The following is a 44,300-nucleotide window of genomic DNA, read 5'->3' on the forward strand; positions in this document are numbered from 1 at the left end:
AGAACGCGAACGCCATCGGCGCGTGGAAGGCCGTCTACGCCAACAACACGGGCGACAACTACAAGCAGGTCATTCCCAACGGCGAGATCTGCACGCGTTTCCTGGCGTGTCCGGCCGCGGCGCTGTGCTGTCCGGGGTCAGGTTCTGTTCTTGTTGCCCCGGATGGACTGCCAGGCCATGTCTCCGACACCGACGACGACCACGGCACCGATCAACTGGAGCAGATGGCGGATCCAGTCGATGCCCTTGGTGTCCTCGACGCCGATCCAGCCGGCAACGGCGTTACCGAGGATGCTGCCGAGAATGCCGAAGACGGCCGTCAGCCAGAGTGGGATGTCTTGTTTGCCCGGCAGGATCGCCCGTGCGATCACACCGAGCACCAGGCCCACGATGATTGCCCACAACCAGCTCATTTCGCCTCCCTCGTGCGGCGCGGAGTGCGCGTCCGGCCAGTCTTCGGCGGCCGACGGCAGGCCGCACGCCGGGCGGGGCCGTACGGGTGGGGCGTGCCCCGGCCCCCGGTACGCCGGGTGCTGGGCGTACCGTGGATGCGGCCCGGTCCCGGAGCGTCCGGCACAGAGATCTGGTGGTGGAACACATGCTGCGGAAGAGCGACGAGGTGCAGGTCTTCCGGATCACGGAGGCCCGTCAGGGGCTGGCCGACGACGTGCGCGGCAGACAGCGACGCTATGTGATCTCGATGTCCGTGCGTACGGTGTCGGTCGTGCTGGCCGCGGTGCTGTGGAACGTGGAGCGGCATGTCGCGATCGTGGCGCTCGCACTGGGGGTGCTGCTGCCGTACGTGGCGGTGGTCATCGCCAACGCGGGCCGGGAGAACGCCCCTTCGCTGCCGTCGGCGTATCTCACCGCACCGGTGCGGCCCGCCGTGGAAGCCGCTCCGGCCGCCGGTTCCGCCGAGTCCGCGGGCCCTGACGGGCGGGCCGGGCGGGTGCCGCCGGCACAGGAGCACAACTGAGCCCGCGCGTCCCGCGAAGCTCAGGAAAAGCTCAGATCAATCATGACGTTCCGGTGCACCGCACCCCGGTGCCCGTGACATACTTCAGAGGCGCTCCGCATCCCCCGTCGGAGCGATGGACCGACGCCGGGCAGCTCCCCCCGTGGCTGCTCGGCGTCGCCGTTTCCCCGGCCGGGGATGCGTCGTTCAGCGTGCGGAGCACCTGACTTAGGCTGGGTCCCGTGATCTTCCCCGAGACATCCGCCGAGAGCGCCGCCGGTGCCCCGATCTGTTCCGCCAAGGGCTGCCGGGCGGACGCGGTCTGGGTGCTCGCCTGGAACAACCCCAAGCTGCACACACCCGAGCGGCGCAAGACCTGGCTGGCCTGCGAAGAACACCGGGAGCATCTGTCGCAGTTCCTGGGCGTACGAGGGTTCCTGAAGGATGTCGTGGCGCTTGCCGACTGGGAGTCCGGGAGCGCTTAGCGGGGTTCGTCAGCCGCCGATCGCCGACATCGGGCGGTCGGGCTGCAGGAAGGACGGGTCGTCCAGTCCGGAGCCCGCCTTCTTGCCCCACATGGCGACCTTCCAGAGCTGGGCGATCTCCGCGTCCGGTGCGTCCGAGCGTAGGGCGGAGCGCAGGTCCGTCTCCTCCCGGGCGAAGAGGCAGGTGCGGATCTGTCCGTCGGCGGTGAGCCGGGTGCGGTCGCAGGCGCGGCAGAACGGGCGGGTGACCGAGGCGATCACGCCGACGCGGTGCGGGCCGCCGTCGACGGTCCAGCGCTCGGCGGGGGCGGAGCCGCGGGCCTCGTCGTCCTCGGCGGTGAGGGTGAAGCGGGTGCGCAGCGATGTGAGGATGTCACCGGCGGTGATCATGCCGTCGCGCTTCCAGCCGTGCTGGGCGTCCAGGGGCATCTGCTCGATGAAGCGGAGCTCGTACTCGTTGGCGACGGCCCAGGCCAGCAGCTCGGGGGCCTCGTCGTCGTTGAGTCCCGGCATCAGGACGGTGTTGACCTTCACCGGGGTGAGACCGGCCTCGCGGGCGGCTTGGAGCCCCTCCAGGACGTCCTTGTGGCGGTCACGGCGGGTGAGGGTCTTGAAGACGTCGGGGCGCAGGGTGTCCAGGGAGACGTTGACCCGGTCGAGGCCCGCGGCCTTGAGGGCCGCGGCGGTCCGCTTGAGTCCGATGCCGTTGGTCGTGAGGGACATGCGGGGGCGCGGGGTGAGTGCGGCGCACTGCTCGACGATGGAGACGAGGCCGGGGCGGAGCAGGGGCTCCCCGCCGGTGAAGCGGACCTCGGTGATGCCGAGCGTGGTGACCGCGATGCGGATCAGGCGCACGATCTCGTCGTCCGAGAGCAGCTCGCTCTTGCCGAGCCACTGCAGGCCCTCTTCCGGCATGCAGTAGGTGCACCGCAGATTGCACTTGTCGGTCAGTGACACGCGCAGGTCGGTGGCGACCCTGTCATAGGTGTCGATGAGCACGATGGCTCTCCTCCCCCCTTCGGTGTCGTGGTTTCTGACTCTTCCGAGCCTACGTGAGACCTGTGACATCGCGCGGGCCCGTTTGCCACGAGGTGCGGCCGGGCCGCGTCGTAGGACTCTACGACGCGGCCCGGACCAGGGGGTGGGTGCTGCACCGAACGGCTCGGTGAATTCCTTCTCTCAGTGCGCTCCGGTGCCGGTGAGGGACTTGACCTCCAGCTCGGCGTACTTGTCCGTGTCGGGCTTCTCCTTGGAGAGCAGCGAGCCGGCCCAGCCGAGCAGGAAGCCGAGCGGGATCGAGATCAGGCCGGGGTTCTCCAGCGGGAACCAGGCGAAGTCGACGCTCGGGAACATCGAGGTCGGCTTCGAGGAGACGACCGGCGAGAAGAGCACCAGCAGGACGGAGGAGGCGAGGCCGCCGTAGATGGACCAGAGGGCCCCCTGGGTGGTGAACCGCTTCCAGAAGAGGCTGTAGAGGATCGTCGGCAGGTTGGCGGAGGCGGCGACCGCGAAGGCGAGGGCCACCAGGCCCGCCACGTTGAGGTCACGGGCCAGGGCGCCCAGCCCGATGGAGACGACGCCGATGGCGACGGTGGCCCAGCGTGCGGCGCGGACCTCCTCCTTCTCGGTGGCCTTCCCCTTGCGGATCACGTTGGCGTAGATGTCGTGCGCGAAGGACGAGGAGGACGCGAGGGTGAGTCCGGCGACGACGGCGAGGATGGTCGCGAAGGCCACGGCGGAGATCACCGCGAGGAGGATGGCGCCGCCGGTGGACCCGGAGCCGCCGCCGATCTCGAGGGCGGCGAGTGGCGCCGCCGTGTTGCCCGCCTTGTTGGAGGCGATGATGTCGCCGGGCTTGAGGATCGCCGCGGCGCCGAAGCCGAGCACGATGGTCATCAGGTAGAAGGCGCCGATGATGCCGATCGCCCAGTTCACGGACTTGCGGGCGGCCTTGGCGGTGGGCACGGTGTAGAAGCGGATCAGGATGTGCGGCAGGCCCGCGGTGCCGAGGACCAGGGCGATGCCGAGGGAGATGAAGTCCAGCTTCGAGACGCCGGTGGCGCCGTACTTCAGACCGGGCTCCAGGAAGGCGGCGCCCTTGCCGCTGTTGCTGGCGGCGGTGCCGAGCAGGTCGGAGATGTTGAAGTTGAACTTCAGCAGGATCAGGAAGGTGATGAGCAGGGTGCCCGCGATGAGCAGGACGGCCTTGACCATCTGCACCCAGGTGGTGCCCTTCATGCCGCCGATGGTGACGTAGAGGATCATGAGCACGCCGACCAGGGCGACGATGACGATCTTCCCGAAGTCGCTGGTGATGCCGAGGAGCAGCGAGACGAGGACGCCGGCACCGGCCATCTGGGCCAGCAGGTAGAAGATCGAGACGACGATGGTGGACGTACCGGCGGCGGTACGGACGGGGCGCTGGCGCATCCGGTAGGCGAGGACGTCGCCCATGGTGTAGCGGCCGGAGTTGCGCAGCGGTTCGGCGACCAGGAGCAGGGCGACGAGCCAGGCGACGAGGAAACCGATGGAGTAGAGGAACCCGTCGTATCCGAAGAGGGCGATGGCGCCCGCGATGCCGAGGAAGGACGCCGCGGACATGTAGTCGCCGGAGACCGCGAGCCCGTTCTGGAATCCGGTGAACTGGCGGCCGCCCGCGTAGAAGTCCGAGGCGCTCTTGGTCTGGCGACCCGCCCACACGGTGATGAAGAGGGTCGCCACGACGAACGCGGCGAACAGGGTGATGATCAGCGGCCGGTGCTCGCTCGCTCCTTCGGTGGCGGCGAGCTGGACGGCCGGATGAAGGGTGTGGGCGGCGCTCATACGTCGGCCTCCATACGGGACTTGATCGCTTCGGCCTTCGGGTCGAGCTTGGTGGCGGCGTGCCGGGAGTACAGCCAGGCGATGAGGAAGGTGGTGGCGAACTGGGAGAGGCCGAGGACGAGCGCCATGTTGATGTTGCCGGCGACCTTGATGCTCATGAAGCCGCCCGCGTAGTTGCAGAGCAGGACGTAGAGCAGGTACCAGGTCACGAAGGCGACGGTGAGCGGGAAGGCGAAGGAGCGGAACGAGCGGCGCAGGTCGGCGAACTCGGCACTCGCCTGCACCGCGTTGAACGCCTCGGTGGTGGGCTGGGCCGGGCCGGTGTCATAACGGCCCTCGGGCGGCGGTGCATCGGTAGCCACGGAATCTCCTCGCGACGCGGGTGCGGTGATCTGGGGGACGGTGGGTGTCATAGGGAGGCCTCGATCCCGGGGGACGGTGATGTGCCTCCTGGACAACGGCACGGAGGGCGTGACGAAGCGGTTCACCGGATCTTTCGCCTTCTCGGCCTCGTCCCGGTGACCGGAAGTCCATCCGCCCCGGGGACCTGAAGTCGCCCGTACACATCCGGCCGCGCAGGTGCACTCTTCGAACTCACTTGCCCCAAATCGTTGATGTGCCGGGAAGATCAGCGATAGCTTCACTCGTCATGTACGCGACCGAACACGCCAGGTGTCCGGTCGACCGGCACGGATGATGTGGAGAACCCATGGCTCATCTGGCATCGAGACGGACTCGCGCACTCGCGCTGCCCGTCGGACTCGCGCTCGTCGCCTCGCTCGGCTTCCTGCCGACGGCGTCGGCCACGGCGGCGCCCACCGGCGCGCCGGCCACCGCGACCCCGCGGACCGACGGACCGAAGCTGAGTTACGTCGTCAACACCGGCAGCGGCCGCACCGCCGTCCAGCAGGTGAAGAAGGCCATCACCCAGGCCGGCGGCACGGTCGTCATCGCCTATGACCAGATCGGCGTCGTCGTCGCCCACTCGCAGAACCCGGCCTTCGGGGAAACGATTCGGCGCGTACGGGGCGTGGAATCGGCGGGTGCGACCCGGACCAACCCGATCGTGCCGCAGGCCACCAAGGACGTCGGCGCCATAGCGCAGCCGCTGACCGAGGCCCAGGCGGCGGCGGCAGCCGCACAGGCGACGGCCGGGGAGGACCCGCTGGAGCCGCTGCAGTGGTCGCTGCCCGCGATCAAGGCGGACAAGGCGCACCAGAAGTCGCTCGGCTCGAAGAAGGTGACCGTCGCCGTCATCGACACGGGCGTGGACGACACCCACCCGGACCTGGCGCCCAACTTCGACCGGGCCGCCTCCGCGAACTGCGTCACAGGCGCTCCGGACACCACCGCCGGCTCCTGGCGACCGGCGGCGGGCGAGAGCGACCACGGCACGCATGTGGCGGGCACCATCGCCGCGGCGAAGAACGGCTTCGGCGTGACGGGGGTGGCGCCGGGCGTGAAGGTCTCCGGCATCAAGGTCTCCACCCCGGAGGGCTTCTTCTACACCGAGGCCGTCGTCTGCGGCTTCCTGTGGGCGGCCGAACACGGCGTCGACGTCACGAACAACAGCTACTACACCGACCCGTGGCTGTTCGCCTGCAAGAACGACCCGGACCAGGGCGCGCTGGTCGAGTCGCTCACCCGCGCCATCAAGTACGCCGAGCGCAAGGGCACGGTCAACGTCGCCGCGGCGGGCAACGCCCGCCATGACCTGTCCTCCCGCACGATCGAGGACCGGACCAGCCCGAACGACACCGAGCCGGTCACCCGGACGATCGACCCCCGGGTCTGCCCCGACATCCCGACCATGCTGCCGGGCGTCGTGACGGTCTCCGCGACGGGCGCCAAGGGCCTCAAGTCCTCGTACTCGAACTACGGCAAGGGCGTCATCGACGTCGCCGCCCCCGGCGGTGACTCGACGGTCTACCAGACCCCGGAGCCGCCGGCCGTCAACGGGCTGATCCTCTCCACGCTGCCCGGCGGCAAGTTCGGCTACAAGGCCGGTACGTCGATGGCCTCCCCGCACGTCGCGGGCGTCGTGGCCCTGATCAAGTCCCGCCACGCCCACGCCTCACCGGCCGCGGTGAAGGTGCTGCTGGGCCTCCAGGCGGACGCTAAGGCGTGCGGCGAGCCGTACGACTACAACGGTGACGGGGTCATCGACGCGGTCTGCGAGGGCGGCAAGAGCTACAACGGCTTCTACGGGGCCGGAGTGGTCGACGCGCTGGACGCGGTCCGCCGGTAGGCGCGTGGCCGAGCAGGAAGGAGGGCCCCGGGGAACCGCCCCGGGGCCCTCCTCGCCGTACGCGCCTCAGCCGTCCGTCACCCTCGCCGGCCCTTCGCGCCTTCGCTCTTGGCGGTGAGCACTCCGAGGGACAGCAGGAGTTGCGCGGCGATGTAGGTGAGCATCACCCAGAAGTCGGGGACGGGCAGCCGGGGCCACTCGGCGATGCCGGTGGCGATGAGGGCGTCGGAGAGCAGGAAGAGCGCCCCGCCCGCCGCCGCGTACCGGCCGAGGGCACCGGCTCGCCAGGCCATCGCGGTGAGCAGCAGGCTGTAGCCGGTCAGCGGCGCACGCAGTTCGGCCGGGAGGTCCGGCCAGATCAGGACGAGGAAGACGACGAGCACGACGGCGTAACCGATCGCCGTGACCACCTGCGCGGGGGCCCGGTCCCGGCCGAACAACGTCAGGTAGCAGGCATGGCCGACGGCGAAGCAGCCCATTCCGAGGAGGAACGCCAGGTCGTTGCCGGCGAGGAGGAACACATCACCGCCCCACCCGGACAGCAGGGCGGCGATGAGCAGCCGGGGCCCGCCCCGGACGGCGGCGTACGCGGCGAGCAGCGGCATCAGGAGCGGCTTGGCCACCAGGTGGACGGTGTCGAGTCCGGCGAGGAGCCCGGCCAGGTCGACGGCGGCGGCGAGGAGGAAGGCACCGAGGAGGGGCCGCGCGAACCGCCCGGCGCCTGCCGTCCCCAGGCCTCCGGCGCCGTCCGGCCGGGCGGGGCGGGACGCGGTGGCGCTCATCGGGTGTGTTCGGGGGCAGGGGCGGCGGCTTCGGCGCCTACGGGCTCGGCCACTTCGACAGGTACGGGAGCGGGTACGGGCACGACTGCTTCGACGGGCCGTGCGGCCCCCTCCCCCGGCCCCGGGGCGGGCTGCCAGCCAGGCCCCCGGAAGACCCGCCCGGCGCGCTCGCTCCAGCTCCCGGCGGCCCGGACGTCCCGGGCGATGGCGGCGTACTCGTGGGTGGCCACGCGCAGCGGGTTGTGGGTGGCGATGTTCTTGGTGAGCCCGTAGACCGGCCGCTCGGTCTCGGCCGCGAAGGACCCGAACATCCGGTCCCAGATGATCAGGATGCCGCCGTAGTTGCGGTCCAGGTAGCTGCCCTGCGAGGCGTGGTGGACGCGGTGGTGGGAGGGCGTGTTCAGGACGTACTCGAAGGGGCGCGGGAGCTTGCCGACGCGTTCGGTGTGGACCCAGAACTGGTAGACGAGGTTGGCCGACTGGCAGAAGGCGAGCGCCGCCGGGTGCACCCCGCAGGCGATCAGCGGCAGGTAGAAGGGCCAGACGGTGGCGGAGGTCCAGGGCTGGCGCAGCGCGGTGGTGAGGTTGAACTTCCGGCTGGAGTGGTGGACCACGTGGCACGCCCACAGGATCCGGATGACGTGGTGGCCGCGGTGGGACCAGTAGTAGAAGAAGTCCTGGGCCAGGAGCATCAGCAGGACCGTCCACCACAGCACGGGCACCCGCAGCGGCGTCAGCTCGTAGACGCCCATGTAGATGGCCAGGATGGGGACCTTCCACAGCAGGTCGAAACCGAGGCTGCCGAGGCCCATGGTGAGGCTGGTGGCGGCGTCCTTGGTGTCGTACCCGGCGGCGTCCTCGTCCGGGTGGAAGCGGTAGCTGACCATCTCAATCACGGTGAGCAGCACGAAGGCCGGTATTGACCACAGCACGACATCGGGCAGGTTCGGCTCCATGCGAGCACCGTAGGGCCGCCGGTCGGCGAGGGCTAGACGTTGTTACCCACAAGTATGCGAGATCTGTTGTCAGCAGTCTTTGGCACCTTCCGCCAAGGGGGCCGGCCGTAGGATTTATGGAGCGCGCGTCATCGAGGGGGAGGAACGCTCGTGTCCGGTACGGAAGTTGCCATGATTCGGCTCGCCACGACAGTGATCGGAGCGGCCACCAGGGCGTTACTGACCCCCAGGCCGGGTGCGGGCCTGGTCCCGGACCCGGTCCGCCCGCTCCCCCGCCCCGCGAAGCCGGACCGGCTGGCGAGGGTACTCGCGGGACGCACGAGCGGCTCCTACGCGGACCTCCCCGAGCATGAGCGGCTCGCCGCGCTCGCCTCCGTACAGGACACGTTCGCGGCGGCGGGCGACCTGGCCGTCGAGCGGCTGTTCGCCCTGGAACTGGACCCCGGCCGGCTGCGCGCGGAGCTGTCGGCCCCCGCCGCCGGGCTCTCGGAGCGTGCGTGCGAGCTGTACGAGGACCTCCTCGGCCGCTGCTGCGCGCATCTGGTGGAGCAGCTGACCGCCCACCCGTCGTTCGCGGCCCGGGCGGCAGTGGAACAGGTCCGGGCGGCGGGGCGGACGCGGGAGCTGGTGGAGGACGTACGGGACCGGGTCGGCCCGCGCCCGGACGCGGCGGACCTGGAGTTCGAGCGGCGGTACGCCGAGTTCGTGGCGACGGCCAACAGCCGGATGGGCCTCTTCGGGCTGACGCTCGGCAGGTCGGCGGGCGAGTGGCCGCTGGAGACGGCCTACATCAGCCTCTCGGTCAGCGGTGGTTACGAGATGACCGACCGGCGCGGTCTGGATCACCCGGTCCGGACCACCGTCCGGGTCGAGCAGGCCCTCGGCGAGCGGGACCGGCTGCTGCTGCGCGGTCCGGCCGGTTCCGGCAAGAGCACGCTGGTGCAGTGGCTGGCGCTGAACGCCGCCCGGCAGACGTTCGGCAGCGAGCTGGCGGACTGGAACCGTTGCGTCCCCTTCGTCCTGCGCCTGCGCGCCTTCACTGCCCACGAGTCGCTGCCCTCCCCCGCCGAGTTCCTCCGCGCGGCCGGAGTCCCGCTGCACGGCTCGGCCCCGGCCGGCTGGGCCGACCGATTGCTGCTGGAGGGCCGGGCGCTGGTCCTGGTCGACGGGGTCGACGAGGTCCCGGACCGGCTGCGCAAACGCACCGAGCGCTGGCTGAAGGACCTGATAGCCGCCTACCCCCGGGCCAGGTACGTGGTGACGACCCGTCCCTCGGCGGTCCCGGAGAGCTGGCTCTCGGGCTCCGGGTTCGCGCCGCACACGCTGCTGGCGATGAGCCAGGAGGACGTCCGCTCCTTCCTCGGCCACTGGCACCGGGCGGCCCGCTCGGAGTGCCGGTCCGACGAGGAGCGCGCCGAGCTCGACCGTTACGACAACGCGCTGCGCCGCGCGGTCGGGACCCGCCGGGATCTGGGGGTACTGGCGACGAACCCGCTGATGTGCGCCCTGCTCTGCGCGTTGAACCGGGACCGCCGGATGCAGCTGCCGCGGGCGCGCAAGGAGCTGTACGACGCGGCGCTCGACATGCTGCTGGTGCGGCGCGACTCGGAGCGCGAGATCGTCGGGGTGGAGGGTGTCGACCTGACCCGCGAGGAGCAGACGGCCCTCCTGCAACGCCTCGCGTACTGGCTGATCCGCAACGACCTGGCGGAGGCTCGGCAGGACGAGGTGGTGGACCTGGTCGCCGACTGGATGCACGCCATGTCCCAGGTCCGGGGCACTCCCGGCCAGGTCTTCGCCCACCTCCTCAACCGCAGCGGCCTCCTCCGCGAACCCGCCCCGGGCGCGGTGGGGTTCGTCCACCGGACGTTCCAGGACTACCTGGGCGCGAAGGCCGCGGTGGAGGCCCGCGACTTCGGCGTCCTGGTCCGCCACGCGCATGAGGACCAGTGGGACGACGTGGTGCAGATGGCGGTGGGGCACGCGCGGCTGGACGAGCGGGCGTCGCTGCTGACGTCCTTGCTGAGGCGGGCGGACGCGGAGCCGGAGCACGGACACCGGCTGATCCTGCTGGCGGCGGCGAGCCTGGCCCATGCGCCGGAGCTGGATCCGGGGATACGGACGAGGGTGGAGGCGCGGACGGCATGGCTCCTGCCGCCGGACAGCGACCAGAGCATCCACGAACTGGCCGAGGTGGGCGAACTCGCGCTGGAACTGCTGTCGTCGATGGTCGAGGGACTGGCGGAACCGCACGCTTCGGCCGTGGTGCGGACGGCAGCCGCAGTGGGCGGCGACGCGGCGTACGAGCTGGTCAAACAGTTCCGCGACGACGAGCGGGGCTGGGTCGCGAAGGCGGTGTCGACGGCCTGGGAGAGCTTCGACGCGGAGCTCTACGCGCAGGAGATGATGGCCGTCCGTACCTGGGACGACGCGCACGCGCTGGTGAAGACCGACGCCCAGCTCTCCGCGCTGCGCCACATCCCGCGCCTGCACAACGTACAGCTGACGGGCGATCACCCGGATCTGTCGCGGGTGACCTCCCGGCCGGAGGTGGAACAGCTCTTCGTCTACGGCAACCGACGGATCGTGGACGTGGCCCCGCTCGCCGCGATGGAGCGGCTGCGCAAGATCGGCCTGAGCAACTGCCCGCAGATCCGGAGCATCGCACCGCTGGCACGGCCGGGACTGGAATGGCTCTCCCTGGTCGAACTCCACCCGTCGCTCGACCCGTCGCCCCTCACGGACATGCCGGATCTGCGGTACCTGGGGCTCGGCCACCCCTTCCTCGTCGAGCACATCGGCGCACTCCCCGTCTGCGAGCAGGTGACCGGACTCGAGCTGATGAGCGAGACCCGGTACATGAGTCTGGAGGGCCTGGAGCGCTGGACGAGCCTGCGGGCGCTGGCCCTGTACGGCGCGACCCATCTCCGACAGCTCAACGGCATGCCGGCCCTGCACGGACTGGAGAGCCTGCGCCTCTTCGCCGTACCCGATCTCGATCTGCGGCTGACAGCGCCGCTGACCTCGCTGCGGGAACTCCTCCTGTTCCCGGGCGACACGGCCCCCGACCTCGCCCCGCTCACCGAACTGCCGTCCCTCGAAGGGCTCGCCCTCTACGGCGGGGAGCCCTTCGACCTCACCCCACTCGCCGGCTGCGACAACCTGATCATCCATCTGGGCTACGGCACCAAGGCCACCGGAACCGGGCTCTTCCCTCCCGAGCACGTCGTCCGCGTCTACTGAGCCCCCGCTCTCCGCCCTCGTCCGTCCCGGCCGAATAGGGGACTGTCAGTCGCGGCCCGTATTCTCTGTGACCATGCTCGACGACCGCCAGACAGCCGCACCATGGCCGACCGCCTACCCCCAGGGGTACGCGGTCGTCGACGTGGAGACCACCGGCCTCGCCCGCGACGACCGGATAGTGTCCGCCGCCGTCTACCGGCTCGACGCCCTGGGCGATGTCGAGGACCACTGGTACACGCTGGTGAACCCGGAGCGGGACCCCGGTCCCGTCTGGATCCACGGGCTGACGAGCGACGTGCTGGAAGGCGCGCCGCTCTTCCCCGAGGTCGCCGCCGAACTGTCGGCGCGGCTCGCGGACCGGGTGCTCGTCGCGCACAACGCGGCGTTCGACTGGTCGATGATCGCCCGGGAGTACGCCCGGGCCTCGGTGATCGCCCCGGTCGCCCAGCGGCTCTGCACGATCGCGCTCGCCAAGGAGCTGCGGCTGCCGCTGCCCAACCACAAGCTGGCCTCCCTCGCCGCTCACTTCGGCGTCGTTCAGCAGCACGCCCACCACGCCCTGGACGACGCCCGGGTGCTGGCCGAGGCGTTCCGGCCGAGTCTGCACGCTGCGGCCCGGGGCGGCGTGCGGCTGCCGTTGCTCGAGTGCCGGCCGCTGACCGAGTGGTCCGACTCCCCCGTCGCCCCGCGCGTCGGGTATCAGCCCTCGAGGCAGCCGAACAGCTGGCGGCCCTCGCGGAAGCGACCGGCCTGCCCGTATCCCAATCCGGGGCGGTACGAGAAGGAGAAGCCGCTCAAGCAGGGGATGCGGGTGGCGTTCTCCGGGGACACCTCGATCGACCGGGAACTGCTTGAGGACCGGGCGGTGGAGGCGGGGCTCCATGTGGCGACCAGCGTGTCGCGGCTGACCAGCCTGCTGGTGACCAACGACCCGGACGCGGCGACGTCCAAGACGCAGAAGGCGAAGTCGTTCGGCACGCCGATCCTGGAGGAGAGCGCCTTCACCCATCTGCTGCGCGATGTGGCGCCCGCCGACGGGGCGGTCCTCCCGCACCAGGCGCCGCCGCCGTCATCGGAGTGAACCGGGCGCGACTCGCCCGGAGTCCGCTCGCCCGTCGGGGCCGGGCGTCCCACCCTGTGGCGCATGGCACGTTGTGAGGTTTGCGGAAACGACTACGGCATGTCCTTCGAGGTGCACGCGCAGGGCGCGGTGCACGTCTTCGACTGCTTCTCCTGCGCCATCCACCGCATGGCGCCGATCTGCGAGCACTGCCGGGTCCAGGTGATCGGGCAGGGCGTCGAGGCCGACGGGCACTGGTACTGCGGCGCCCACTGCGCCCGCGCCGAGGGGAAGGCGGGCATCGTGGACAAAGTGTGACGGATCGCCCCAGCGTCGGGGAGGCCCGGCGCCACCCCTGAGTGCCGCACCCCATGGCCCCGGCTGTACGGTCATGGGGTGTACCGCTTCCTGTTGACCCGGCAGTGGGTGATCCTCACCCTGCTGGCTCTCGTCCTGATGCCGACCATGGTCGAGCTGGGTTTCTGGCAGTTGCACCGGCATCAGCACCGGGTCGCGCAGAACGAGCTGATCTCGCGGAACCTCCAGGCCGATCCGGCCCCGGTCACCGATCTCACCTCCCCCGGGCACACCGTCCCGCGCGCCGACTACTGGCGGGCGGTGACCGCGACGGGCACGTTCGACACCGAGCACGAGGTGGTGGTCCGCCGGCGTACCTCGGAGGACGACCGGATCGGCGTGCACGTGCTGACCCCGCTGGACCTGAGGGACGGGGGCACCGTCCTGGTCAACCGGGGCTGGGTCCCCGCCGCGCCGAACCAGACGGCGTACCCGGACGTCCCGCCCGCCCCCCGGGGCGAAGTGACCGTCACCGGGCGGCTGAAGGCGGACGAGACGACCGGCAGCAGCGGCATCAAGGACCTGGTGGGGCTGCCGGACCGGCAGGTGATGCTGATCAACAGCGAGCAGCAGGCGCACCTGCTCTCCCGCGAGGTCCTCGGCGGCTACATCGAGCAGACCGCCCCGCAGCCCTCGGGCGGGCTGCCCGAGCAGATCCCCGACCCCGACGACAGCTCCATCGGCGCGCACATGGCGTACGCCGTCCAGTGGTGGCTGTTCGTCGCCGCCGTCCCGGTCGGCTGGATCATCCTCGTACGGCGGGAGAAGCGTGACCGCGAGGAGGCCGCCGCGAAGGGCGAACCGGCCGACGCCGCCGGGCGGCCGGAACCCGCGAGCGCCTGAGAGCCCCGCGGTCCACAGGTTCTGAGAGCTCCGGCACACCGACCGGCTGGTTGACGGGGGTCCGGTTCGGGAACACGCCAGAGCGTGACCCCACGCATCGAGGACTACGCCCTGATCGGCGATCTCCAGACCGCCGCGCTCGTCGGCAGGAACGGTTCGATCGACTGGCTCTGCCTGCCCCGCTTCGACTCCGGCGCCTGCTTCGCCGCCCTGCTCGGCACCGAGGAGAACGGCCACTGGCGCATCGCCCCGCAGGGCGCCGGGCCCACGGACACCTGCACCCGGCGGGGCTACGCGGGTGATTCGCTGGTCCTGGAGACGTACTGGGAGACCCGGACCGGCACGGTCAAGGTCATCGACTTCATGCCGCAGCGCGACAGGTCGCCCGATGTGATGCGGATCGTCGAGGGCGTCAGCGGCAGCGTCGACATGAGCTCCGTCCTGCGGCTGCGCTTCGACTTCGGATCGGTGGTGCCCTGGGTACGCCGGTCGCACGGCCACCGGGTCGCGGTCGCCGGCCCCGACTCCGTCTGGCTGCGCAGCGAACCGCCGGTCAAGACGTGGGGCCAGCAGTTCAGCACCTGCTCCTCGTTCACCGTCACCGAGGGCGAGAGCGTGGCGTTCGTCCTCACCTGGCACCCCTCGCACTCGCAGCGGCCGAAGCTGATCGACCCGTACAAGGCGCTGAAGCACACCCTGCACGACTGGGCGAAGTGGACCGGCAGGTGCACCTACGAGGGCCCGTACCGGGAGGCCGTGCTGCGCTCGCTGATCACCTTGAAGGCGCTGACGTACGCCCCGACGGGCGGCATCGTGGCGGCCCCGACCACCTCGTTGCCGGAGGAGATCGGTGGCGTACGGAACTGGGACTACCGCTTCTGCTGGCTGCGGGACGCCACCCTGACCCTCGGGGTGATGGTCTCGGCCGGCTATCTGGAGGAGGCGGAGGCCTGGCGCGACTGGCTGCTGCGGGCCGTGGCCGGGGATCCGGCGGACCTCCAGATCATGTACGGCCTCGCGGGCGAGCGCCGGCTCCCCGAGATGGAGCTGCCCTGGCTCGCCGGGTACGAGAACTCCCGCCCGGTGCGCACCGGCAACGCGGCGGTCCGCCAGCGCCAGCTGGACGTGTACGGCGAGGTCATCGACGCGCTCCGGCTCGCCCGGGTCGCCGGTCTGGACGACAAGCCGCACGCCTGGAACCTCCAGCTCAGCCTGCTCGGCTTCCTGGAGGCGTCGTGGCGTGAGCCGGACGAGGGGCTGTGGGAGATCCGCGGCGCTCGGCGTCACTTCGTGCACTCCAAGGTGATGGCCTGGGTCGCCGCCGACCGGGCGGTGTGCTCGCTGGAGGAGAACCCCGAGCTGCCCGGAGACGCGGACCGCTGGCGGGCGATGCGGGACGCCGTGCACGCCGAGGTCTGCGAGAAGGGGTACGACCCCGTCCGGAACACCTTCACCCAGTCCTACGGGTCCAAGGAGCTGGACGCGGCCACGCTGCTCATCGTGCGGACCGGGTTCCTGCCGCCCGACGACCCCCGGGTCATCGGCACGGTCGACGCGGTCCGCGACGAGCTGGGCAGCGACGGACTGGTCCGCCGCTACAGCACCGAGGGCGTCTCCGTCGACGGACTGCCCGGCGACGAGGGGGCCTTCCTCGCCTGCTCGTTCTGGCTGGTGGACGCCTTGCAGCGGATCGGCAGGCCCGACGAGGCGCGGGAGCTGTTCGAGCATCTGCTGGAACTCCGCAGCGACGTGGGGCTGCTGGCCGAGGAGTACGACGTCGCGGCCGGGCGGCAGCTGGGCAACTTCCCCCAGGCGTTCAGCCATATCGGGCTGGTCAACTCGGCGGTCGACCTCGCCGGGGTGGACCCGGCAGGATAGGGCCATGGATCTTGGACTGAAGGACCGCGTGTACATCGTCACCGGCGCGACCCGGGGCCTCGGCAACGCCACGGCGCGCGCCCTGGCCGCCGACGGCGCGAAGGTGATCATCACCGGCCGGGACGAGAAGGGCGCCGAGGAGGCCGCCGCCGAGCTGGGGCCGGACGCCGTGGGTCTCGCCGCCGACAACGCCGACCCGAGCGCCGCCCAACGGCTGGTGGACACGGCCCGGGAGCGGTTCGGGCGGCTCGACGGTGTGCTCATCAGTGTCGGCGGGCCGGCGCCCGGCTTCGTCGCCGACAACACGGACGACCAGTGGCAGACGGCCTTCGAGACGGTGTTCCTCGGAGCGGTCCGGCTCGCCCGGACGACCGCCGCCGCCCTGGGCGAGGGCGGCGTCATCGGCTTCGTGCTGTCCGGTTCGGTGCACGAGCCGATCGGCGGACTGACCATCTCCAACGGGCTGCGCCCCGGCCTCGCCGGTTTCGCCAAGTCGCTCGCCGACGAGCTGGGACCGCGCGGCATCCGGGTCGTCGGGGTGCTGCCCGCCCGGATCGACACCGACCGGGTCCGCGAGCTGGATGCGCTCTCGGGCGACGCCGAGGCCGCCCGTACGGCCAACGAGGCGCGCATCCCGCTGCGGCGCTACGGGACGCCGGAGGAGTTCGGGAAGACCGCGGCCTTCCTGCTCTCCCCCGCCGCCTCTTATCTGACGGGGATCATGGTGCCGGTCGACGGCGGGTCGCGGCGCGGCTTCTAGCCGCCTCCGACACCGCTCCCGTGCGCCCACGGGCTGTCAGGCCACCCGCTCCGCGCGGTGCCTGACGGCCCGCAGCCGCACCTCGGCCGGGAGCTCCTCCAGGCCGGCCGACTCGCGGGCGTGGGCCAGCGCTCCGTCGGCCACCGCGTTCAGCGCCTGCTCGGGGGCGGCGTGCGGCTCCATCAGCAGCCGGACCCGGGCCTGCGGCGCGGTCCGGCGGCCGGTCAGCACCGCCTGGGCGCGGGCCACTCCGTCCACCTCGCCCGCCTCGTCGGCGAGCACGCCCTCCAGCGCCTTGCCCCGCACCTGCGCCCCCTCGCCGTCGCCGCTGTCGACCAGGACGTCGGAGAGGCGGCCGCGCCGGAGCTGGGCGAGGAGCCACCACAGGGCGAGGACGACCAGGACGGCGAGGACCGCGATCACGGTCGGCCACCACCAGCCCTCGTCACGCCAGCGACCCCGGTCGGCCGCGCTGAGCAGCACGTCGTTCTTGCCGCCCCAGGGCCACCACGACGGCAGGGAGGCGCCGAGGCCGACGGCGAGCACCGCTCCGCCCACGACGACCAGCAGGAGCCCGGCCACGGCCAGCAGGACCCGGTTGACGGTGGAGCGCATGCCGTTCATCCCTTCTTCGCCGGTCGGTGCACGTGGACGGAGAGGCCGGGCGGCTTCGCCAGGCCCAGCTCCCGGACGGCCGTGGCCAGCACGGTGTCCAGATCGCCGCGTACGTCGTCGAGTTCGCGGAAGTGCGAGAGGGCGCGCACCTTCGCCTTGCTCCGTCCCATCCGGACCCGGACGGACTGCACCCCGGGCACCCTCACGGCCCGGTCCCGCAGGACGAGCGCGGCGGCGGTCCGGTCGAGTCCGGCGCGTACGCCGGCCCGGTCGCGGCGCATCGGCAGCAGATCGCGCAGCCCGGGGGTCAGGGCGAGCAGGAGCAGCCAGAGCCCGATCAGCGCGGCGATCCCCGCACCGATGAGCACCGCGACGTCGTCGAGCTGCCGTTCGGCGAGCCCGTCGGCGAGGGAGCGCCGCCACTGCATGGCCGGGTGCCCGGCCCGTACGGCGGCGATGTCGTAGAGCAGCAGCCCGGCGGCGCCCAGGAGCACCAGGGCCAGCAGGGCGGCCGGCACCCGGCGCGCGGACCAGAAGCGGCCGGCCCGGCCGCCGCCCTGCTCCAGGGTGGGGACGGGCTCGTGGGAGGCAGAGGCCGCGCCCGGGCCGGGCCGGTGCGTCCCGCCGCCGTGCTGGTCCACCGTGGGCATCCGCCGGGTGGAGCCGGCGGGCTCGACGGGTTCGGTCATCGGATCCTCCCCTGTGCTCCACTGGTGGCCGGGTGCAGCCGTTCGACCTGGACGGCCACTTCGGGCACCTCCATGCCCGCCAGCGCCCGGACCCGCTGGGCCACCCGGCTCCGTACGGCACCGCACTGGCGGCCGATGTCGCAGGGGTAGCCGAGCTCCAGGCTGACCCGTACGCGGGCGGCGTCGCGGTGGACGGTGACCGTGGCGCGCGGGGAGGCCCCGTTCGGGGGCGGGTCGTCGACGGCTTCCTTCGCCGCCTGGGCGGCGATCTTGGCGACGACCCGGTCGGCGATCCGGGTCTCGCCCCGTCCGGCGGCGGCGACCCGCCCGGTCACCGCCGTCACCGTCGCCGGTCGCCGCGCTCGCGACTCCGGAAGAAGTCGCCGGGTTCCAGGTCACCGTCCAGGAAGCGGCCGGCGATGAAGCCGATCGCGCCCAGCGCGGCCACCAGTACGAATGCTCCGAATCCGCCGAAATATCCGGCGAACCCGAGCGCCATGCCGGCCAGTAGACCGGCGACAGCCATGCTCATCGTCTCTCCTCAACTGCCTTTTCGGCGGGGAACCCGGGACCTACTGGAGGCGCTGCTGATCGTCGTCGTCCTCGTCGTCGTCCTCGTCGGGCAGCTTGACGTCGCTGACCGCGATGTTGACCTCGACGACTTCGAGGCCGGTCATGCGCTCGACCGCCGCGATGACGTTCTCGCGGACGTCGCGGGCGACATCGGAGATCGCCACGCCGTAGTCGACGACGATCTCCAGGTCGAGCGCGGTCTGCGACTCGCCGACCTCGGCCTTCACACCGCGGGTGACGGACTTGCCGCCACCGGGGACCCGGTCGCGGACCGCGCCGAAGGTCCGGGACAGGCCGCTGCCCATCGCGTGGACGCCGACCACATCGCGTGCGGCCATTCCGGCGATCTTCTCGACGACGCCGTCGGCGATGGTGGTGCGGCCGCGGGTGCCGGGATCGCCACCGCCTCGTTTGCTCAGAGGGGGCTTGCCGGAACCGCTGTCGGGGCTGTTGCGCTGGGGGGTCTCAGTCATCGCCGCTCTTCCCTTCGGGGCGGGTTGGGGACTTCCTTCGCCCACGTTAAGTGCGCTTGCCCGGTCCCGCGCCGTGGATACGGCAGGCTGGGGCGATGACGACGGAGCGGAGCCCGCAGAGGGCCGACGGATGGACAGCTGCGGTACGGCAACGCCTGGGCCTCGGCAGACTGCTCCCCCTGGGCGGCGCCGTGGACGGCGCCTGGATCGCGGAGACGGCGGCGGCCTCGGTGCTGCGCGGGGCGGCCGTGCCGGGAGCGGTGCTGGGAACGCTGAGGATCGGGCCGGCCCGGGAGGCCGTCGGCACGGATGCGCGGACGGCGGGGGGTCGCCCGCCGGGAACGGGAGGCCCGGCGGGAACGGGAGGCCCGGCGGAGACCGGCCCCGCCGTGCCTCCGGCGCCGCCGAGCGGCCTGCCGCCCGGGCCGCTGAGGATCGAGGCGGAGTTCCGGGCGGCCGGGGACCGTCCGCTGCCCGATGCGGCGGCCGCCCTGCGCGCGGCGCTCGTCACGGCGGCCGCCGCCCGGCTCGGCCTGGAGATCGCGGAGGTGGACCTGCGGGTGACCGCATTGCTCGACGACGCTGCACCCGATCAGGTGACGGACCCGGCCGCCGCGCCCTCCCCGCCGGCCTCGGCCCCGGTCGCGAAGGCGGATACGAAGGCGGATGGGCCGGCGGCGGTGGCTGCCGCCGGGGTGCCCGGTGTCGTCTCGCTGACCCGGGTCCTGGGCAGTGCGGTGCACACCTCCGAGGACCACATCCGGGTCGAGGTGGCGACGGACGGGGAGCACCGGGCCCTCGATGTGGCCCGCTCGGTGCGCACGGCGGTGTCGGCGGCCACGGCGGACCGGTTGCCGGTGTCGGTGCTGGTCACCGACGTGGTCGAGGCGCCCGGTGATACCCGCTAGTCGGTGATGCCCGCCAGGTCGCGCAGCCTGCGCCCCTGGGCGGCGCGCTCGGCGGCGCGCTGTTCCTCGTACGTACGCGAGAGGGCGCCGGCCAGCAGGGCCTTGGTCTCCACGACGGCGTCGCGGGGTGCGGAGACCAGCGCGGCTGCCAGGTCGCGGGCCGCCGCGCCGAGCTGATCGGCGGGGACCACGAGGTTGGCGAGGCCGGTGCGCTCGGCCTCCTCGGCGTGCACGAACCGCCCGGTGGCGCAGATCTCGAGCGCGCGGGCGTACCCCACGAGGTGCACCAGGGGGTGGGTGCCCGTGAGGTCGGGGACGAGTCCGAGGCTGGTCTCGCGCATGGCGAACTGCACGTCCTCGGCGACGATCCGCAGATCGCAGGCGAGGGCGAGCTGGAAGCCGGCACCGATGGCGTGGCCCTGGACCGTCGCGATCGACACGAGGTCGTTGCGGCGCCACCAGGTGAACGCCTCCTGGTAATCGGCGATGGTCGCGTCGAGCTCGGCCTCCGGGCCGCGCGCCATGTCGAGGAACGACGGCTCGCCGTCGAACCCCTCGGGGGTGAACGCCTGCCGGTCGAGGCCCGCGGAGAAGGACATGCCCTCGCCGCGGAGCACCACGACCCGGACATCGCCGGGCAGCACCCGTCCGGCCTCGGTCAACGCCCGCCACAGAGCGGGAGACTGGGCGTTGCGCTTGGCCGGGTTGGTGAGCGTCACCGTGGCAACCGCGTCTTCGACGGTGAGCCGTACGCCGTCCTTGTCGAGCACAGGGTCGAGCGGGGTCATGGGGCGCCTCCGGATCGGGTGCAGTCAGCACTCAGAAACTAAGTGACTGAACAGTAACCACCCAGACGACCTCACGGTCAGCCGGGTGGCCACCCCGAATTCCGATGAGCCCTCACACTTCCGGGGCACTCAGGCCGAAGCGGCCTTCTTGCCTCGTGTGGCTCCGCCGCGTCCTCGCAGCGTCACTCCGGACTCACTGAGCATCCGGTGGACGAACCCGTAGGAGCGGCCGGTTTCCTCGGCCAGCGCCCTGATGCTCGCACCGGAGTCGTACTTCTTCTTCAGGTCTGCCGCGAGCTTGTCACGCGCGGCGCCGGTCACCCGGCTGCCCTTCTTCAGAGTCTCGGCCACCCGTGCCTCCTCTATGGGAAGTGCGCTCTGGACTCTCATGATCACCCCTCCCGCGCTTCCTGGCCACCCATTCGGCAAGGTCGATGCGACCGGATTCCGGACCGGAGGGCGCTCCGACAGATACGGAATCCCTGATTCCGATGGGCTACCAGGGCGTACGGCACCTACCGGCGAAAGAACCGGCAGGTCAGAGCCGTACGGGGAGCAGGGGCCCGGAAAGGGGCGCGCGGCGGGTGAGCGCCCGGCGCACCACCGGGGTACGAGACGTCCTCACGCAGATGGTGGATCACGCGTAGGCCGAATGATCTATCCGGAGAGGCCGGAGATCCGTCCGGAGAGGGCCGGCGCTCCCCCGGAAGGGATCAGGCGAGGGCGACGAGGTCCCGGTAGTCGGCACCCCAGAGGTCCTCGACGCCGTCCGGGAGCAGGATGATCCGCTCCGGCTGGAGAGCCTCGACCGCGCCCTCGTCGTGGGTGACGAGGACCACGGCGCCCTTGTACGTGCGCAGCGCGCCGAGGATCTCCTCGCGGCTGGCCGGGTCGAGGTTGTTCGTCGGCTCGTCGAGCAGGAGCACATTGGCGGAGGAGACGACCAGGGTCGCCAGCGCGAGCCGGGTCTTCTCGCCGCCGGAGAGCACTCCGGCCGGCTTGTCGACGTCGTCGCCGGAGAAGAGGAACGAACCGAGCGTCTTGCGGACCGCGACGAGGTCGAGGTCGGGCGCGGCGGAGCGCATGTTCTCCAGGACGGTCCGGTCCGGGTCGAGAGTCTCGTGCTCCTGGGCGTAGTAGCCGAGCTTGAGGCCGTGGCCCTCGATGATCTGACCGGTGTCGGGCTTCTCGGCGCCGCCGAGCAGACGCAGCAGCGTGGTCTTGCCGGCGCCGTTGAGGCCGAGGATGACGACGCGGGAGCCCTTGTCGATGGCGAGGTCGACGTCGGTGAAGATCTCCAGCGATCCGTAGGACTTGGAGAGGCCCTCCGCCATCAGCGGGGTCTTGCCGCAGGGCGAGGGGTCGGGGAAGCGCAGCTTGGCGACCTTGTCGGAGACCCGCACCGCCTCCAGACCCGAGAGCAGCCGGTCGGCGCGCTTGGCCATGTTCTGGGCGGCGACGGTCTTGGTGGCCTTGGCGCGCATCTTGTCGGCCTGCGCGTTGAGGGTCGCGGCCTTCTTCTCGGCGTTCTGGCGCTCGCGCTTGCGGCGCTTCTCGTCGGCCTCGCGCTGCTGCTGGTAGAGCTTCCAGCCCATGTTGTAGACGTCGATCTGCGAGCGGTTGGCGTCCAGGTAGAAGACCTTGTTGACCACGGTCTCGACCAGTTCGACGTCGTGGGAGATCACGACGAAGCCGCCGCGGTAGGTCTTGAGGTAGTCGCGCAGCCAGACGATCGAGTCCGCGTCCAGGTGGTTGGTCGGCTCGTCCAGGAGCAGGGTGTCGGCGTCCGAGAAGAGGATCCGGGCCAGCTCCACGCGGCGGCGCTGACCACCGGAGAGCGTGTGCAGGGGCTGGCCGAGCACCCGGTCGGGCAGGCTGAGCGCGGCTGCGATGGTGGCGGCCTCGGCCTCGGCGGCGTAACCGCCCTTGGTGAGGAACTCCGTCTCCAGGCGCTCGTACTTCTTCATCGCCTTCTCGCGGGTGGCGCCCTTGCCGTTCGCCATCCGCTCCTCGTTCTCGCGCATCTTGCGCAGGATCTCGTCGAGACCCCGGGCGGAGAGGATGCGGTCGCGGGCGAGGATCTCGAGGTCGCCGGTGCGCGGGTCCTGCGGGAGGTAGCCGACCTCGCCGGAGCGGGTGATGGTGCCGCCCGCGGGGGTGCCCTCGCCCGCGAGGCACTTGGTGAGGGTGGTCTTGCCCGCGCCGTTGCGGCCGACCAGCCCGATGCGGTCGCCCTTGGCGATACGGAAGGAGGCGGACTCGATGAGGATGCGGGCGCCGGCGCGCAGCTCGACGCCGGAGGCGGTGATCACGGGAAAACTCCAGGGCAGTATGGACGGCGGAGGGACGAGGGCGGAGGTCTCTCGACGCCGCTAATGCGCAAGGAGAATGGCCATAGGTCCCATTCTACTGGCGGTGTGCAACTGCTTTTCCGCGTGCCCGCCGGGACGAACCATCCGATACTCGGCGCAGGGCGGCACCCCGCCCGCCCCGAGCCGAGGGTGGTGCGCCCGTCCAGTTCGACGACCACGCCGATCTGGACACATCCGAGGTCCAGGACGTGCGGGGCAGCCGGATCCCGGGCGGGCGGGCCACCGTGGGCGGCGGCATCGTGGGCGTGATCGCCCTGGTCCTGGGGCTGCTGTTCGGCGTCGGCCCCGATCAGCTCGGCCTCTCGTCCGGCGATACGGAGCCGGGGCCTGGGCGCACCACGCGACGACGACGCCGGACGATGCGACGGGCCGGCCGCTGATCACGGAGCTGACCCGGGCGGGCATCTCGGGAGGGCATTGTCAGTGCCCGGTGGAAGACTGAGACGCAGATCACAGGAGAGGTGAGTGCGATGGCGGACGTGGCGAAGGGTGTCCCGACGATCTACCCGACGGTCCTGTACGACGACGCGAAGGCCGCGATCAGGACGCTGACCGAGGGCTTCGGCTTCACCCAGGAAGCGGTCTACGAGGGCGAGAACGGCAGCGTGCTGCACGCCGAGCTGTCCTGCGGCAACGGCACGGTGGTGCTCGGCTCCAGGAGCGGGGAAGGCGTGTTCGCCCGGGCGATGGCGGGTGCGGGCCCGGCGGGGGTGTACGTGGTGGTGGACGAGGTGGACGAGCACTTCGCCAGGGCCAAGGAGTTCGGGGTGGAGATCCTCATGGAGCCGACGGACCAGGACTACGGCTCGCGGGACTACATGGCGCGGGACGCCGAGGGCAACGTATGGAGCTTCGGGACCTACGCCCCGGGGTCCGCCGACTGAGCGGGGCGGGCCCCGGCGGCGCGGAGGTCAGGCTCGCCGGTGAGGACCTGGCGGCGCGGAGGTCAGGCCCCGCCGGTGTGGACCTGGAACGCGGCCCGGCGGACCGCCTTGGCCAGGGCCGGGTCCGGGTGGGCGGCGGCCAGCGCGACCAGGACCTGGACCGTGCGCGGGTGGCCGACGGCCCTGACCTCGTCGAGCAGGGCCGGGACGGTGCCCTGGACGGCGGAGTCGAGATGGCGCACCAGCAGGCCTGTCTCACCATGATCGGCGACGGCGGCGGCGGTGTCGACCCAGAGCCAGGTGGCCTCCTCACGGCTGAGGATCTCCTGCGCGTCGTCCGGGTCGGCCCCCTCGTACTCGGCGAGCCAGAGCAGCGCGTAGGGCCGCAGCGACGGGTTGGTGACCACGGCGCGGACCTCGGGTTCGGCGGGGGCGCCGACGACGCGGAGTGCCTCGAAGGCCAGGCCGCGCAGCAGCGCGTCCTCACCCCGGGCGACGGCGAGCAGTTCGGCGACGGCGCTGCCGACCGTGCGGGCGGCGAGCCAGGCCCGGTATTCGTCGCGGGCCGGTCCGGGGGTCAGCCGGGCGCAGCCGAGCAGCATGTCGGCGGCGGACTGCTCGATGTTCCCGGCCGGGCTCTGGGCGGCGACGCAGATCTGCTCCAGCTTGACCCAGACCGCCCAGTTGCCGAGCGGGGTGAGGGTGGCGTGCCCGTTGCCCAGGGTGAGCGCGCCGACGGCGGCGAGGCCCTCCAGGGCCCAGTCGAGCAGCAGGGCGTCGAGGTCGGCGCTGCGGTCCGGGGCAGGTGCGGGGCGTCCGGTGGCCGGAGCGCTCTCGACGGCCGAGCGGCCGGCGCCGTACGGCACTTCGCAGCGCTCCTCCTGGAGCTCGGCGATGCGCTGGGCGAGGAGGTCCAGGAGGGCGGGTACGGGGACCGGGCCCGCGGAGAGCTGGAGGAGGGAGAGCACCTGGGGCACGGCCTCGACGGCTTCCGCCACCGCACCGGTCTCGATGCCCTCGGGTGCGGCGTGGACGAGCGACCAGGCGTCGAAGAGCGCGACCCAGCCGCGGAGCACGGCAGAGTCGTCCCGGTCCCAGGCGCGCAGCCGCCAGCCGGGGCGGGCGGTGTCGCCGTGCAGTTCGATGAGGCCGGCCAGCCGGGCCCGGTCCCAGCCCGCACGCACCTGTGCCGGGGAGAGTTCCAGGGCCGTCGCCGACCGTTCGAGGGCCTGGGTGGCGAGCGGGGCGGAGCTGCCGGGGGCGGGGGCGCCGGCCGCCCAGTGGGCGATGCGCACGGCGTCGGCGAGGACCGCCCGGGCCTGGCGGGCCAGTTCGGGGCGGGGCGGGGTGCCCTCGGGGGGCCGGGGGGCCGGCCTGGTGTGCCGGGTGGACACAGCCCTGCGGGCGGTGGCGAGGGGTCGCGGGCGGACAAGTCGCAGCCTGGAGTCGCGCGGAGTACGGGACGTCACGGGAGCAGTCTTGCCTCTGACGGCCCGAAAGCCCAAACGGAAGGCGTTTCACCGGTCCCCGCCCGGTTACCGGCGGTGCGGCGGCCAAAGGGACCGATCCCCGCATCACCTCACATCAGAGGCGTGAGGAAGCGCCTGAGGGCCTCTTCGTACCGGCCGGGATCCGCGTTCCACATCGACGCATGCGGAGCGTGCTGTACGGCGTGGAGGCTGACGAGGTCCGGGCGGCGGGCGGCGAGCGCCCGCGACGGGCCCCAGGGGGCGATCGTGTCGTCCGGGCCGTGCACGATCAGCGCCGGGGCGGGCAGCGCGTCGGCCAGGGAGGCGTCCAGGAGCGGGGCCGAGGTCATCCCGGTCCGGCCCTGGGCGGCGCGGACGGCCAGCGGCAGGAGGGCGGCGGGGACACCGCGGGCGGCGGCCAGGGCGCGCAGGGTGGTCGGCCAGTCCAGGACCGGGGAGTCCAGGACGAGGCCGCCGACGCGCTCGCGCAGCGGGGAGCTGACCGCGGCGTGCAGGGCCATGGAGGCGCCGGTCGACCAGCCGTACAGGATCACGTTCCGGGCGCCGTAGCGCACGGCGAAGCGCATCGCGGCGTCCAGGTCGCGCCACTCGGAGGCGCCGAGGTGGCCGAGGCCGTCTGCGGGACGGGGGGCTCCGGTGTCCCCTCGGTAGGCGAGGTCCAGCACGGGGAGCTGCTGTTCGCTCAGGAAGCCCATCAGGTTCACGGGGTGCTCGCGGGTGGTGCCGAGGCCGTGCGCGGTGATGACCCAGGTGTCGCGGTCGCCGGGGACCCACCAGGCGGGCAGCCCGCCGAGCTCGCCGGGGATCTCGACCTCCCGGTAATCCAGGCCGAGGGCGGCACCCGGGCCCCCGCGGTACAGCTCGGGGGTGAGGCGGACCTTGTCACCCGGTTCCAGGATGCCGTGGGTGACCCGCTCCAGGGTGCGGACGACGGTGTCGGCGGTGGACTCGGCCCCTTCGACGACGGGCCCGACCACGGCGTGGACGCCGGGACCCTCGATCCCGTAGGTACCGGGGCGCAGCGCCGTGAGGGAGCGGGTCAGGGTGACCCGCCCGATCGCCGTGGCGTGCACGGTGAGTCTGCGGTCGTTGGGCAGGGGGCGTCCGGGTGCCGCCTTGAGGGCGGCGTCGCTGGCGTACCGGCCGGCCGCGACCGCTGCCGCACCGGCGCCGAGGATCGTGGTGACGGCCGTTGCCGTCGCAGTTGCCGGGCGCACCGCTTCAGTGTGCTGGGGCGGTCGGCGAGCTGCCAGTGGGCGGGGGCCGTCCGGTGCGGCGGGGCGGGGCGCACCGGGTCAGCCGGACTGCCCGTACCCCTTGAGCGCCTCGGTCACCTCAGCCAGCTGGGCCTCGCTGAGCAGAGCCGGAGTGCGGCCCGGCAGCGCGCTGGCGGTGAGCCAGAGACGGCAGAGCCACTCGAGCTGGGCGGTGCGCTCGTAGGCCTGGTCGAGGGTGGAGCCGTAGGTGACGGTGCCGTGGTTGGCGAGCAGGCAGCCGGTGCGGCCGCGGAGAGCGGTCAGCATGGCACCGGCCAGCTGCGGGGTGCCGTAGCGGGCGTAGGGGGCGGTGCGGACGGGGCCACCGAGGATGGCGGCCGCGTAGTGGACGAGCGGCACCTCGGTGACGAGGGTGGAGACGGCGGTGGCGTGCACGGCGTGGGTGTGGACCACGGCGGCGGCGTCGGTCTCCCCGTAGACCGCGAGGTGGAGGGGGAGTTCGCTGGTCGGCTTCAGCTCCCCGAGGACCTGGCGGCCGTCCAGCTCGACCCCGACCGCGTCCGCAGGTCCGAGCCGGTCGTAGGGCACCCCGCTGGGGGTCACCAGGACCAGGTCTCCGACGCGGGCCGACACATTGCCGGAGGTGCCGACGACCAGGCCGTCGGCGGCGCTGCGGCGGGCGGTGGCGACCACCTCCCGCCAGGCCCGGACGACGGATTCCGGCTGCTGCTCGCTCATGGGGCGAGCGTAGGGTCGGGGGCTGGAAACCGGAACGTCATCCCCCACGTGACCGGGATCTCTTCCGGGGCCGGATGTGTCCGTCTAAAACTTCGCCAACGAGGAGTAAAGGGCAGACCAGCCGGTGCCCCACGGGCATACGGCAACCCCTCCCGCACACAAACGGAATCACCGCACTCCGATTCGGGTCACCACAGCGCCCCGCCCAGTTCATCTTCCGTTCACCCAGGTTGCCTACGGTCCACGTGCCACTGACGTCGAACGATTGCCTGGGTAAATGGAACACATCACGCTGCTGCTCGCGATTGTGGTCGTGACAGCTCTCGTGTTCGATTTCACGAACGGTTTCCACGACACCGCCAACGCGATGGCTACCACCATCTCGACCGGCGCACTGAAGCCCAAGACAGCGGTGGCCATGTCCGCCGTTCTCAACCTCATCGGCGCGTTCCTGTCAGTGGAGGTCGCCAAGACGATCTCCGGCGGGATCGTCAACGAGAACGGCCTCAGAACCGAGGTCATCTTCGCGGCGCTCGTCGGCGCCATCCTGTGGAATCTGCTGACCTGGCTGGTCGGCCTGCCCTCCAGCTCCTCCCACGCCCTGTTCGGCGGTCTGATCGGCGCGGCGGTCATGTCGGCCGGCTGGTCCTCGATCAACGGCGGCACCGTCGTCACCAAGGTGCTGCTCCCCGCGATCGCCGCCCCGCTGGTCGCCGGTCTCGCCGCGATGCTGGCCACGAGGCTGACGTACCGGATCAACCGGAACGTCACCGACCCGAACCAGCTCAAGTCGACGGCCAAGGGCTACCGGGCCGGTCAGATCGCCTCGGCCGGTCTCGTCTCGCTCGCCCACGGCACCAACGACGCCCAGAAGACGATGGGCATCATCACCCTGGCCCTGGTCACCGGCGGCGTTCTCGCCCCCGGCTCCAATCCGCCGATGTGGGTCATCGTCTCCGCAGGTGTCGCCATCGCGCTCGGCACCTACCTCGGTGGCTGGCGCATCATCCGCACCATGGGCAGCGGCCTGACCGACCTGAAGCCGCCGCAGGGCTTCGCGGCCCAGACCAGTGCCGCGACCGTCATCCTGGCCTCGTCGCACCTCGGTTTCTCGCTCTCCACCACCCAGTCCTGCTCGGGTGCCGTGATGGGCGCGGGCCTCGGCCGCAAGGGCGGCGTGGTCCGCTGGTCCACCGCCACCCGGATGTTCGTCGCCTGGGGTCTGACGCTCCCTGCCGCCGGTCTGGTCGGCGCGGGTGCCGAGTTCCTCACCAAGCAGGGCCCGTGGGGCATCACCACCACCGCGATCCTGCTGGTCGGCGGCTCCTTCGCCATCTGGCTTGCCTCGCGCCGCCAGCCGGTGGACCACACCAACGTCAACGACACCGCGGCCACGGACGACGAGCCCCGGGGTGTCGTCACCACGGCCATCGCCGCGGTCCAGCCGCCGCCCATCGGTACCCACCCCACCGACCTCATGACCACCATCCCGGCCCCGGCCGCAGCGCCCGACGACACGGCGCGGCCCTCGGCCACGGTGTAAGGACAGATCCGTATGAAAATCGACTGGGCAGCTCTCGCCTCCGTCTTCGGTGTCAGTCTCGTGGTCACCGTCGCGCTGGTCGGCCTCTTCACCGTGGGCATCGTGGCCCTCTCCAAGCTGTCGGCCCCGGCCGGCGGCAGCGCCTCCGGCGGGTCGGCCGCGCTCGCGCGCACCGGCGCGTACGCCTGCTTCGCGGCCTGCGTGGCGGCGGTCGCGTACGGGATCTATCTGATCGTCGCCTGACCGCACCGACGCTTCCTCTCGGGCCGGACACACCACCGTGTGTCCGGCCCGATGTGCGTCTGCGCACACTGGAGCTCCGCAGGTCAACAGCGAGTTGACGCCCGTTCTCGCAGCGTGGTGGACTGCCGGAGCCATTTACGGCGACAGAAGAGGAAGCCGGTGTGAATCCGGCGCGGTCCCGCCACTGTCACCGGGGAGCACTCCCCCACACCGGATGTCACGGCCCTCGGTACGCGGGCTGGAAGGCCGGGGGAACTGCGGATCCGGAAGCCAGGAGACTCTTGTCGCCGGTCACGTCGAACCAGGGCGCGGACCCTGAGTGAGGACATAAGCCATGCCCGGCCGCCGTGTACCGCATCCTGTGCCCCTTCCTGCCGGAACGCCTCTGCCCGCGGCGGGCTGACCGTGCGTGCCGATCGTGTCTTCGCGTACGGCGCCATCGCCGGGCTGATCGCCGACGCGGCTCTCGGCGACCCTCGCCGGGGGCATCCCGTAGCCGGTTTCGGCCGGGCCGCCGCGCGGGTGGAGTTGCTGCTGTGGCGGGACGACCGAGGCCGGGGAGCGCTGCACACCCTGCTGTGCGCCGGAGGCGCCGTGGGGGCCGCCGCGCTGGCCGCCCGTGCCGTACGGGACCGTCCCGCGCTCACCGTCGCGCTGACCGCCGCCGCCACGTGGTCGGTCGTCGGCGGTACGTCGCTGGGCCGGGAGGCCCGCGCCGTCGGAGGGGCGCTGGCCGCCGGGGACCTGGAGGTGGCCAGGGAGCGGCTGCCGCGTCTGTGCGGGCGCGATCCGCACTCCCTGGACGGACCGCAGATCGCCCGTGCCGTCGTGGAATCGGTCGCGGAGAACACCTCGGACGCCGTCGTGGGCGCGCTCGTGTGGGGCGCGATCGGCGGGGTGCCGGGGCTCGTCGGCTTCCGGGCCGTGAACACCCTCGACGCGATGGTCGGCCACAGGTCGCCCCGCTACCGCCGTTACGGCTGGGCCTCGGCCCGCCTGGACGACCTCGCGGGGTGGCCCGGTGCCCGGCTGACGGCCGCACTGGCCGTGGTGGGCGGCGGGCGGCCCTCGGAGGCCGTGCGCGCCTGGAAGGCGGACGCGGGGCGTCACCCGAGCCCGAACGCGGGACCGGTGGAGGCCGCGTTCGCGGGGGCGCTCGGCGTACGGCTCGGCGGCACGCTGGCGTACGCGGGGCGCGTCGAGCACCGGCCGGTCCTGAACGGGGAGTCGGGCCGGGAGGTCCGGAGTTCCGACATCGAGCGCGCGGTGCGGTTGTCGCGCCGGGTGAGCGTGCTGGCCCTCGGCGTGTGTGTGGTGGGCCGGACGGTCGTGGGGCGCGTGGTCACGGGACGGTCGTCGACAGGACAGAAACGGGGACGGGCATGAGTGGCGGGCTGCTGGTCGCGGGGACCACATCGGACGCGGGCAAGAGCGTCGTCACGGCCGGCATCTGCCGCTGGCTGGTGCGCCGGGGCGTGAAGGTCGCGCCCTTCAAGGCGCAGAACATGTCCCTCAACTCCTTCGTGACCCGCGAGGGCGCGGAGATCGGGCGCGCCCAGGCCATGCAGGCGCAGGCCGCCCGGGTGGAGCCGACCGCGCTGATGAACCCGGTCCTGCTGAAGCCGGGCAGCGACCGCTCCAGCCAGGTCGTCCTGATGGGGAAGCCGGTGGGCGAGATGAGCGCCCGGGGTTACCACGGGGGGCGTCAGGAGGCGCTGCTCGGGACGGTCTCCGACTGCCTGGAGCAGCTGCGGTCGGCCTATGACGCGGTGATCTGTGAGGGGGCGGGCTCCCCCGCGGAAATCAACCTGCGGCGTACGGACATCGTGAACATGGGGATCGCGCGGGCGGCCCGCTTTCCCGTTCTCGTGGTCGGGGACATCGACCGCGGCGGGGTCTTCGCCTCGTTCTTCGGGACCACGGCGCTGCTCAGCGCGGAGGACCAGTCGCTGGTCGCGGGCTATCTGGTGAACAAGTTCCGGGGTGACGTCTCACTGCTGGAGCCGGGCCTGGACATGCTGTACGGGCTGACCGGGCGGCGGACGTACGGGGTGCTGCCGTTCACCCATGGGCTCGGTATCGACGAGGAGGACGGCCTGCGGGTCTCCTTGCGGGGTGCGGTACGGGAGTCGGTCGTGACGCCCCCGCACGGCGAGGACGTGCTGCGGGTCGCGGTCTGCGCGGTTCCGTTGATGTCGAACTTCACGGACGTGGACGCGCTGGCCGCCGAACCGGGCGTCGTCGTGCGGTTCGTGGACCGGGCCGATGAGCTGGCCGACGCGGACCTGGTCGTCGTGCCCGGGACGCGCGGCACGGTGAAGGCGCTGGCCTGGCTGCGCGAGCGGGGGCTCGCGGACGCGCTCGTGCGGCGGGCGGCGGAGGGGCGGCCGGTGCTGGGGATCTGCGGGGGGTTCCAGGTGCTCGGTGAGCGGATCGAGGACGAGGTGGAGTCGCGGGCGGGGGTCGTGGACGGGCTGGGGCTGCTGCCGGTGCGTATTCGTTTCGACCGGGCCAAGACGCTGGCGCGGCCGGTGGGTTCGGCGCTGGGCGAGCCGGTGGAGGGGTACGAGATCCACCACGGGGTGGCCGATGTGCGGGGCGGGGAGCCGTTCCTGGACGGGTGCCGGGTGGGGGCCGTGTGGGGGACGCACTGGCACGGGTCCCTGGAGAGCGATGGGTTCCGGCGGCGGTTCCTGGAGGAGGTGGCCCGGGGGGCCGGGCGGCGGTTCGTACCTGCGCCGGACACGTGTTTCGGGGTGCTGCGGGAGGAGCAGCTGGACCGTCTGGGGGATCTGGTGGAGGAGCACGCGGACACGGACGCGTTGTGGCGGTTGATCGAGGGGGGCGCGCCGGCGGGGTTGCCCTTCGTGCCGCCGGGGGCGCCGCCGTTGAGCCGGGGCGCGGGTGCGGCGGATAGCCGGGGTGCAGCCCCGGACCCCGCTCCTCGATCGTCGCAAGGGCTTGAGTTCGCCGGGTCCGCCAAGTCCGCCGGGTCCGCCGGGGCGGAGAACGAGGAGCCGAGGGCCTGCGAACTTGATGGTGCCGAGGTTCATGTCAACGAGGAGGCCAAGTGAGTACGCCGTATCCCTTCACCGCGATCGTAGGGCAGGACGACCTGCGGCTCGGGCTGTTGCTGAACGCGGTCAGTCCGGCCGTCGGTGGTGTGCTCGTGCGGGGCGAGAAGGGGACCGCCAAGTCCACCGCCGTCCGCGCGCTGGCCGCCCTCATGCCCGAGGTCTCCGTCGTAGCGGGGTGCCGGTTCTCCTGTGATCCCGACTCCCCCGACCCGGCGTGTCCCGATGGGCCCCACGCGGAGGCCGCCGGTGTGTCGCGGCCGGCACGGACCGTGGAGCTGCCCGTCGGGGCGTCCGAGGACCGGCTCGTGGGGGCGCTGGACATCGAGCGGGCGCTCTCGGAGGGCGTGAAGGCGTTCGAGCCGGGGCTGCTGGCCGACGCGCACCGCGGCATCCTGTACGTCGACGAGGTCAACCTCCTCCACGACCACCTGGTGGACCTGCTGCTGGACGCGGCGGCCATGGGTGCCTCGTACGTCGAGCGCGAGGGCGTCTCCGTACGGCATGCGGCGCGGTTCCTGCTGGTCGGGACGATGAACCCGGAAGAGGGCGAGCTGCGGCCGCAGTTGCTGGACCGGTTCGGGCTGACCGTCGAGGTGGCCGCCTCCCGGGACACCGATGAGCGGGTCGAGGTCGTACGGCGCCGGCTCGCGTACGACGACGACCCCGAAGGGTTCGCCGCGCGCTGGGCCGGGGAGGAGAGCGCCCTGCGCGAGCGCATCGCCTCCGCGCGCGCCCTGCTGTCCCGCGTCGTGCTCGGTGACGGCGTGCTGCGGCAGATCGCCGCTACCTGCGCCGCGTTCGAGGTCGACGGGATGCGGGCCGACATCGTGATGGCCCGTACCGCGACCGCGCTGGCCGCCTGGGCGGGGCGCGAGGAGGTCACCGCCGACGACGTACGGCAGGCCGCCCTCCTGGCACTCCCCCACCGACGGCGCCGCAACCCGTTCGACGCGCCGGGCCTCGACGAGGACAAGCTGGACCAGACCCTGGACGAGGCCGCCGGGGAGCAGGACGGCGATCCGGGAGACGATGATCCCGGCCCCGGCCCGGACGGCGGTGGCGACGGAGGCGGCGGCGGTGGCGTGCCGCCCCAGGCCGACGGCGACCGTACGCCGCCACAAGGTGAAGGCGGCGACACGCCGTCCCAGGCCCCCGAATCCGCCCCCGACGCGCCCGGGCGCTCCGCCGGGGCCGAGCAGCAGCCGGTGGCCTCGGCCGAGCCGTTCCGTACGAAGATGCTCAGCGTTCCGGGGCTCGGTGAGGGGGCTGCCGGGCGGCGCTCCCGGGCCCGTACCGAGCACGGGCGTACGACCGGCGCGCGCCGCCCGCAGGGGTCGCTGACGAAGCTGCACCTGGCCGCGACCGTGCAGGCCGCCGCCCCCCACCAGCGGGCGCGCGGGCGTTCCGGGCGCGGGCTCGTGGTGCGCCGGGACGATCTGCGGCAGGCGACCCGGGAGGGGCGTGAGGGCAACCTCGTGCTGTTCGTCGTGGACGCCTCCGGGTCGATGGCGGCCCGGCAGCGGATGAGCGCGGTCAAGGGGGCGGTGCTGTCGCTGCTGCTGGACGCCTACCAGCGGCGGGACAAGGTCGGCCTGGTCACTTTCCGGGGCAAGGACGCCGAGGTGGCGCTGCCGCCGACCTCGTCCGTGGACGCGGCCGCCTCCCGTCTGGAGTCGCTGCCGACCGGCGGCCGCACTCCGCTCGCCGCGGGGCTGCTCAAGGCCCACGACGTCCTGCGGGTGGAGCGGCTGCGCGATCCGTCGCGGCGGCCGCTGCTCGTCGTGGTGACGGACGGCCGGGCGACCGGCGGTCCGGAGCCGGTCGCGCTCGCGGGGCGGGCGGCGCGACTGCACCTGGCCGAGGGAACGGCCTCGGTCGTCGTGGACTGCGAGTCGGGCTACGTACGCCTCGGTCTCGCCGGGGAACTCGCCCGGGAACTGGGAGGCACCGCCGTCACACTCGACGAGCTGCGGGCCGACTCGATCGCCGGGCTCGTCAAGGACGTCACCGCAGCCGGGAGGGCCGCTTAATGCCACAGGGACAGCCGACATCGGTGCCGGACGACGGGCTCACCACCCGTCAGCGGCGCAACCGCCCGCTCCTGTTCGTCCACACGGGCATCGGGAAGGGCAAGTCGACCGCCGCCTTCGGGCTCGCGCTGCGGGCCTGGAACCAGGGGTGGCCGATCGGGGTGTTCCAGTTCGTGAAGTCGGCGAAGTGGAAGGTCGGCGAGGAGAACGCGCTGAAGGTGCTGGGCGCCAGCGGCGAGGGCGGCACCGTCGACTGGCACAAGATGGGCGAAGGATGGTCCTGGGTCCAGCGGGACGGCCAGCTCGACAACGAGGAGAAGGCCCGCGAGGGGTGGGAGCAGGTCAAGCGCGACCTGGCGGCCGAGACGTACAAGCTGTACGTGCTCGACGAGTTCGCCTACCCGATGCACTGGGGCTGGATCGACACCGACGAGGTCGTCGAGGTGATGCGGAACCGGCCCGGCACCCAGCACGTGGTGATCACCGGCCGCAACGCGCCGGACGCGCTGATCGAGGCCGCCGACCTGGTGACCGACATGTCGAAGGTCAAGCACCCGATGGACGCGGGGCAGAAGGGCCAGAGGGGCATCGAGTGGTGACTGTGCCCCGCCTGGTCATCGCCGCTCCGGCCTCCGGCAGCGGCAAGACCACCGTCGCCACCGGCCTGATGGCCGCCTTCGCCGCGCGCGGTCTTGCCGTCTCGCCGCACAAGGTGGGCCCGGACTACATCGATCCCGGGTACCACTCGCTGGCGACGGGACGCCCCGGCCGCAATCTCGACGCGTACATGTGCGGGACGGATCTGATCGCCCCGCTGTTCGCGCATGGCTCGGCGGGGTGCGACCTCGCCGTGGTCGAGGGCGTGATGGGGCTGTACGACGGTGCCTCGGGCCAGGGGGAGCTGGCGTCCACCGCTCAGGTGGCGAAGCTGCTGAAGGCCCCTGTGGTGCTGGTGGTCGACGCCTCGTCCCAGTCCCGGTCCGTGGCGGCCCTGGTCCACGGGTTCGCCTCCTGGGACCCGGAGGTGCGGATCGGCGGGGTGATCCTGAACAAGGTGGCCTCCGACCGGCACGAGGCGCTGTTGCGGGACGCGCTGGACGAGTCCGGCCTGCCGGTGCTGGGCGTGCTGCGGCGGGCACCTCAGGTCGCGACGCCCTCTCGGCACCTGGGTCTCGTGCCGGTGGCCGAGCGCCAGGGCGATGCGGTGGACGCCGTGCGCGCCATGGGTGAGCGGGTACGCGCCGGGTGCGACCTGGACGCGCTGACGGCGCTGGCCCGGACCGCGCCCGCGCTGCCGGACGCGGCGTGGGAGCCGGCGTACACCGTCGTGGAGAGGCCCCGGCCCGTCGTCGCCGTGGCCGGCGGGGCGGCGTTCACCTTCGCGTACGCGGAGCACGCCGAGCTGCTGACGGCGGCCGGTGCGGAGGTCGTGGTCTTCGACCCGCTGCGGGACGAGAAGCTGCCGGCCGGTACGGCGGGGCTCGTCATCGGCGGGGGGTTCCCGGAGGTGTACGCCCCCGAACTGTCGGCCAACGAGCCGTTGCGGCGGGCGGTGACCGAACTCGCTTCGAGCGGCGCCCCGGTGGCGGCCGAGTGTGCGGGGCTGCTGTATCTGGCGCGGGAGCTGGACGGGCGGCCCATGTGCGGGGTGCTGGACGCCGAGGCCCGGATGTCGGAGCGGCTCACGCTCGGGTACCGGCAGGCGGTGGCGGTCTCGGACAGTGCGCTGGCGGTGGCGGGGACCCGGATGCGCGGCCACGAGTTCCACCGGACGGTGCTGGAGCCGGGGGCGGGGCCGGCCCCCGCGTGGGGCATGCACCAGCCGGAGCGGCGGGTGGAGGGGTACGTCCAGCGGGGCGTGCACGCGAGCTATCTGCACACACACTGGGCGGCCTCCCCCGAGGTGGCCCACCGTTTCGTGGAGCACTGCCGGGTGCGGTGAACGCCCGCGCGTTCGTCGTAGCGGCGTGTGCGGGCGTACGCGGGCTCACTCCGCGATGCCCACGACCAGCCAGATGAAGCCCACGCCCCCGATGGTGCAGAGAAGGGTGGAGCGGGCGGGATGAGTGTGGTGTGCCTCGGGAAGAATCTCCGCAGCGGCCAGGTAGAGCAGCGCGCCGCCGAAGAAGCCGAGATAGCCGCCGAGCAGTTCCTCCGGAAGGGTGAACAGCAGCGTCGTCGCGGCGCCCACGACCGGCGCCACGGCGGCCGCGAACAGCATCAGGAGCGCCTTGCGTCGGGCGTTCCCGTAAAGACTCGTGAGGGTGTACGTGTTGAATCCGTCGGCGAAGTCATGACTGATCACCGCCAGCGCGACGGCCACGCCCATGGCTCCGCTGACCTGGAAGGCGGCACCGAGTGCGATGCCGTCCATCAGGCTGTGGCCGACCATCGCGGCCGCCGCCGTGAGCCCCACCTGCGGCACGCGTTCACCGCTCGCCCCGTGTGCCACCTGCCGTACGGCGAGCAGCCCCTCGACCAGATGGGCCACCAGGAAGCCGCCGACGAACAGCAGCAGGGCGGCGGGCACCCCGAACACCGGGGTCCCCGCGGCCTCCATCGCCTCCGGCAGGAGGTCCAGGCCGACCACCCCGAGCATCAGGCCGCCCGCGAAGCCGAGCACCAGATGGCGGCGGTCCGTGACGCGTTGCGCGACCCAGCCGCCGGCCAGAGTCATCAGGAACGCGCCGAGCGCGACGAACACCGCCATGGGCTCTTGCTAGTCGATCGACCCGGTCGACCGCATCTCAGGGTGTCCTTACCCGCGCCCTTACTCGTGTCCCTACCCGGGGCGGCCTCGCCCGCCCGTACGACGAACCGTGCGACGGCCGGATCCGTGACCGTATACGGAACAGCTCCTCCCGCCGCTTGATGTGAAAGGCAGGCTCCGCCATGACGACCCTCACCCCCGAGCCCGGCGCCCGGAACCTGGTCGTCGGGGTCGGTGCCCGCCGGGGAGCGCCGCTCGGCGAGGTGTACGGCCTGATCGAGGAGACCCTGCGCGGGGCGGGGCTGCGTACCGCCGATGTGGTGGAGGTGGCGACCGTCGACGCGAAGGCGGACGAGCCGGGGATCGTGGGGGCGGCCGCCCGGCTCGGGGTGCCGGTGCGGGCCTATCCGGCGGCGGCGCTCGCCGGGGTGCGCGTGCCGAACCCGGCGGACGCGGCCGACGGGGCGGTGGGGACGCCGTCGGTGGCGGAGGCGGCGGCGCTGATCGAGGCGGACGAGCTGGTGGTGGAGAAGTCCGTGGGCAAGGGGCTCGCGACCTGCGCGGTGGCACGCCGGTTTCCGGCCGTCCTCCCGCCTTTCCCTGTTTCCGGCGAGAAAACTTCCACCCCACTCGTGACGGAGGGCCCCCGCCCGTTCACCATGGCAGCCATGAATCCCCCCACACATCCCCCCACGCGAGACATCGAGAGCGCCGGGCCCGACCTGCGCCACCACGGCGACGCGGAGGTGCGCGGCGAGAATCTGACCGATCTCGCCGTGAACGTCCGTACCCACACACCACCGGAGTGGCTGCGCCAGCGGATAGCCGCCTCCCTCATCTCACTGGCGGCCTACCCCGACGGCGCACCGGCCCGGGCGGCGGTCGCCGAGCGGCACGGACTGCCGGTGGAACGCGTCCTGCTGACGGCGGGTGCGGCCGAGGCGTTCGTCCTGATCGCCCGGGCGCTCCCGGCCCGGTGCCCGGTGGTCGTGCATCCGCAGTTCACCGAGCCGGAGGCAGCGCTGCGGGCGGCCGGGCACGGGGTGGGGCGGGTGCTGCTGCGGGAGGAGGACGGCTTCCGGCTCGATCCGGCGGCGGTGCCGGAGGAGGCGGATCTGGTGGTGGTCGGCAACCCGACCAACCCGACGTCGGTGCTGCACCCGGCGGCCCTGCTGGAGCGGCTGGCCAGACCGGGGCGGACGCTGGTGGTCGACGAGGCGTTCATGGACGTCGTGCCGGGCGAGCGCGAGGCGTTGTGCGGACGGACGGACATCCCCGGCCTGGTGGTGCTGCGCAGCCTCACCAAGACATGGGGGCTGGCCGGGCTGCGGATCGGTTACGTCCTGGCAGCCCCGGAGACCATCGCGCGCCTGGCCGAGGCGCAGCCGCTGTGGCCGGTGTCGTCCCCGGCGCTGGCGGCGGCCCAGGCCTGCATGGAGCCGCGGGCGCTGGTGGAGGCGGCCGAGGCGGCGGACCGGATCACCGTGGACCGGGCCCATCTGCTGGCCGGGCTCGCGGAGTTCAGCGAAGTGCGGGTGGTCGAGGAGGCCCGGGGGCCGTTCGTGCTGGTCCGGCTGGAGCGGGCGGCGGAGATCCGGGAACGGCTGCGGCTGCTGGGCTTCGCGGCCCGGCGCGGCGATACGTTCCCGGGGCTCGGGCCGCAGTGGCTGCGGCTGGCCGTACGCGACCGGGCGACGACCAACCGCTTCCTCCAGGCCCTGGACCAGGCCGTTCAGGCGCTGCCCGCGCGAACAGTGCGCTGAGGGAATCCTGGGGGCAGCCCGAGGGGCGGCGTTCCGTCGTACGAACGCCGCCCCAGGTCCCGTGCGCGAGCGGATCCCGCGCCCGGGCGCGGATCAGCCCTGGCTGCCGCCGCTCCGCCTGCGCGCGACCACCGTGGCTCCCGCGCCGACCGCCAGCAGTACGGCCGCGCCGCCCGCGATGTACGGGGTGGTGGAACTGCCTCCGGTCTCGGCGAGGTTGGCCGTGGTGGGGGCCTTGCCGGTGTCGGACCCGGTCTGCGGCTTCACATCGGTGCCGCTGTCACCCTGGCCGCCGCCACCGGTGGAACCGCCGTCCGAACCACCCGTGTCACCGCCGGTGGACCCACCCGTGTCACCGCCGGTGGACCCACCCGTGTCACCGCCGGTGGAACCATCCGTGTCACCGCCGGTGGAACCACCCGTGGAACCGCCGTCCGTGGAGCCGCCGTCCGTGGAGCCGCCGTCACTCTCCCCCGGCTCCTCGGGCGTCTTGGGCCCCTTCGGGGTCTCGCAGGTCGCCTCGGCCAGGGTGACCTCGCCCTCCACCTCGGCCACGTTGAGCTTGAGCGGGTTCACCGAGACCTTCAGCCGGAGCGCCGTCGCGGCGGCAGAACGCGAGGTGGTCTCGGTCTTCGACAGGTCGAGGCTCACCTCGCCGACGCCCGGCACCACGACCCGGGTCGGTCCGCCCGCGGAGAGCGTCACCTTCTTGCCGAGCACCTTGACATGGCCGAGCACGTTCGACTCGGCGACGGGCCGCTTGCCGACCTCGCAGAGCGCCTTGGAGGTCACCTTCTCGACCTCGATGAGCGAGAGCAGCGGCAGACCGGGCACATGGACCCGCGCCTTGACCAGGTTGGTGTACCCCTCGGCCTTGTGCTCGTCCAAGGTGGCCTCGGCGGTCGCCACGTCGGCGCGCAGGACGTTGACCGGCTGTCCGCCCGCCACCCCGTCCAGGTTCACGGTGAGCGCGGTCTTCTCCGCGCCGGCCGGCGCCTGCACCTCGTTGAGCGTGACCTTGAGGGGCACCTGGACGGACTTGTTGAGGAGTGAGACGTCGAGCCCGGTACGGAGCACGACCGCGCTCGCCCTGCCCTCGCCGCCGGTGGCGGGCGTCGCCGGGGCTGCCTGCGCGGGGACGGCGGCAAACAGAGCGACGGGAGCGGTGGCGACCGCCAGGGCAGCGAGACGGAAGGTGTTGCTGTTCAAGATGGTGGAACCCCCACAAGAGACATGGAGCCACCGGCACAGTCCAATGGGGGACATCGCCTGCGCCGGCGGCCTCGACTCCGTGAATCTTTACGCACTGAGGGTGAACTGGCGGATACCTGAGGTGAGTTCACCCCAAAGGGGGGTTTCCGCGCGCATATTCGAATCTTTCGGCACGTGCGTTCCCTCCCGCCTCATTCCTTCACCCGTTTCACGCGGTGTGAGCCGAGGTGCGTCAGCGGGAGAGATAACTCAACGAGCCGGGGCCCGCATCCGTCACTGCCTGTCAACCCACCGCAACACCGGCCCCCGGCAACCTCAGCCGGTCGACCGCCCGTTCAGCACGATGTGGCGCGGGGCCGCGAGCACCCGTACGTCCGCGCGCGGATCCTCGTCGTAGACGACCAGGTCGGCCGGAGCGCCCTCCTCCAGCCCCGGCCGCCCCAGCCACCGCCTCGCCCCCCAGGCGGTGGCGGAGAGGGCCTCCAGGGCCGGGATGCCCGCCTTCACGAGTTCGGCGACCTCGCCCGCGACCAGGCCGTGCGCCAGCGAGCCGCCCGCGTCGGTGCCGACGTAGACCGGGATGCCGGCGTCGTACGCGGCGCGCACGGTGTCGTAGCGGCGCTCGTACAGCTGCCTCATATGGGCCGACCAGCGCGGGAACTTGGCCTCGCCGCCCGCCGCGAGGCCGGGGAAGGTGGCGATGTTGACCAGCGTCGGGACGATCGCGACGCCACGCTCGGCGAAGAGCGGGACGGTCTCCTCGGTGAGGCCGGTGGCGTGCTCGATGCAGTCGATGCCCGCCTCGACCAGATCGCGCAGCGCGGCCTCGGCGAAGCAGTGCGCGGTGACCCGGGCGCCCAGCCGGTGCGCCTCGGCGATGGCCGCCTCGACCTCGCCGCGCGGCCAGCAGGCGGTGAGGTCGCCCGCGTCCCGGTCGATCCAGTCCCCCACCAGCTTGACCCAGCCGTCGCCGCGCCGGGCCTCCTGGGCGACGTACGCGACGAGGTCGCCGGGCTCGATCTCGTGGGCGTAGTTGCGGATGTAGCGGCGGGTCCTGGCGATGTGGCGGCCCGCTCGGATGATCTTCGGCAGGTCCTCGCGGTCGTCGGTCCAGCGGGTGTCGGAGGGTGATCCGGCGTCCCGGATCAGCAGCGTCCCGGCCTCCCGGTCGGTGAGCGCCTGCTTCTCGGCGGTCGCCGCGTCGACCGGGCCGTGCCGGTCCAGGCCGACGTGGCAGTGGGCGTCGACGAGGCCGGGCAGCACCCAGCCCGTGACGGTCTGCGCGCGGTCCGCGCCCGGCGGCCGATCGAAGGTGATCCGCCCGTCGACGGCCCACAGTTCGTCCCGCACCTCGTCCGGGCCGACGAGGACCCGTCCCTTCACCCGCAGCACCCGCTGCCCGTCCCGACCGCGCACCTGATCACTCATACGCGGCACTGTACGAGGCCCTCGGTAGGCTGCGAGGGGGGCGTCGGCCGCGAGCGGGACCCGTCCCCGGCCCGAAAAGGACAGACCCGCCCGACCGAACCCGGAGAGATCCCCACCGTGACGCACCCCTTCCTCGACCTCCCCCCGCTGACCGCCGCGCACTTCGCGGCCATCGAGCGGCGGGTGGCCGCGCTCCTCGCCACCGAGCAGGACGTCGTCATCACGCAGGGCGAGGCGCTGCTGCCGCTGGAGGGCTGCATCCGCAGCGGCGCCCGGCCCGGCTCGACCGCGCTGAACGTGGTGACCGGACCGTACGGGCAGACCTTCGGCAACTGGCTGCGGGACTGCGGCGCCGAGGTCGTCGACCTCACCGTGCCCTTCCATACCGCGGTGACCGCCGACCAGGTCGCCGAGGCGCTCACCGAGCATCCCGAGATCGACTTCGTCTCGCTGGTGCACGCGGAGGCGGCGACCGGCAACACCAACCCGGTCGCGGAGATCGGTGAGGTGGTCCGGGCACACGGGGCGCTGTTCATGCTGGACGCGGTCGCCTCGGTGGGCGCCGAGCCGCTGCTGCCGGACGCCTGGGGCGTCGACCTGTGCGTGATCGGCGCGCAGAAGGCGATGGGCGGTCCGGCCGGGGTGTCGGCGGTGTCGGTGAGCGCGCGGGCCTGGGAGCGGATCGCCGCCAACCCGGCCGCCCCGCGCCGCTCGTACCTCTCGCTCCTGGACTGGAAGGAGCGCTGGATCGACGGCGGCCGCAGGGCGCTGCCGCACGCTCCGGCGCAACTGGAGATGCTGGGCCTCCAGGCGTGCCTGGAGCGGATCGAGGCGGACGGCCTGGGCGCGGTGATGGCCCGCCACGCCTCGGCCGCCGCGGCGACCCGGGCGGGCGCGGTGGCACTGGGCGGAGGTCTGGAGCCGTACGTCCACGAGGCGCGTGACGCCGCTCCGGTGGCCACGACGCTGCGCGCCCCGGCGGGGACCGACGCCGCGGCCCTGGTCGCGCGGGCGCTGGCGGTGGAGCCCTCGCTGCCGCTGATCGCGGGCGGTGGGGCGCTCTCCAAGGAGATGATCCGGGTCAATCACTACGGGGCGGACGCGACGCGGGACGCGGTGCTGTCCTCGCTCGCGGCCCTGACGGCGGCGCTGGCCGACGCGGGCCGGCCGGCCGACTTCCAAGCTGCCCGCCGTGCGGTTGCGGAAACCTGGCCGAGCCTCTGATATTCATAATGCGGGGAGCTGCTTTATCGAAAGCAGCTCCCCGCATTCTTCTGCCCGCTTTTCCGTCCCCTAAACGCGGAAGTTTTTTCGGGGCTCGAACTGCATGATTCGGACACGTCCCAGAGGAGTTACAACCCTGTGACCGACTCCACACAGGCGGCGTTATGCCCGAAAAATTCGGGACAAAGAGTAGGAAATCGCACCCGAATCACACGGGGCCTCGCGCACGCCTGATAACACATATCGGCGCGTCTCCCAACCCTCCACCTCGATGCAATTTAGAAATTTGCTGGGTAAATTCAATTCGCATGACCGCCGCACCAGCAGATTTTGCCCGTGCCCGAAGCGAATTCCTCAGTATCGACACGCCACGAGTGGAGGACGGAGCCGCGATCTGGCGCATCGCCCGCGACTCCGAGGTTCTGGACCTGAACTCCTCGTACAGCTACCTGCTGTGGTGTCGTGACTTCGCCGCGACGTCCGCCGTCGCCCGTGGCGAGGACGGCGAGCCGATCGGCTTCGTCACCGGCTACCTCAGGCCCGACCGCCCCGAGACCCTCGTCGTGTGGCAGGTCGCCGTCGACCAGGCACATCGAGGCAAGGGGCTGGCCGCCACCCTGCTGGACGCGCTGACCGCCCGCGTCGCCGCCGACCAGGGCCTCTCCTGCGTCGAGACGACGATCACCCCGGACAACACCGCGTCCGACCGGCTGTTCACGTCCTACGCCCAGCGGCACGACGTCCCGCTGGAGCAGGAGGTCCTCTTCGACGGGGGGCTGTTCCCCGAGGGGACGCACCTGCCGGAGGTCCTCTACCGGATAGGCCCCTTCGCCGGCTGAGGCCTCCGAGGCACCTCAGCAGCCCACCGGACCCGTGAGCCACCCGGCCACGGCCCGGCGTACCTGACCCGTACGCCCGGATCCCCACGACTTCCGCGCCGGCCGACCACCCGGCGCGGTCCCGGCCGCCTCCGTGCGGCAGGGAGCACCGACCACTGCCCGTCACACCCCTCACGCAGGAGACCCGCTGTGACCATCACCCCGCCCGCACTGAGCGTCTTCGAGACCCTGGAGTCGGAGGTCCGTAGCTACTGCCGCGGCTGGCCCGCCGTGTTCGACCGCGCGCAGGGCGCCCGGCTGACCGACGAGGACGGCCACTCCTACCTGGACTTCTTCGCCGGGGCCGGCTCGCTCAACTACGGCCACAACAACCCCGTGCTGAAACGGGCGCTGATCGACTACATCGAGCGCGACGGCATCACCCACGGTCTGGACATGGCGACGACCGCCAAGCGCGCCTTCCTGGAGACGTTCCAGAACGTCATCCTGCGCCCGCGCGACCTTCCGTACAAGGTGATGTTCCCCGGCCCGACCGGCACCAACGCCGTCGAGTCGGCGCTGAAGCTGGCCCGCAAGGTCAAGGGCCGCGAGTCCGTCGTCTCGTTCACCAACGCCTTCCACGGCATGTCGCTGGGCTCGCTGGCCGTCACCGGCAACGCGTTCAAGCGGGCCGGCGCCGGCATCCCGTTGGTGCACGGCACCCCGATGCCGTTCGACAACTACTTCGACGGCACCGTCCCCGACTTCCTGTGGTTCGAGCGACTCCTGGAGGACCAGGGCTCCGGGCTGAACAAGCCCGCCGCCGTGATCGTGGAGACGGTCCAGGGCGAGGGCGGCATCAACGTCGCCCGCGCCGAGTGGCTGCGCGCGCTGCAGGAGCTGTGCCACCGCCAGGACATGCTGCTGATCGTCGACGACATCCAGATGGGCTGCGGCCGTACCGGCGGCTTCTTCTCCTTCGAGGAGGCCGGCATCGTCCCGGACATCGTCACGCTCTCCAAGTCCATCAGCGGCTACGGCATGCCCATGTCGCTGTGCCTGTTCAAGCCGGAGCTGGACATCTGGGAGCCGGGCGAGCACAACGGCACCTTCCG

The 44,300-nt window shown here is 72.2% G+C and carries 43 protein-coding genes and 1 riboswitch; of the genes, 23 read left to right on the top strand and 20 right to left on the bottom strand.

The annotated features are described in order from the left end of the window. Nucleotides 1–137: 137 nt before the first annotated feature. The gene (locus ABZ154_RS27945; protein ID WP_356837078.1) at nt 138–413 is read right to left on the bottom strand and encodes a GlsB/YeaQ/YmgE family stress response membrane protein; all 276 of its coding nucleotides are present in this window, start codon (nt 411–413) and stop codon (nt 138–140) included. A gap of 185 nt (nt 414–598) precedes the next feature. On the opposite strand from ABZ154_RS27945, the gene ABZ154_RS27950 reads away from it, so the two are divergent. Together ABZ154_RS27950 and ABZ154_RS27955 are read left to right on the top strand one after the other, a co-directional pair. Further along, entirely contained in the window at nt 599–976 is a 378-nt protein-coding gene (locus tag ABZ154_RS27950) for a DUF3099 domain-containing protein (protein ID WP_356837079.1), read from the top strand. A gap of 221 nt (nt 977–1,197) precedes the next feature. Beyond that, nucleotides 1,198–1,440, top strand: coding sequence for a hypothetical protein (locus ABZ154_RS27955; protein ID WP_356837081.1), 243 nt, complete (start codon nt 1,198–1,200; stop codon nt 1,438–1,440). 9 nt (nt 1,441–1,449) lie between these two features. On the opposite strand, the gene moaA is transcribed toward ABZ154_RS27955, so the two are convergent. The 3 genes from moaA to ABZ154_RS27970 form a co-directional block, all read right to left on the bottom strand. After that, entirely contained in the window at nt 1,450–2,439 is a 990-nt protein-coding gene (gene moaA, locus ABZ154_RS27960; RefSeq protein ID WP_356837083.1) for a GTP 3',8-cyclase MoaA, read from the bottom strand. Nucleotides 2,440–2,619: 180 nt separating this feature from the next. Further along, nucleotides 2,620–4,263: a cation acetate symporter gene (locus ABZ154_RS27965; RefSeq protein ID WP_356837085.1), complete on the bottom strand. Its 1,644-nt coding sequence runs from the start codon at nt 4,261–4,263 to the stop codon at nt 2,620–2,622. After that, the gene (locus ABZ154_RS27970) at nt 4,260–4,625 is read right to left on the bottom strand and encodes a DUF485 domain-containing protein (protein ID WP_356837087.1); all 366 of its coding nucleotides are present in this window, start codon (nt 4,623–4,625) and stop codon (nt 4,260–4,262) included. The genes ABZ154_RS27965 and ABZ154_RS27970 overlap by 4 nt, the downstream gene beginning before the upstream one ends. Nucleotides 4,626–4,972: 347 nt before the next feature. Between ABZ154_RS27970 and ABZ154_RS27975 the strand changes: the two genes are divergently transcribed. Continuing rightward, the gene (locus ABZ154_RS27975) at nt 4,973–6,511 is read left to right on the top strand and encodes a S8 family serine peptidase (protein ID WP_356837089.1); all 1,539 of its coding nucleotides are present in this window, start codon (nt 4,973–4,975) and stop codon (nt 6,509–6,511) included. 77 nt (nt 6,512–6,588) lie between these two features. On the opposite strand, the gene ABZ154_RS27980 is transcribed toward ABZ154_RS27975, so the two are convergent. Together ABZ154_RS27980 and ABZ154_RS27985 are read right to left on the bottom strand one after the other, a co-directional pair. Then, nucleotides 6,589–7,293 (bottom strand): lysoplasmalogenase, encoded by a 705-nt coding sequence (locus tag ABZ154_RS27980; protein WP_356837091.1) that lies wholly within the window; start codon nt 7,291–7,293, stop codon nt 6,589–6,591. Next, on the bottom strand, nt 7,290–8,249 hold the full coding sequence (locus ABZ154_RS27985; RefSeq protein ID WP_356837093.1) for a sterol desaturase family protein: 960 nt from the start codon (nt 8,247–8,249) through the stop codon (nt 7,290–7,292). Before ABZ154_RS27985 ends, ABZ154_RS27980 begins: the two co-directional genes overlap by 4 nt. Nucleotides 8,250–8,420: 171 nt before the next feature. Between ABZ154_RS27985 and ABZ154_RS27990 the strand changes: the two genes are divergently transcribed. From ABZ154_RS27990 to ABZ154_RS28015, 6 genes are all read left to right on the top strand, one after another. Next, complete coding sequence (locus ABZ154_RS27990) at nt 8,421–11,492, top strand: NACHT domain-containing protein (RefSeq protein WP_356837095.1); 3,072 nt, start codon at nt 8,421–8,423, stop codon at nt 11,490–11,492. Between the two features lie 67 nt (nt 11,493–11,559). Beyond that, the gene (locus tag ABZ154_RS27995; protein WP_356837097.1) at nt 11,560–12,573 is read left to right on the top strand and encodes a DEDDh family exonuclease; all 1,014 of its coding nucleotides are present in this window, start codon (nt 11,560–11,562) and stop codon (nt 12,571–12,573) included. A gap of 63 nt (nt 12,574–12,636) precedes the next feature. Beyond that, complete coding sequence (locus ABZ154_RS28000) at nt 12,637–12,870, top strand: hypothetical protein (RefSeq protein WP_006123591.1); 234 nt, start codon at nt 12,637–12,639, stop codon at nt 12,868–12,870. Nucleotides 12,871–12,948: 78 nt separating this feature from the next. Then, nucleotides 12,949–13,752, top strand: a complete 804-nt coding sequence (locus ABZ154_RS28005; RefSeq protein WP_356837099.1) for an SURF1 family protein — start codon at nt 12,949–12,951, stop codon at nt 13,750–13,752. 84 nt (nt 13,753–13,836) lie between these two features. After that, on the top strand, nt 13,837–15,630 hold the full coding sequence (locus ABZ154_RS28010) for a glycoside hydrolase family 15 protein (RefSeq protein WP_356837101.1): 1,794 nt from the start codon (nt 13,837–13,839) through the stop codon (nt 15,628–15,630). A gap of 4 nt (nt 15,631–15,634) precedes the next feature. Then, the gene (locus ABZ154_RS28015) at nt 15,635–16,390 is read left to right on the top strand and encodes an SDR family oxidoreductase (RefSeq protein ID WP_128849300.1); all 756 of its coding nucleotides are present in this window, start codon (nt 15,635–15,637) and stop codon (nt 16,388–16,390) included. 36 nt (nt 16,391–16,426) lie between these two features. Here the strand turns inward: ABZ154_RS28015 and amaP are convergent, their stop codons facing one another. From amaP to ABZ154_RS28040, 5 genes are read right to left on the bottom strand one after another with little or no spacing between them, the layout of a single operon-like run. Next, nucleotides 16,427–17,014 (bottom strand): alkaline shock response membrane anchor protein AmaP, encoded by a 588-nt coding sequence (gene amaP, locus ABZ154_RS28020; protein WP_356837104.1) that lies wholly within the window; start codon nt 17,012–17,014, stop codon nt 16,427–16,429. Next, nucleotides 17,011–17,694: a DUF6286 domain-containing protein gene (locus tag ABZ154_RS28025; RefSeq protein WP_356837106.1), complete on the bottom strand. Its 684-nt coding sequence runs from the start codon at nt 17,692–17,694 to the stop codon at nt 17,011–17,013. Before ABZ154_RS28025 ends, amaP begins: the two co-directional genes overlap by 4 nt. After that, nucleotides 17,691–18,038, bottom strand: coding sequence for a hypothetical protein (locus tag ABZ154_RS28030; RefSeq protein WP_356837108.1), 348 nt, complete (start codon nt 18,036–18,038; stop codon nt 17,691–17,693). The genes ABZ154_RS28025 and ABZ154_RS28030 overlap by 4 nt, the downstream gene beginning before the upstream one ends. Further along, entirely contained in the window at nt 18,035–18,226 is a 192-nt protein-coding gene (locus ABZ154_RS28035; protein ID WP_006123598.1) for a hypothetical protein, read from the bottom strand. Before ABZ154_RS28035 ends, ABZ154_RS28030 begins: the two co-directional genes overlap by 4 nt. A 40-nt stretch (nt 18,227–18,266) precedes the next feature. After that, a complete protein-coding gene (locus ABZ154_RS28040) occupies nt 18,267–18,740 on the bottom strand; it encodes an Asp23/Gls24 family envelope stress response protein (protein WP_356837110.1) in 474 nt (157 codons plus the stop codon). 95 nt (nt 18,741–18,835) lie between these two features. Here ABZ154_RS28040 and ABZ154_RS28045 point away from each other — a divergent pair, with 95 nt between their 5' ends. Beyond that, on the top strand, nt 18,836–19,648 hold the full coding sequence (locus tag ABZ154_RS28045) for a hypothetical protein (protein ID WP_356837112.1): 813 nt from the start codon (nt 18,836–18,838) through the stop codon (nt 19,646–19,648). Here ABZ154_RS28045 and ABZ154_RS28050 read toward each other — a convergent pair. From ABZ154_RS28050 to ABZ154_RS28060, 3 genes are all read right to left on the bottom strand, one after another. Then, entirely contained in the window at nt 19,645–20,436 is a 792-nt protein-coding gene (locus ABZ154_RS28050) for an enoyl-CoA hydratase/isomerase family protein (RefSeq protein WP_356837114.1), read from the bottom strand. The two genes, ABZ154_RS28045 and ABZ154_RS28050, sit on opposite strands and share 4 nt — an antisense overlap. 129 nt (nt 20,437–20,565) lie before the next feature. Then, nucleotides 20,566–20,787: a helix-turn-helix domain-containing protein gene (locus ABZ154_RS28055; RefSeq protein WP_006123601.1), complete on the bottom strand. Its 222-nt coding sequence runs from the start codon at nt 20,785–20,787 to the stop codon at nt 20,566–20,568. A gap of 362 nt (nt 20,788–21,149) precedes the next feature. Further along, nucleotides 21,150–22,748 carry an ABC-F family ATP-binding cassette domain-containing protein gene (locus tag ABZ154_RS28060; protein ID WP_356837116.1) on the bottom strand — a complete coding sequence of 533 codons (1,599 nt, stop codon included), beginning with the start codon at nt 22,746–22,748 and terminating at the stop codon, nt 21,150–21,152. Between the two features lie 248 nt (nt 22,749–22,996). Here ABZ154_RS28060 and ABZ154_RS28065 point away from each other — a divergent pair, with 248 nt between their 5' ends. Both ABZ154_RS28065 and ABZ154_RS28070 read left to right on the top strand, forming a co-directional pair. Continuing rightward, nucleotides 22,997–23,188 (top strand): hypothetical protein, encoded by a 192-nt coding sequence (locus ABZ154_RS28065; protein WP_356837118.1) that lies wholly within the window; start codon nt 22,997–22,999, stop codon nt 23,186–23,188. A 90-nt stretch (nt 23,189–23,278) separates the two neighbouring features. After that, nucleotides 23,279–23,692: a VOC family protein gene (locus ABZ154_RS28070; RefSeq protein WP_356837120.1), complete on the top strand. Its 414-nt coding sequence runs from the start codon at nt 23,279–23,281 to the stop codon at nt 23,690–23,692. A 62-nt stretch (nt 23,693–23,754) separates the two neighbouring features. Here ABZ154_RS28070 and ABZ154_RS28075 read toward each other — a convergent pair whose 3' ends face one another. From ABZ154_RS28075 to ABZ154_RS28085, 3 genes are all read right to left on the bottom strand, one after another. Next, nucleotides 23,755–25,086: a hypothetical protein gene (locus tag ABZ154_RS28075; protein WP_356837148.1), complete on the bottom strand. Its 1,332-nt coding sequence runs from the start codon at nt 25,084–25,086 to the stop codon at nt 23,755–23,757. Nucleotides 25,087–25,271: 185 nt separating this feature from the next. Then, complete coding sequence (locus tag ABZ154_RS28080) at nt 25,272–26,399, bottom strand: hypothetical protein (protein WP_356837122.1); 1,128 nt, start codon at nt 26,397–26,399, stop codon at nt 25,272–25,274. A gap of 78 nt (nt 26,400–26,477) precedes the next feature. Next, the gene (locus ABZ154_RS28085; protein ID WP_356837124.1) at nt 26,478–27,137 is read right to left on the bottom strand and encodes a class II aldolase/adducin family protein; all 660 of its coding nucleotides are present in this window, start codon (nt 27,135–27,137) and stop codon (nt 26,478–26,480) included. A 277-nt stretch (nt 27,138–27,414) separates the two neighbouring features. Here ABZ154_RS28085 and ABZ154_RS28090 point away from each other — a divergent pair, with 277 nt between their 5' ends. The 7 genes from ABZ154_RS28090 (at nt 27,415) to ABZ154_RS28120 (ending at nt 35,972) form a co-directional block, all read left to right on the top strand. Then, a complete protein-coding gene (locus ABZ154_RS28090) occupies nt 27,415–28,680 on the top strand; it encodes an inorganic phosphate transporter (protein WP_356837126.1) in 1,266 nt (421 codons plus the stop codon). A gap of 12 nt (nt 28,681–28,692) precedes the next feature. Beyond that, complete coding sequence (locus ABZ154_RS28095) at nt 28,693–28,923, top strand: hypothetical protein (RefSeq protein ID WP_356170076.1); 231 nt, start codon at nt 28,693–28,695, stop codon at nt 28,921–28,923. Between the two features lie 147 nt (nt 28,924–29,070). Beyond that, a riboswitch (cobalamin riboswitch) is annotated at nt 29,071–29,204 on the top strand. A 124-nt stretch (nt 29,205–29,328) separates the two neighbouring features. Next, nucleotides 29,329–30,309 carry a cobalamin biosynthesis protein gene (locus ABZ154_RS28100; protein ID WP_356837128.1) on the top strand — a complete coding sequence of 327 codons (981 nt, stop codon included), beginning with the start codon at nt 29,329–29,331 and terminating at the stop codon, nt 30,307–30,309. Continuing rightward, nucleotides 30,306–31,997: a cobyric acid synthase gene (locus ABZ154_RS28105; protein ID WP_356837130.1), complete on the top strand. Its 1,692-nt coding sequence runs from the start codon at nt 30,306–30,308 to the stop codon at nt 31,995–31,997. The genes ABZ154_RS28100 and ABZ154_RS28105 overlap by 4 nt, the downstream gene beginning before the upstream one ends. Further along, nucleotides 31,994–34,030 (top strand): putative cobaltochelatase, encoded by a 2,037-nt coding sequence (locus ABZ154_RS28110; protein ID WP_356837132.1) that lies wholly within the window; start codon nt 31,994–31,996, stop codon nt 34,028–34,030. The genes ABZ154_RS28105 and ABZ154_RS28110 overlap by 4 nt, the downstream gene beginning before the upstream one ends. Beyond that, the gene (gene cobO, locus ABZ154_RS28115; protein WP_018512216.1) at nt 34,030–34,629 is read left to right on the top strand and encodes a cob(I)yrinic acid a,c-diamide adenosyltransferase; all 600 of its coding nucleotides are present in this window, start codon (nt 34,030–34,032) and stop codon (nt 34,627–34,629) included. The genes ABZ154_RS28110 and cobO overlap by 1 nt, the downstream gene beginning before the upstream one ends. Further along, nucleotides 34,623–35,972: a cobyrinate a,c-diamide synthase gene (locus ABZ154_RS28120; RefSeq protein ID WP_356837134.1), complete on the top strand. Its 1,350-nt coding sequence runs from the start codon at nt 34,623–34,625 to the stop codon at nt 35,970–35,972. Before cobO ends, ABZ154_RS28120 begins: the two co-directional genes overlap by 7 nt. A gap of 45 nt (nt 35,973–36,017) precedes the next feature. Here ABZ154_RS28120 and ABZ154_RS28125 read toward each other — a convergent pair whose 3' ends face one another. After that, on the bottom strand, nt 36,018–36,740 hold the full coding sequence (locus tag ABZ154_RS28125; protein ID WP_093688274.1) for a ZIP family metal transporter: 723 nt from the start codon (nt 36,738–36,740) through the stop codon (nt 36,018–36,020). Between the two features lie 182 nt (nt 36,741–36,922). Between ABZ154_RS28125 and cobC the strand changes: the two genes are divergently transcribed. Next, nucleotides 36,923–38,503: an Rv2231c family pyridoxal phosphate-dependent protein CobC gene (gene cobC / locus ABZ154_RS28130; protein ID WP_356837136.1), complete on the top strand. Its 1,581-nt coding sequence runs from the start codon at nt 36,923–36,925 to the stop codon at nt 38,501–38,503. Nucleotides 38,504–38,596: 93 nt separating this feature from the next. Here the strand turns inward: cobC and ABZ154_RS28135 are convergent, their stop codons facing one another. Both ABZ154_RS28135 and ABZ154_RS28140 read right to left on the bottom strand, forming a co-directional pair. Continuing rightward, a complete protein-coding gene (locus tag ABZ154_RS28135; RefSeq protein ID WP_356837138.1) occupies nt 38,597–39,712 on the bottom strand; it encodes an SCO1860 family LAETG-anchored protein in 1,116 nt (371 codons plus the stop codon). A gap of 318 nt (nt 39,713–40,030) precedes the next feature. Next, entirely contained in the window at nt 40,031–41,143 is a 1,113-nt protein-coding gene (locus ABZ154_RS28140; RefSeq protein ID WP_356837140.1) for an amidohydrolase family protein, read from the bottom strand. Between the two features lie 117 nt (nt 41,144–41,260). Between ABZ154_RS28140 and ABZ154_RS28145 the strand changes: the two genes are divergently transcribed. The 3 genes from ABZ154_RS28145 to ABZ154_RS28155 form a co-directional block, all read left to right on the top strand. Next, on the top strand, nt 41,261–42,367 hold the full coding sequence (locus ABZ154_RS28145) for an aminotransferase class V-fold PLP-dependent enzyme (RefSeq protein ID WP_356837142.1): 1,107 nt from the start codon (nt 41,261–41,263) through the stop codon (nt 42,365–42,367). A gap of 308 nt (nt 42,368–42,675) precedes the next feature. Next, the gene (ectA, locus tag ABZ154_RS28150; protein ID WP_356837144.1) at nt 42,676–43,206 is read left to right on the top strand and encodes a diaminobutyrate acetyltransferase; all 531 of its coding nucleotides are present in this window, start codon (nt 42,676–42,678) and stop codon (nt 43,204–43,206) included. Nucleotides 43,207–43,395: 189 nt separating this feature from the next. Further along, the coding region (locus ABZ154_RS28155; RefSeq protein WP_356837146.1) for an aspartate aminotransferase family protein at nt 43,396–44,300 on the top strand (905 nt) is incomplete at its 3' end.

Source organism: Streptomyces sp. NPDC006261, assembly GCF_040613515.1.
Taxonomy (GTDB): Bacteria; Actinomycetota; Actinomycetes; order Streptomycetales; family Streptomycetaceae; genus Streptomyces.

What these genes read in the sequence shown, in the direction of transcription:
- ABZ154_RS27975 (WP_356837089.1), top strand. Translation starts at nt 4,973, where the DNA reads ATGGCTCATCTGGCATCGAGACGGACTCGCGCACTCGCGCTGCCCGTC.
- ABZ154_RS28070 (WP_356837120.1), top strand. Translation starts at nt 23,279, where the DNA reads ATGGCGGACGTGGCGAAGGGTGTCCCGACGATCTACCCGACGGTCCTG.
- ABZ154_RS28050 (WP_356837114.1), bottom strand. Translation starts at nt 20,436, where the DNA reads ATGACCCCGCTCGACCCTGTGCTCGACAAGGACGGCGTACGGCTCACC.
- ABZ154_RS28105 (WP_356837130.1), top strand. Translation starts at nt 30,306, where the DNA reads ATGAGTGGCGGGCTGCTGGTCGCGGGGACCACATCGGACGCGGGCAAG.
- ABZ154_RS28025 (WP_356837106.1), bottom strand. Translation starts at nt 17,694, where the DNA reads ATGACCGAACCCGTCGAGCCCGCCGGCTCCACCCGGCGGATGCCCACG.
- ABZ154_RS27985 (WP_356837093.1), bottom strand. Translation starts at nt 8,249, where the DNA reads ATGGAGCCGAACCTGCCCGATGTCGTGCTGTGGTCAATACCGGCCTTC.
- ABZ154_RS28085 (WP_356837124.1), bottom strand. Translation starts at nt 27,137, where the DNA reads ATGAGCGAGCAGCAGCCGGAATCCGTCGTCCGGGCCTGGCGGGAGGTG.
- ABZ154_RS27965 (WP_356837085.1), bottom strand. Translation starts at nt 4,263, where the DNA reads ATGAGCGCCGCCCACACCCTTCATCCGGCCGTCCAGCTCGCCGCCACC.
- ABZ154_RS27980 (WP_356837091.1), bottom strand. Translation starts at nt 7,293, where the DNA reads ATGAGCGCCACCGCGTCCCGCCCCGCCCGGCCGGACGGCGCCGGAGGC.
- ABZ154_RS28140 (WP_356837140.1), bottom strand. Translation starts at nt 41,143, where the DNA reads ATGAGTGATCAGGTGCGCGGTCGGGACGGGCAGCGGGTGCTGCGGGTG.
- ABZ154_RS28045 (WP_356837112.1), top strand. Translation starts at nt 18,836, where the DNA reads ATGACGACGGAGCGGAGCCCGCAGAGGGCCGACGGATGGACAGCTGCG.
- cobC (WP_356837136.1), top strand. Translation starts at nt 36,923, where the DNA reads ATGACGACCCTCACCCCCGAGCCCGGCGCCCGGAACCTGGTCGTCGGG.
- ABZ154_RS28040 (WP_356837110.1), bottom strand. Translation starts at nt 18,740, where the DNA reads ATGACTGAGACCCCCCAGCGCAACAGCCCCGACAGCGGTTCCGGCAAG.
- ABZ154_RS27990 (WP_356837095.1), top strand. Translation starts at nt 8,421, where the DNA reads ATGATTCGGCTCGCCACGACAGTGATCGGAGCGGCCACCAGGGCGTTA.
- ABZ154_RS27945 (WP_356837078.1), bottom strand. Translation starts at nt 413, where the DNA reads ATGAGCTGGTTGTGGGCAATCATCGTGGGCCTGGTGCTCGGTGTGATC.
- ABZ154_RS28015 (WP_128849300.1), top strand. Translation starts at nt 15,635, where the DNA reads ATGGATCTTGGACTGAAGGACCGCGTGTACATCGTCACCGGCGCGACC.
- ABZ154_RS28035 (WP_006123598.1), bottom strand. Translation starts at nt 18,226, where the DNA reads ATGAGCATGGCTGTCGCCGGTCTACTGGCCGGCATGGCGCTCGGGTTC.
- amaP (WP_356837104.1), bottom strand. Translation starts at nt 17,014, where the DNA reads ATGAACGGCATGCGCTCCACCGTCAACCGGGTCCTGCTGGCCGTGGCC.
- ectA (WP_356837144.1), top strand. Translation starts at nt 42,676, where the DNA reads ATGACCGCCGCACCAGCAGATTTTGCCCGTGCCCGAAGCGAATTCCTC.
- ABZ154_RS28095 (WP_356170076.1), top strand. Translation starts at nt 28,693, where the DNA reads ATGAAAATCGACTGGGCAGCTCTCGCCTCCGTCTTCGGTGTCAGTCTC.
- ABZ154_RS28090 (WP_356837126.1), top strand. Translation starts at nt 27,415, where the DNA reads ATGGAACACATCACGCTGCTGCTCGCGATTGTGGTCGTGACAGCTCTC.
- cobO (WP_018512216.1), top strand. Translation starts at nt 34,030, where the DNA reads ATGCCACAGGGACAGCCGACATCGGTGCCGGACGACGGGCTCACCACC.
- ABZ154_RS28125 (WP_093688274.1), bottom strand. Translation starts at nt 36,740, where the DNA reads ATGGCGGTGTTCGTCGCGCTCGGCGCGTTCCTGATGACTCTGGCCGGC.
- ABZ154_RS28000 (WP_006123591.1), top strand. Translation starts at nt 12,637, where the DNA reads ATGGCACGTTGTGAGGTTTGCGGAAACGACTACGGCATGTCCTTCGAG.
- ABZ154_RS27950 (WP_356837079.1), top strand. Translation starts at nt 599, where the DNA reads ATGCTGCGGAAGAGCGACGAGGTGCAGGTCTTCCGGATCACGGAGGCC.